The organism is Aeromonas sp. MaB10011B (assembly GCF_017939325.1).
Classification (GTDB): domain Bacteria; phylum Pseudomonadota; class Gammaproteobacteria; order Enterobacterales; family Aeromonadaceae; genus Aeromonas; species Aeromonas caviae.
In genome coordinates this window covers 1-56990 of the sequence record NZ_JAGKRK010000011.1, presented here as the reverse complement: position 1 = coordinate 56990, position 56990 = coordinate 1, and the positions used below count along the sequence as shown (strand labels likewise).

Below are 56990 nucleotides of genomic sequence, written 5' to 3'. Positions count from 1 at the left end.
GAGGAGCTGCGGCTGCTGCTGGCGCAGGCGGGCAATATCCGCCTGCTGGGAGAGTGCGCCCACGCCATGGAGGCGCTGCCCGCCATCCATCGCCTCAAACCCGACCTGCTGTTTCTCGACATCCAGATGCCGCGCATCAGCGGGCTGGAGCTGGTGAGCATGCTGGATCCGGACTTGCGCCCCCACATCGTCTTCATCACCGCCTACGACGAGTTTGCCCTGCGCGCGTTTGAGGAGAACGCCCTCGACTACCTGCTCAAGCCGGTCACCAGCGAACGGATGAACAAGGCGCTGGAGCGCATCCAGCGGCTGCTTTCGCCAAAGGGTGAGCTGGCGGGCCAACCGCTGCCGGATCCGACCCGCATCGCCCAGCCCCTGCGCAGCATTCCCTGCAGCGGCCACAACCGCATCCTGCTGCTGCCCCTTGGCGAGGTGGAGTTCGTCCACAGCGATCTGGCCGGCAACAAGGTGGTGAGCGCCCAGCAGCAAGGCACCACCGAGCTGACACTGCGCACCCTGGAGGAGAAGACCGGCTTCGTGCGCTGTCACCGCCAGTACCTGCTCAACCCGGGCCAGATCCGCGAGATCCTGCTGCTGGACGGCGGCCTGGCGGAGGTGGTGACCCAGGGCGGCCACAAGGTGCCGGTGAGCCGGCGCTACCTCAAGCCCCTCAAAGAATTGTTGGAGATCCCCTGAGGGGCGGGCCACTCGCCCCGTCCCCTGCCCGTTACCGCTCACCCGCTTGCCGCGCCCGCCGGCTCATCCCTCAAACCGCTCGGGGCCGCTTTTCTGCCGCTCGCGGGCGGCCCTCTGCCACTGACCCTTTCTGCGCTCCCCTTTCCCTGCCGCCTGCGTAGAGTGCAGCCTGAGCCCGGCCAGATTGGCCGCAGGAAAAGGAAACTCCGTCATGCAACACGCAATCACCTTCGTCATTGCGGCCCTCTGCATCCTCGCCATCGCCTATCGCCTCTACGGCGTGTTCTTTGTGCGCAAGGTGCTGCGGGCCGACGACAAGCTGGTCACCCCCTCCCACGAGCTGGAAGATGGCAAGAACTATGTGCCGACCAACAAGTGGGTCAACTTCGGCCAGCACTTCGCGGCCATCGCCGCCGCCGGCCCGCTGGTGGGCCCGGTCCTGGCGGCCCAGTACGGCTACCTGCCGAGCTTTCTCTGGCTGCTGATCGGCTGCGTCATCGGCGGTGCGGTACACGACACAGTCGTGCTGTTCGCCTCCATGAAGCATCAGGGCAAGTCCCTCTCCGAGGTGGCCAAGGCCGAACTCGGCCCCATCGCCGGCTGGTGCACGGGCCTTGCGATGCTGTTCATCATCACCATCACCATGGCGGGTCTCTCCATGGTGGTGGTGCACGCGCTGGAGCGTAACGCCTGGGGCGTGTTCGCGGTCTTCATGACCATCCCCATCTCCATGGTGGTGGGGATCTGGCACAAGCTGACCGGCAACCTGCAAGCCGCCTCCTGGGTGGGCTTCATCGCCGTGCTGGCCTGCGTCTTCTTCGGCCCCTACGTGCAGGAGAGCGCCTTCGGTGCCTGGCTGACCCTGCGCGCCGAGACCATCAGTCTGGCGCTGCCCATCTACGCCTTCTTCGCCACCGCGCTGCCGGTCTGGCTGCTACTCACCCCGCGCGGCTACATCTCCAGCTTTATGAAGATCGGCGTGTTCGGCGCCCTGGTGATCGGCGTCATCTGCATCAACCCCGAGATCCAGTTCCCCGCCATGACCCAGTTCGTCCACGGCGGCGGCCCGGTACTGGGCGGCCCGGTCTGGCCCTTCATCTCCATCACCATCGCCTGTGGCGCCATCTCCGGCTTCCACGCCTTCATCGGCTCGGGCACCACCCCGAAACTGGTGGACAAGTGGAACGACATCCTGCCGGTCGCCTTCGGTGCCATGCTGGCCGAGTGCGTGGTGGGCGTGATGGCGCTGATCGCCGCCACCGCCCTGCACCCGGCGGATTACTTCGCCATCAACGCCACTCCGGAGGCCTTCGCCAAGCTGGGGATGCAGGTGGTGGATTTGCCCTTCCTCTCCCAGGAGATCGGCATGGATCTGAACGGCCGCACCGGCGGCGCCGTCACCCTGGCGGTGGGCATGTCCTACATCTTCACCAAGGTGCCCTGGTTCAGTAACCTCGCCTCCTACTTCTTCCAGTTCGTGGTGATGTTTGAAGCGGTGTTCATCCTGACCGCCGTCGACTCCGGCACCCGGGTCTCCCGCTACCTCATTCAGGACTTCTTCGGCGAGTTCTACCCGCCCCTCAAGCGCATCGACTGGATGCCGGGCGCCATCGGGGCCAGCGTGCTCGCCTGCGTCATGTGGGGGTATCTGCTGATGTCCGGCGATATCGGCTCGGTATGGGCCCTGTTCGGGGTATCGAACCAGCTGATGGCCTCGGTGGGCCTCATCATAGGTGCCACCATCATCCTGCGCCTCGCCAGCAAGCGCCGCTATATGCTGACCTGCCTGATCCCGCTGGCCTACCTGTTCGTGACCGTCAACTACGCCGGTTACTGGATGATGCGCAACGTCTACTTCAACTCGGCCGCCAAGGGCTACAACCCGATGAACGGCGCCATCTCCCTCATCATGCTGGTGCTGGGGGCGCTGATCCTGATCTCCGCCCTGCGCAAGTGGAGCGAGCTGTGGAAGCTGCGCCAGCAGCCCGAGTTCCGGGTGGCCGAGGCGACCGCCTCCTGATCCGTCCAGCCCTCCTCGGACCCCGCCTCGGCGGGGTCTTTCATTGGCGCTGCGAATTCATCCATTGGCATTGACCCGCCCCTTCGCAGTGGTTGAATGGGTCCCCGGATCACAGAACCGCCCAGCCCGGGGTGCTAGGCTGTGTTCTCAAAATGCTGGTTTTCTGTCCACACATAACTCGCGCAAGTAGCGAAGGCAGAAAGCCAGTTTGATAAAGGCTGCAAAACTCTTGGCTAGCTTTTCATATCTCGTTGAAAACCGGCGAAACTTCTTCAACCAACCGAAGCACCGCTCCACGACATTGCGCCTGCGGTAATGCACCTTGTCCAGTACCAATGGACGCCCCTTATGGCGCCGTTGCTGGTCGCTGCGTTGCGGAATGACCGCTTTTATCCTTCTCCGCCGTAGCTCGGCTCGAAAGGCTTTGCTGCTATAGGCCTTGTCTGCGGCAAGATGCGCTGGCCGTGTTCGGTAGCGACCTGATGACGTTGGTATCCTCGCCATGGCCAACGCGCTTGTTGCATAGCTGATTTCTGCTGATTGCCCCGGTGACAGGCAGAAGCTCAGTGGTAAGCCATGACCGTCCGTGACCAAGTGAATTTTGCTGCCGAAACCTCCCCGCGAACGGCCAAGGGCTTGATTCATTGAGGTGTTTTTTTACGTGCACCGGCAGCATCTTTGGATGCTCTGACATTGGAGCCGTCCAGGCACCACAGGTCGAAATCGATGAGCCCTTCTTCATTGAGCTTGAGTTGCAGCGCTTCCAGAATGGCATCAATCCGGCCTGCATCCTGCCAACGCCGGAAGGTGTTGTAGACCGAATTCCATGGTCCGAAACGTTCTGGAAGGTCTCGCCAAGGAGCTCCGGTGTGGAGTATCCAGAGAATGCCATCGAGCACTTGGCGCGGTTCACGGGTAGGGCGCCCGATCAGGCTTCGAGAAGGAAACTGGGGCTCGATAAGCCCCCATTGTGCATCAGTCAGCTGATAACGGCGGGACACGGAATGGATCTTAAGCTGTTGAGAAGATGTGAGATTATATCCTCATCACTTTAAGAACACAGCCTAGCATGCCCCGACGGCCACTTGGCCGCACCGGCCCAAGTGATCCTCCCTCCTCCGCTTTCACCCTTTGAGGACAGCTTTCATGGAACTGCTTCTGCTCAGCAACGGCAAAACCACAGAACACCCCGGCCTGCTCGGCTGGGCCCGGGAGCGGGTACGAACCCTGCTCGCCCGCAAACAGGTCAAGCGCATCCTGCTCATCCCCTACGCGGTGATCCGCAGCGACTGGGACGCCCGCGCCTTCGAACTCAGCGAGAGCCAGGGGGTGAAGGCCATCAGCATCCACCAGTTCGACGATCCGGTGGATGCCATCCAGCGGGCCGACGCCATCTTCATCAGCGGCGGCAACACCTGGCGCCTGAACCAGCTGCTGCACGAATACGGCCTGGTGGTGCCCATCCAGCGTGCCGTGCGCGAGCGAGGCGTGCCCTATGTGGGCTGGAGCGCCGGCTGCAACGTGGCTACCCCCAGCATCCGCACCACCAACGACATGCCGGTGTGCAGCGCCGCCGTGCTGCCGGCGCTGGGCCTGTTCCCCCTGCAGATCAACCCCCACTACCTGGATGCCGGCATCAGCGGCCACATGGGGGAGACCCGGGACGAGCGGCTCGCCGAGTTCTGTGCCATCAACCCGAGCGAGTCCGTGGTGGCCCTGCGCGAAGGGAGCCTGCTTTAGGTAAGCGGCGAGCACGGCGGCGAGAGCATCGAATACTGGAACGCCCGGGGCGAGGGCTTCAAGATCTTCAAGCACGGTGAGACCACTCAGGAGTTCATCACGGCCGCGCCCCTGGCCGGGCTGACGCCGTTTCACCCCCTGGCCGGGGCCATGACGACCGCGGTGACCTGAGCGTTCGCCCGCGGGATTTGCCATGCTGTGAGGGGCAAGGGATCTTCCCTCGCCCCTTTTCCTGCCGGCGGGAGGCACCATGACCATCAGGATTGAACACGACAGCCTCGGGGAGATCGCCGTCCCGGTCGATCGGCTCTGGGGCGCCCAGACCCAGCGCTCCCTGCACCACTTCAACATCTCGGGAGAGCGCCAGCCCAGGGAGATCATCCATGCCCTGGCCCGCATCAAGTCCGCCTGTGCCAGGGTCAATCACGCCCTGGGACTGCTGCCCGCGCGCAAGGCCCAGGCCATCATGGCGGCCGCCGACGAGATCCTGTGCGGCCAGCACGACGCCGAGTTTCCCCTGATGGTGTGGCAGACCGGCTCCGGCACCCAGACCAACATGAACCTCAACGAGGTGCTGGCGAACCGGGCCAGCGAGCTGCTCGGCGGCCCCCGTGGCGAGGGGCGGCTGGTACACCCCAACGACGAGGTGAACAAGAGCCAGTCCAGCAACGACGTCTTCCCGAGCGCCATGAACCTGGCCGCCGTCACCGCCATCACGGGCCAGCTGCTGCCGGCGCTCGTCCCCCTGAAAGAGACCCTGGCGAGCAAGGCCGCCGCCTTCGACGACATCGTCAAGATAGGCCGCACCCACCTGCAGGACGCCACGCCCCTCACCCTGGGGCAGGAGATCTCCGGCTGGGTAGCCCAGCTCAGTCAGGGGGAGCGCCACATCCGGGCCGCCCTGCCCCATCTGTGCGAGCTGGCGCTGGGGGGCACGGCGGTGGGTACCGGCCTCAACTGCCCCCCAGGTTTCGCCGACGCGGTGGCCAGGACCCTGGCCGAGCAGACCGGTCTGCCGCTGGTGAGCGCTCCCAACAAGTTCGAGGCCCTGGCGGCGAGCGATGCCCAGGTCCATGCCCACGGCGCCCTCAAGACGCTGGCGGCCTCCCTCATGAAGATCGCCAACGACGTGCGCTGGCTCGCGAGCGGCCCCCGCAGCGGGCTGGGGGAACTCATCATTCCGGAAAACGAGCCCGGCTCCTCCATCATGCCCGGCAAGGTCAACCCGACCCAGTGCGAGGCGCTCACCATGCTGTGCGCCCAGGTGATGGGCAACGATGTGGCCATCAACATCGGCGGCGCCAGCGGCAACTTCGAGCTCAACGTGTTCAGGCCGATGATCGCCTACAACGTCCTGCAGAGCGTGCGGCTGCTGGCGGACGGCATGCAGAGCTTCCACGACCACTGCGCCGTCGGCATCACCCCGAACCAGGCCAGGATCGACGATCTGCTCTCCCGCTCCCTGATGCTGGTGACGGCCCTCAACCCCCATATCGGCTATGACAAGGCGGCCGACATCGCCAAACGGGCGCACCATCAGGGGCTGAGTCTACGGGAGGCGGCCATTGCCTCGGGCCACCTCAGCGCGGAGCAATTCGATGCCTGGGTGATCCCCGCTGACATGGTGGGTCGCACGCCATAAAGCAGCTCAGCGCACTGCAATCCCATGCCCGGGGCATACCAGCGCAGGTGGCAGGCGCAGCAAATAGGGACAGTGATGGGCAATAAAGATGAAAAGGGCGCCATGGCGCCCTTTTCATTGCAGATCTGCCGTCAGGTCTTGCTCTGGCAGTTGAACATCCAGTGGGTGCCGAACTTGTCCACCAGGGATCCGAAATAGTCACCCCAGAACATCTCCGCCAGCGGCATCTCCACCTGACCTCCCTCGGCCAGGGCTGCGAACAGGCGATCGGTCTCGCCCCGGCTGTCCGGCTCCAGGTTGAGGTAGCTGTTGTTGCCCTGCACCAGGGTGAACCCCATGCTGGCCGGAGCATCCGTGCCCATCAGCACGTGACCCCCAAGGATGGGCAGGGCCACATGCATCACCAGCTCCCCGTCTTCCTCCGACAAAGGGGGCTGGCCCGGGCAACCCGGGGACTCCTTGAACCTGTGGATGGGGCCGCTGAAGTCACCGCCGAACACTTCGCGATAGAAGAGGAAGGCAGCCTCCGTCTCCCGGGCAAAATTGAGATAGGTACTGACACGCGCCATGGGTTTCTCCTTGTCACCGATAGCTGGCCCCTGTGGCCAGCTAACAGCATAGAAGAGCACGGGGCTCTGTCAGGTGGCGCTCCGCCCCCTTCTGCGCACGGGGGAGCCGCGCTCACAGCCCAGGCTCGGTCGAACCCCCAAAAGCGCAACCACATTTACAAGAGGTTGCACCTCACATCAGCATTCATAAGATGCATTGCCAACCCATTAATAATGCTGTGAAAAGCGGACAAGCGGCGGGCTTGAAAGGAGCCTGATGGAGACCGGATTCATGGAAGAATTCAACAATGTAACCAATACATTAAAATTTCTTGCTTGAAGGTTGCACCTGGTTGCACCATCATCGGCGAAATTTAACCGTCCGGTAATATTGTTACCTTCTAGACACAGGAAGTCCCATGGCCACTACCACCCTCGGCGTCAAACTCGATGAAGCGACCCGCGACCGCCTCAAACAGGCTGCGCAGACCCTGGATCGCACTCCCCACTGGCTGATCAAGCAAGCCATCTTCACCTATCTGGAGCAACTGGATCGCGGTCTGACCCCGCCCGAGCACTCCGGGCTGGCTGCCGCCGCCGGGGAAGAGGCCGTCGAGACCCTGACCGAGCAGGGCATCCAGGTCTTCCTCGAGTTTGCCGAGAGCATTCTGCCCCAGTCCGTGCTGCGGGCCGCCATCACGGGGGCTTATCGCCGCCCCGAGACCGAAGCCGTCCCCATGCTGCTGGAGCAGGCCCGTCTGCCCAAGGAGAAGGCTGACGCGACCCAGAAGCTGGCCATGGGCATCGCCGAGAAGCTGCGCAACCAGAAGAGCGCCAGCGGCCGTCAGGGCCTGGTGCAGGGGCTGCTTCAGGAGTTCTCCCTCTCCTCCCAGGAAGGGGTGGCCCTGATGTGCCTGGCGGAGGCGCTGCTGCGCATCCCCGACAAGGCGACCCGGGATGCCCTCATCCGCGACAAGATAAGCGGCGGCAACTGGAGCCAGCACCTGGGCCAGAGCACCTCATTGTTCGTCAACGCGGCCTCCTGGGGTCTGCTCATCACCGGCAAGCTGGTGGCCACCCACAACGAAGCGGGCATGAACAACTCCCTCAAGGGACTCATCGGCAAGGGGGGTGAGCCGCTCATCCGCAAGGGCGTCGACATGGCGATGCGCCTGATGGGTGAGCAGTTCGTCACCGGCGAGACCATCGCCGAGGCGCTGGCGAACGCAGGCGGCATGGAGAGCAAAGGGTTCCGCTACTCCTACGACATGCTGGGGGAAGCGGCCCTGACCGAGGAGGATGCGAAACGCTATCTGGCCTCCTACGAGCAGGCCATCCACGCTATCGGCAAGGCCTCCCACGGTCGCGGCATCTACGAGGGGCCGGGTATCTCCATCAAACTCTCCGCCCTGCATCCGCGCTACAGCCGCGCCCAGTACGATCGCGTCATGGAGGAGCTCTACCCCACCTTGCTGGGCCTGACCCAGCTCGCCAGGCAGTATGACATCGGCATCAACATCGACGCCGAGGAGGCCGATCGCCTGGAGATCTCCCTCGATCTGCTGGAAAAGCTCTGCTTCGATCCGTCCCTCGCCGACTGGAACGGCATCGGCTTCGTCATCCAGGCCTACCAGAAGCGCTGCCCCTATGTGATCGACTACGTCATCGATCTCGCCAAGCGCAGCCGTCACCGCCTGATGATCCGTCTGGTGAAGGGCGCCTACTGGGACAGCGAGATCAAGCGTGCCCAGCAGGAAGGGCTGGAAGGCTACCCAGTCTACACCCGCAAGCCCTACACGGATGTCTCCTACCTCGCCTGCGCCCGCAAGCTGCTGGCGGTGCCCGAGGCCATCTATCCCCAGTTCGCCACCCACAACGCCCACTCCCTGTCTGCCATCTATCAGCTCGCCGGTCAGAACTACTACCCGGGTCAGTACGAGTTCCAGTGCCTGCACGGCATGGGTGAACCCCTGTACGAACAGGTGGTCGGCAAGGTGGCCGACGGCAAGCTGGGTCGCCCCTGCCGCATCTATGCACCGGTAGGCAGCCACGAGACCCTGCTCGCCTACCTGGTGCGCCGCCTGCTGGAGAACGGGGCCAACACCTCCTTCGTCAACCGCATCGCGGACAACAACATCTCCCTCTCGGATCTGGTGCAGGATCCGGTGCAGCAGATCGAGCAGATGGCCGCCCGTGAAGGGACCCTGGGTCTGCCCCATCCGCGCATCCCCCTGCCCCGGGATCTCTACGGCGAGGCGCGCCCGAACTCCGCAGGTCTGGATCTCGCGAACGAGCACCGCCTGGGGTCACTCTCCGCCGCCCTGCTCGCCAGCACCAACACCGCCTATCAAGCCGTGCCCATGCTGGGTTGCGACACCGAGGCGCCGACCCAGTTCCAGCCCGTGCTCAACCCGGCGGATCACCGCGATGTCGTCGGTCAGGTGAGCGAAGCCACGGTAGCGCTGGTGGACAAGGCGCTCGCCTGCTCCCTCACGAGCGGCCAGATCTGGCAGTCCACCCCGCCAGCCGAGCGGGCCGCCGTGCTGGACAGGGCAGCCGATCTGATGGAATCCGAACTGCAACCCCTGATGGGCCTGCTGGTACGCGAATCCGGCAAGACCTTTGCCAACGCCATCGCCGAGGTGCGCGAAGCGGTGGACTTCCTGCGCTACTACGCCGCCCAGGCGCGCAACCACTTCGCCAACGACACCCACAGGCCGCTCGGCCCCGTGGTCTGCATCAGCCCCTGGAACTTCCCGCTGGCCATCTTCAGCGGCCAGGTGTGCGCGGCCCTGGCCGCCGGCAATACGGTGCTGGCCAAGCCTGCCGAGCAGACCCCCCTCATCGCCGCCCAGGCGGTGCGCATCCTGCTGGACGCGGGGGTTCCCGCCGGTGCGGTGCAACTGCTGCCGGGCCGTGGTGAGACCGTGGGTGCGGCGCTCATCGCGGACGAACGGGTGCGCGGCGTCATGTTCACCGGCTCCACCGAGGTGGCGGGCATCATCTCCCGCAACCTGGCCGGTCGCCTCGACGCCCAGGGTCGCACCATTCCCCTCATCGCCGAGACCGGCGGCCAGAACGCCATGATCGTCGACTCTTCCGCCTTGACCGAACAGGTGGTGATGGATGTCATCTCCTCGGCGTTCGACAGCGCCGGTCAGCGCTGCTCCGCCCTGCGAGTGCTATGCGTGCAGGATGACGTGGCGGATCGGGTGATCCGGATGCTCAAGGGCGCCATGGCCGAGTACAAGGTCGGCAGCCCCGAGCACCTCTCCACCGACATCGGTCCCGTCATCGACGCCGAGGCCAAGGCCAACATCGAGCGCCACATCAAGGCCATGGGCGACAAGGGGCGCAAGGTGCACCAGATCGCCCGCACCCAGGGGGATGCCTGCAGCCGTGGCACCTTCGTGCTGCCGACCCTGATCGAGCTCGACAGCCTGGACGAACTGGGACGCGAAGTGTTCGGCCCTGTGCTGCACCTGGTCCGCTACCCGCGCACCCGGCTCGGGGAGTTGCTCGAGCAGATCAACGGCAGCGGCTACGGCCTGACCCTGGGTGTTCATACCCGCATCGACGAGACCATCGCCCAGGTGGTGAACGTGGCCAAGGTGGGCAACCTCTACGTCAACCGCAACATCGTGGGCGCCGTGGTCGGGGTGCAACCCTTCGGTGGGGAAGGGCTTTCCGGCACCGGTCCCAAGGCCGGTGGCCCGCTCTACATGTATCGCCTGCTCGGCGCCCGTCCCCAGGAGGCGGTGGCCAACCAGCTGCACCAGGAGTCCGGCGCCCTGCATGCCGAGGCGAAAGCCCCCCTCGTGGCCCTGCGCGATTGGGCGAGCAAGCAGGATCCGGCCCTCGCCGCCCTGTGCGATCACTACGCTGCGCTCTCCCAGAGCGGCCGTACCCAGCTGCTGACCGGCCCCACCGGCGAGCGCAACAGCTACAGCCTGCTGCCCCGGGAACGGGTGCTCTGTCTTGCCCAGGAGAAGGCCGACCTGCTGGCCCAGCTGGCCGCCTGTCTGGCGGTCGGCAGCCAGGTGTTGCTGCCGGACGATGCCCAGACACGCTCCCTGCTCTCTTCCCTGCCGACCGAGGCGCGGGATCCCATCGCGCTGGTGGCGGACTGGGCCACGGGGGAGACGGACTTCGATGCCCTGCTGCACCACGGCGACTCGGATCAGTTGCGGGAGGTGAGCAAGCTCGCCGCCGCGCGCCAGGCAGCCCGTAACGGCGCCATCATCGGTGTGCACGGCCTGCATCGCGGCGAGACCGACATCCCGCTGGAGCGCCTGCTCATCGAGCACGCCCTCTCGGTCAACACCGCCGCCGCCGGTGGCAACGCCAGCCTGATGACCATAGGCTAAGCGCCGCATAGTGACGGAGACTCAAGCCCCGCCAATGCGGGGCTTGTTCTTTCGTCTCTGGGACACGCCCATGAAAAAGGCCGCCCTTGTCGGGGCGGCCTTTTTGTTCTCCCCTCTCCCCTCGCGGGAGAAGGGTTGGGGATGAGGGGCGACTCGCCTACACATACTCCATAAAGACGCGGGAGGTGAGCTTGGTGATGAGCTCATAGGGAATGGTGCCGATCTGGTCGGCAACCCGCTCTACCGGCAGCCCTTCCCCCCAGAGCACCGCCTCGTCACCGGACTTGTCGGTGGCGCCGGGACCGAGATCCACCGTGGTCATGTCCATGGAGACGCGCCCCACCAGGGGCACGATGCGGCCATTGACCAGCACTGGCGTGCCGTTGGGGGCCATGCGCGGATAACCGTCGCCATAGCCGATGGCAATCACCCCGAGCCGGGTATCGCGATCCGACACCCAGTTGGCGCCATAGCCTACCGGCTCGCCCGCCTTGTGATCGCGCACCGCGATGAGCTGGGTCTTGAGGGTCATCACCGGCTGCAGGTCATAATCCGCCGCCACCGTATTGGGGAACGGCGACACGCCGTAGAGGATGACGCCGGGGCGCACCCAGTCGCAGTGGGAATCCGGCCACGCCAGGATGCCTGCCGAGTTGGCCATGGCGCGCTCGCCCGACAGCGGCGCAGTCAGCTGGCTGAACAAGTCGATCTGCTCGCGGGTGGTGGGTTGCTCCAGCTCATCGGAGCGGCTGAAGTGGGTCATGACGTTGAACGGCTGCACCACGTTCTTGCACTTGCCGAGGCGCTCGATAAAGGCGGGCATCTCCTCGGCCCGTACCCCGAGGCGGTGCATGCCGGTGTCGAGCTTGAGCCAGGCCACCACGGGGGCAGGCAGCTCCGCCTGCTCCAGCGCTTCGAGCTGCTCCCAGGTGTGCACCGCGGTCTGCAGGTTGTTGGCCGCCAGCACCGGCAGGTCGGCGGCGCTGAAGAAGCCCTCCAGCAGCACGATGGGCTTGACCACGGCGCAGGAGCGCAGCATCAGCGCCTCTTCGATGCGGGCCACCGCGTAGGCGTCCGCATCCACCAGGGTGCGGGCGACCGGCAGCAGGCCGTGGCCATAGGCGTTGGCCTTGACCACGGCAATGATCTTGCATTGGGGGGCGTGGCGTTTGACCACAGCGAGGTTGTGGCGCAGGGCCGCTGTATTGATCTGGGCGATAGCCGCTTTCATCTGTTTTCCCTTACGAGGGCATGATAATCAGGCACCGGGTGGTGTCAGCCCTCAAATCTCATCGTCTAAGGCCGGACCGGCAGAATTGTCGAACCGGGAAAACTGTTTATGGATGCCGGGAGCAGGCTCCCGGCTTACTTAGTAGTCATCATCAAACGCCGGGCCCGCGTAGTTGTCAAAGCGCGAGAACTGACCCTGGAAGGTGAGCCGCACTCGTCCTATGGGGCCGTTACGCTGCTTGCCGATGATGATCTCGGCGATCCCCTTGTCGGGGCTGTCGTCGTGATAGACCTCGTCGCGGTAGATGAACATGATCAAGTCCGCATCCTGCTCGATGGAGCCGGATTCCCGCAGATCCGAGTTGACCGGGCGCTTGTCGGCACGCTGTTCCAGGCTTCGGTTCAGCTGGGAGAGCGCCACCACGGGGCACTGCAGCTCTTTCGCCAGCGCCTTGAGGGAGCGGGAGATTTCACCGATTTCCAGAGTTCGGTTGTCAGACAGCGCCGGCACCCGCATCAGTTGCAGGTAGTCCACCATGATCATGCTGATGCCGCCGTTGTCCCGCGCCACCCTGCGGGCACGGGAGCGCACTTCGGTCGGGGTGAGGCCGGAGGAGTCGTCGATGTACATCTTCCCCTTCTCCAGCAGCAGCCCCATGGTGGAGGAGAGCCGCGCCCAATCCTCGTCGTCGAGCTGGCCGGTCCGCACCTTGGTCTGGTCGATGCGCCCCACCGAGGCCAGCATACGCATGATGATCTGCTCGGAGGGCATCTCGAGGGAGAAGATCAGCACCGGCTTGTCGGCGGTGAGGGCCGCGTGCTCGCACAGGTTCATGGCAAAGGTGGTCTTGCCCATGGAGGGACGGGCGGCGACGATGACCAGATCCGAACGCTGCAGGCCGGCGGTCATCTTGTCCAGATCGTTGTAGCCGGACGACACGCCGGTCACCCCGTTGTGGGGGGTCTTGAACAGCTCTTCAATCTTGTCGACGGTCTGCTCGAGGATGAGCTTCAGGGGCTGGGGGCCCTCGTTGGCGCTGGTGCGCTGCTCGGCGATCTGGAACACCTTGCTCTCGGCCAAGTCCAGCAGATCGTTGGAGGTACGTCCCTGGGGCTCGTAGCCTGCTTCGACTATCTCGTTGGCGACCGAGATCATCTCCCGCACCACCGCCCGCTCACGCACGATCTCGGCGTAGGCACTGATGTTGGCGGCACTCGGGGTGTTCTTGGCGATCTCCACCAGATAGGCGAAGCCACCGGCCTCTTCCAGTTGCTCGGAGCGCTCGAGCTCCTCCTGCAGAGTGATAAGGTCGATGGGGGTGCCCGCATTGGAGAGGCGGGTCATGGCCTGGAAGATCAGGCGGTGCGGGCGGCTGTAGAAATCCTTGTCGATCACCCGTTCGGCGACCCGATCCCAGGCCTCGTTGTCCAGCATCAGGCCGCCCAGTACGGACTGTTCGGCCTCAAAAGAGTGGGGAGGTACTTTCAGCTGTTGTGTCTTGGCGTCTTTTTTCGCCGTCACTTGCTCTGCCATACACATAAAAACCGCAGCGGGAAGGGGACGGGAATTTTACAAAAGAAACCCCGCCATCGCGAGCGCTAATACGTCCCGTCATCGCATCCGGCGACAAGACGGGACCCAGGCCTCGTCAGCGTCATCCACTTGTGCGCCGCAGACATGCCTCACAGTACGAGAAAGGGCCAGACCAGGGTCTGATCTTTCGTTCTAGCTCTTTGTTTGTTGCGCAGCCTGCGCACCGAGCGACTCGGCCGTCTGTGTCTCATGGGCGCCTCCCCTGTCGGACGACTCAATCTGTTCATGAATAATTCATGCCATCCGTGATAATCATACCCGCAAGCTGCAACACAAAAAGGGACTGGCAGCCTGCCATGCGCCTCGCTGAGCTTGCACAAGCAGAGCATGCCCCCACCTACATGAGAGTGAAAGAGTCAAAATGAAAAAGATGCTGACCCTGTTTGCCCTGATCCTGGCCATTGGCCTTGGGGCACCCATCGCCGAGGCCAAGAAACTTGGTGGCGGCAAATCCTTTGGCAAGAGCTACAAGACGGCTCCAGCCCAACCTGCAGCCAAGCCGGTCGACACCAAGAACCCGACCGTGGGCGCCCAGGCACCCAAGAAAGGCGGCATGATGGGCGGCCTGCTGGGTGGTCTGCTGGCCGGCGGCCTGTTCGCCTACCTGCTGGGCAGCGGCGCCTTCGAAGGTCTGCAAGGGATGGACTTCCTGCTGATCGCCCTGCTGGCACTGGGCGGTGTCTTCCTGTTCCGAGCCCTGCGCAGGAACAAGGCAGCAGCGGCCCAGCCACAGACGGCCTATGCGGGCTATCAACCGCCCCAGAGCGCGGCCCCCCAGCAGTTCGAGCAAAGCCACAGCGCCCCGCAGGCCACCGGTTTTGCCGACAGCGACGTGCCCTTCCGTCTGCCCCCGGGCTTTGACATGAACGGCTTCCTGGCCGGCGCCCGCGATCACTACCGCACCCTGCAAGAGGCCTGGAACAAGAACGACCTGGAGAAGATCCGCGAGTACGTGAGCCCCGAGCTGTTCGAGCACCTCAAGGCCGAACGCGCCGAGCTCTCCGGTGAGCAGCACACCGAGGTGATGTACGTGGACACCCAGCTGGTCCGTGCCGACTACGGCAGCGACTGGGCCCAGGTGAGCGTGCGCTTCAGCGGCCGCTACATGGACCGTCAGGAGCAGGTCGAGGAGGATATCAAGGAGGTGTGGCACCTCGAGCGTGATCTCGCCAAGGACAATGCCCCCTGGCATATCGTCGGCATCGAGCAGCTCTAAGCACGCTCCTCCGGCAAGCATGATAAAGGCGACCTCAGGGTCGCCTTTTTATTGCCATCGGATCGTGTCATGCCCTATTTCGAGGCAGCTCCCCGTGGCCGGATATATTTCCCGAGAGACAATGCTGATGACATTGAAAATAAAAAGAGAGGCAGCCATGGCTGCCTCTCTTTTTTATTGGCTCGGGGTGCAGAGATTATTTGCAACCCTCTACCGAGGTGGAGTTGATATAGCTGACCTCGCCGGCCGGCTGATAATCGGCGACCTGGATGGTCTTCTTCGCCGCGATATAATCCTTCAGCACACCGGCATCCACCAGACCGGCATTGATGGTGTCGATCTTCGGATAACCGTCACCACCGGCCGCGCTGAAGCTCGGGATGGAGAAGCTGTAGGTTGCTGCCGGATCGAAGGCCTTGCCGCCGATGGTGGCGATGTCCACACTCTTGGCTTGGCAATCCACCGTCATCTTGATACCGCCGAACTGGGCATAGCCACCGGTATTGGCGGTCTTGGTCGCGACCTGACCCAGGTAGGTCAGCAGCTCGTTGCCGCTCATGGTCGCCTTGTTGACGGTGTTGCCGAACGGATGCACGGTCAGCACGTCACGGTAGCTGATGTCCCCTGCCGCGATGGAGGCACGTACCCCGCCGGAGTTGACGATGCCAAAGTCGGTGCTCAGCTTCTCGGCGGTCGCGGTGGTGATGAGACGACCCAGGTTGGTCTGCTTGTTGCGGACGTTGGCGCGCTCACCGTCCAGTACGCCATCGGTGGCACCGATAACCACACCCAGCTCCTGCTGTCCCTTCTCCTGATAAGTGAGCAGGGTGTTGTAGAGCTCGGGATCCTTGACGATCTCTTCTTGGATGAAATCACCGTCCGCGTTCTTCAGGTTGACCGGGATCAGATCGTACTGGGTCAGGGTCAGCTTGCCATTCTGATAGTCAAACTGGGCACGACCCACATACTTGCCCCACTCGTGAGCCTGCATGATCCAGGTGCCGTTCTGCTGATCCGGCTGGCAATCGTCGCCCGGCTTGAAGTCGGCGTACTTGTCCGGGGTGCCCGGCTCCATGCAGACCGGGTTCTGGGAGTGACCACCGATGATGGCGTCCAGGGTGCCTGCCGGCAGCGCACGGGCCATTTCCACGTCACCCGGTGCGTTGCTGCCGTGCTGACCATTCTCGTAATGGCCCATGTGGGTGATGGCAAGAACCAGGTTCGCCTCTTTGTTGTCGCGGATCTGCTTGCCGAGATTGGCGGCTTCCGTGGTCGGATCGCGGAACTCCAGGGTCTGGACGTTGTTGGGATCCACCAGCTGGGCGGTGTCCTCTGTGGTCAGACCCAGCACGGCGACCTTGAGGCCGCTTTCCAGCTTGAACACCTTGTAGGGATCGAAGTAGCGCTTGCCGCTCGTCTTGTCATAGATGTTGGCGGAGATCATCGGGAACTGGGCCCACTGACGCTGTTTCTCGAGGATGGTCAGGGGGTTGTCGAACTCGTGGTTGCCCACCGCCATGGCATCGTAACGGATGCTGTTCATGGCCATGAAGTCCGGCTCTGCATCCTGCAGATCCGACTCTGGCACCCCGGTGTTGACGTCACCGCCGGAGAGCACCAGCACTTCGCTGCCCGCCGCTTTCGCCTCGGAACGCAGCCGCTCGACCAGGGTCTTCTGGGCCGCCATGCCATATTCGCCCTTGTCGTTGTGCCAGAAACGACCGTGGGTATCATTGGTATGCAAAATGGTCAGCTTGCAGACATTTTCGGTGCAGGGGGCGACGCTGTCGTTGCTTGAGGTATTGCAGCCGCTCAATGCGGCAAGCACTGCCAGTGCGATACTTCCTTTGACAAATTTATAATTCATTTCCATATCACCTTGTTATTTTGTTATTGGACGACCCTATCCAGGATCGGGCGGTAATATAACAAACAACATGTGACGGTTTTTCATCGGCGACTCACAAATTCCGCCAAATGTGATCATCCACGCAACCTGTTTCCCCTATTTGGAACAGAGGCCCCCCACTCACAGAGCAATTTCCCCCATGATGGCAGCCCGCCGGTAACGGTTATGGCATACTGCCCGCCAATCAATGCCAAGGAGTGCCTGGAATGGCCAAGTACGACAAAATTTCCCCCGAAACCCAGCAGGAGGCGATGAAGATCGCCCGTGCCAACCAGAAGCCGGGGCAGACCAAGGAGCAAACCCAGCTCATCGCCCAGGGGATCCAGAAGGGCATAGACGAATACAAGAAACAGATGAAGGCGAAGGCCCGCGAGGCCAGCCGCCAGAAGAAACTGCAAGCCAAAGCCAGGCACTCTTCCCAAGAGACACGGGAAGAGGAGAGCGAAGCCGAGGTCATCGAGCTCACCCGCCAGCACCCGCTGCCCTGGATCCTGCTGATGCTGAGCTGGCTGGTATTTGCCGTGCTCTGGTTCTGGTTCCGCTGATCCTGCCCAGGCAAACCTTTGCCCTGCGATCCGCTTCACAGCCCGGGCGCGGGGGGCTGGTCATTCTCCACCCGGACTGCCTACACTCTGCCCCCCTTGTCAGGAGACACTCATCATGAACCCGGCCCCGCTCTATCTGCTGGCTCCCCTCGCCCTCTTCCTCGTGACCCTGGTGCTCTATCGCATCTCGCCACTGCGGGCGGTCGCCGCCGGCCATGCCCGCTGGTTTATCCTGCCCGCCTTCACCCTCTTTATCCTGCTCATCGTCATCAATGGCGCTGCGGATCCCGCCCTGCGAAGCCCTGCTTTCCACTGGCTGATGCCGGGGTTCGGCTTTGCCCTGAGCCTGTTCCCTGCCCTGCCCAAGGCACTGGTACCGCGCCTGGCTATCAAGGAGGGAGCCTTTGCTGCCCTGGGTCTGATGCTGATGAGCCTTGCCATGGTCTACTGATCGGCAAGCGCTGGCGTCACGATGGCGCCAGCCCCCCTTCTTGTACAAAGAATGGCCTTCAGGCATCTTGGTGGGCGGATAACCGGCATGGAGGCCAGATGAACAATCCGCCCGATTTCATGGCACTGTGGGATTATCAGGATCCCGTTGCCAGCGCCCAGCGTTTTCAAGCACTGCTGCCCGAGGCGCGTGCCGCCAACCTGCAATGGGAGCTGGAGCTCCTCACCCAGATAGCCCGCACCCATTCGCTGCAACGCCAGTTTGCGCAGGCGCACCAGCTGCTCGACGAGATAGAACCCCGCCTCACCGAGGCGACTCCACGGGCCCGCCTGCGCGCCTTGCTGGAGCGTGGCCGCACCTTCAACTCCGCCGGTGACAAGGCCAGCGCCAGAGCCCTGTTTGAACAGGCCTGGCAACTGGGAGAGCAGCACGAAGAGCACTATCTGGCCATCGATGCGGCCCACATGGTGGCCATCGCCGCCCCCCTGGAGGAGCAGAGCCACTGGCACCAGCTGGCGATGACCCTGGCCGAGCGCAGTCACGACAAGCGGGCACGAGGCTGGCTCGCCACCCTCTACAACAATCAGGGCTGGACCCTGTTCGAGCTGGGTCGCCTCGACGAGGCCATCGCCTGTCAGCAAAAGTGCCTGGCCTGGCACGAGCAGCACAACAACCAGGGCAAAGCCTTTATCGCCCGCTGGAGTCTGGCGCGCCTGAGCCGGGCCCAGGATCGCCATGAACAGGCCATGGCCGAACTGGCGCAGTTGCGCGACGACATGACCGCCGCTGGCACCCCCGAGGATGGCTATGTGTTCGAGGAGCTGGGGGAGAATGCGCTCGTGCTCAATGATCCCGCGGCGCCCGAATACTTTGCCCGCGCCTGGTTTCTGCTGTCACAGGATGGCTGGTTCACCGCCAACGAGGCAGAACGACTGGCCAGGCTCAAGCAGCTCGCCAAACTCTGATAAGGGTGCGGGGCGACCAATTGGCCGCCCCGCACATCAGCATGTCTGCCCTGGAGCAGAGGTGACGGCTCAGGCCGGACTCGCCTCTTCCCAGCTCTGCTTCTTGCGATAAATCGTGGAGGGGCTTATTTCCAGCAGGGCCGCCGCCTTGGGGATGTTGCCGTCACAACTGGCGATGGCCTGTTCGATGGCCTCCTTCTCCACCTGCCAGAGCGGACGGACCTGCCTGCGAACGACGACGGATTCTGACTGGGGATCCGCGATCCCGACCGCAGGCTCCGGGGCCAGGGTACGCCCCCCGTTGAGGGGAGGTGGCAGGATATCCGGGCTCACCAGCTCGCCATCGTTGAGCACCACTATGTTGCGCACCACGTTTTGCAGCTCGCGCACGTTGCCGGGCCAGGGGTAGTCGAGCAGCACCTGCACTGCGTCCGCATCAAAGTCCCTGAACCGCTTGTTCTCCTCACCGGCATAACGCAGCAGCAACTCCCGGGCCAGCAGCAGGATGTCCTCTCCCCGCTCCCTCAGGGGGGGCAGCGCCAGCGGGATCACGTGCAGCCGGTAGTAAAGGTCTTCACGAAACCGTCCGGCCTTGACCTCCACCAGGGGATCCCGGTTGGTGGCGCAGACAAAGCGCACATCCACCGTCTCCAGCTTGCCGCTGCCGACCCGCTGCAGGGTGCCGGTCTGGATGAAACGCAGCAGCTTGCTCTGCAGGTCGAGATCCATCTCGCAGATCTCGTCGAGGAAGAGGGTGCCGCCGTCCGCCAGACTGGCCGCCCCCTTGCGATCCCCCTGGGCACCGGTAAACGACCCCTTCACATGGCCGAAGATCTCGCTCTCCATCAGGTCATGGGGGATGGCGGCGCAGTTGAGGGCGATGAAGGGCTGATCCCGACGCGGGCTGCACTGGTGGATGGCCTCTGCGCACACCTCCTTGCCGGTGCCGCTCTCGCCAGTGATGAAGACGGTGGCCTTGCTCGGCGCCGCGCTCTCGATGATGCGATAGACCGCCTGCATCGCCATGGAGGCGCCAATGAAACCGGCAAAGGAGCTGCGCTCGAAGTTTTCCCGATACTGGGCCACCAGCGAGCTGAGCTGCTGGTGCTTCAGGGCATTGCGCGCCGTGGCGCACAGGCGCTTGCCATCGAACGGCTTGGTGAGAAAATCGAAGGCCCCGAACCGCATCGCCTCCACCGCCACATCCACCGAGCCGTGAGCGGTGATCACCACCACGGAGCAGGGCAGTTGCCGCTCCGTGATCTGCTGCAAGATGTCCATGCCGGACATGTCGGGCAACTCCAGGTCGAGCAGCACCACGGGGGGCGGGCTTGCCAGCAATTGTGCCAAAGCCTGCTGGCCACAATCTGCCAGCTGCACCTCGTAGCCATCCTGGGCCAGATACTGCTCATAGACGACCGCCAGACTGCGGGTATCTTCCACCAACAGGACACGGGGTTTGCTTTCAGCCACGAGATCCATCCTTGCGCTTGATTTTGTTGTCTATTCTGGGGGCTAGCCGCCACACACTCAAGACGGCCTCATCGCTTTATCCGGGGGATTGCGACAATACACAAGCAAAAACGGCTCCCTGGGGAGCCGTTTTTATGGTGCTTTGAGCTTATTTCTTGGCGTTGTCGCCATCGGCAGCCGGTTTTTCGATGGCCAGCAGCTCTACGTCAAATACCAGCACGGCGTTGGCCGGGATGGAACCTGCACCGTGCTCGCCATAGGCCAGCTTGGACGGCAGGAAGAACTTGAACTTGGAACCGACCGGCATCAATTGCACCCCTTCGGTCCAGCCCGGGATCACCTGGTTGAGCGGGAAGGTAGCCGGCTCGCCGCGATCGACGGAGCTGTCAAACTTGGTGCCGTCGGTCAGGGTACCGGTGTAGTGCACCTTGACGATGTCGGTGGCCTTCGGCTTGGCGCCGTCACCCATCTTCTCGACCTGATATTGCAGGCCGGACTCGGTGCTCTTCACGCCCTCTTTCTTGGCGTTGGCAGCCAGGAACTCTTCACCCTTCTTCAGGTTTTCCACGGCATCCTTGTCGGCCTTCGCCTTAGTCAGCTCGTTGATCTTGGCGTCGTATTCCTGCAGAACCTTCTGGATCTCCTCGTCGGTCATCTTGGCTTCTTTGCCCAGACCGTCGGTGACACCCTTCAGGATCACGGTGTTGTCCAGCTTGATGCCGAGCTCTTGCTGGCGCTCCAGGGTATTGGCGATATAACGACCCATGGAGAGGCCGATCGCATAGCCGGATTGCTCTTCAAAGCTCTTGGCCTCAGCCTTGGGGGCCTCTGCCGGCTTGCTGGCTTCTGCCTTGACCTCTGCGGTGTTGGTCGCAGCAGGTTTCTCATCTTTTTGGCAAGCAGTCAGACCGACGGCAACCGCCGCAGCCAACAGGGACACCTTCAGAAAATTGTTCATCAGTTTCTCCAAAACTCTAAATACCGCTCTCGGTTCCTTCGTGAAATGAGAGGTTTATCGTGATAAGCGCCTTATACTAACGCCGTGATCGCAGGTAACGAAAGCATGAGACAGGAAAAATGATCAAAAGTGCCATTTATCTCATCGGTATTTGCCTGATGCTGACGGGGTGCGAACAACGCTCACTTCCCAGCCAGCAGATCCACCTCGCCAACCAGGGTCTGCTGAGCGCGGATCTCGTCAGTTCCGGCAAGCTCGCGCTCGTCTCCAGCCTGAGTCAGGGCACTGTGGTGTGGGATCTGGAACAGGGCAAGGAGCGCTGGCGCTGGCGCCAGAGCGACGACCAGGAGGAGTTCGTCACCCTGACCCGCTTCTCCCCCGATGACAGCCATGCCATCACCGCCACTCAGCACACCTTCGCCATCTGGCGCTTGCAGGATGGCCGCTCCCAGGGCTACTACTCCCTGCCAGAATCCCCCCTGCGCGATGCGGCGATCTCGGCGGATGGCCGCCAGGTGCTCATCGGCCGTGAAGACGGCAAGGCGGAAGTGGTCGACACCCAGACCGGACGCCGGCTGCAATTCCTCGGCCACACCGAACAGGTCAACACGGTGGATCTCTCCCCCAACGGTCGCTATGCCCTCACCGGCGGCAACGATTACAGCGCCTATCTGTGGGATACCCGCACGGGCCAGGTGGTGTGGCGCTTCAACCACGCCGGGCGAGTCGTGATGGCGAGACTGGATCCGTCCGGACGCTTCGCCTTCACCGCAGACAGTCGCCAGGCCAGCATCTGGGATCTCAAAACCGGCAAGGAGCACAGCAGGTTGCAATATGATCACCGCTTCGAGGTCTACACCAGCGCCCGCTTCGCCAACGGCGGCAACTGGCTCATCACCGGCGCCCCCTCCCGCCAGCTCACTCTGTGGCAGGTGAGTGACGGCCAGCCGTTGCAGAGCTGGCGCGTCTCGCCCCATCCCAAAGTGAAACCACCGAGCGCTGTGGTCTATGGCGTGGCTTTGCGCGACAATAACCACCTCGTCAGTGCCAGCTCCAGTGGCCTGGCTGAAATCTGGACTATCAAGTAAGGACCAAAAGGCCCATGAGTCAGCAACTAAACGAACGCCTCGAAACCCTGGAAAGCCGCCTCGCCTTTGCCGAATACACGGTGGAGCAGCTCAACGACGAGGTCACCACCCAGGGTCGCGAGCTGGACCGGCTCAAACACCAGATCCATCTACTGGTAGATAAATTGCAGAGCGTACAGCCGAGCCAGATCGCCAGCATGGCCGAAGAGACGCCGCCACCGCACTACTGATGCGTGCCAGCCATAAAAAAACCCGCGCCATGCGCGGGTTCTTTTATCATCGGCCAGGCCGTGATCAGTGCTGATGGCCCTTGCCACCACAACCACCACCACCGCAGCAACCACCGTGACCGTGATCGTCGCCGTGATCGTGTGCATGGTTGTGACCATGGCCACCACAGCAGCCACCGTGGTCATGATCGTGATCGTGATCATGGTCATGACCATGATCGTGACCGCAGCCACCAGCGCCGTGCACATGGCCATGGGCCAGCTCTTCGGCGGTCGCGGCACGCACGTCCTTGATCTCGACCTTGAAGCCCAGGGTCACGCCAGCCAGGGGATGATTGCCGTCCACCTTGATGAACTCCTCGGACACCTCGATGACGGTCACCGGGCGGTGGCCGTCGTCGGTCTCGGCCACAAAAGTATCCCCTTCAGACACTTCCATACCGTCGAACAGCTCGCCGGGCACTTCCTGCACCAGATTCTCGTCGTACTCGCCATAGGCCTGGTTCGGCGTCAGGGTGACGTCGAACGCCTCGCCCACGCTGCGACCTTCCAGCTCGGCTTCGAGGCCGGAGACCAGGTAACGGGTACCGTGCAGATACACCAGCGGCTCTTTACCGACAGTGGTGTCGATGACTTCACCGTGTTCGTCGGTGACCGTGTATTCCAGCGTAACCACGCTCAGGGGAGCTACTTTCATGTCAGGGATCCTGCGGATAGAAAAAAACGGGCTCAGAATACCTCAAAAAGGCAGACAAGCATATGGTCGGCCCGGCTTCAGTGTGATGAAAAAGTCATCAACAGCGACCAGCCTGACCGGCGTACCATCACCTTGAGGCATGGCCCTCACTCGGGACGAAACACCCCTATCACCTGCTCCGCCTCGCGCGTCGCCTTGTCCACCTGCTCCTGGGTCTGCACCTGGGTATCCCCGCACTCGACACAGGTCACCTTCTCGACTCCATGCTCCATATACAGCATCATGGTGTCCATCTTGCCGCACGCCGGGCAAACCGCCCCGGCAATGAAGCGTTTTTTACGTCTGGTTTCCATTTTTGTTACCTCCAGGCAGCATCATATCAGGGTTTTTACATGCATCACGCCATCGAATATCAGCATTTTTCCACTTCCACCCTTCAGGTCGGCCCCCGCAAGCGCTCCCCCATGGGCCAATTGCTGCGCGTCACCCAGGGGGTGGCGCTGCTGAAATTGGGTGCCCATGAGCTGCTGCTGACACCTGGCAGCCACTTCTGGCTCTGTGCCGATGCCCTCGCCGCCTTCACCCCTCTGGCTGGCTGCCAGCATGATCTACTGGCCTGCTCCGTGCGGGTGCCCCAGCCCGCCCAGGCTGGCTGGTTGCAGGCAAGCCCGTTGATGGACGCACTGCTGGACAGCCTGGCGGCCTGGTCACGCCCACGCGACTGGCAAGGCCCCTATGGGCAGCGGCTGCAAGTGGTGGGAGATGAGTTGCACGGCTGCACCATCTCGTCACTGGGGGATCAGGCACTGCAAGATGCCTGGCAAGCCCTGGCCAGAGCGCAGCCGGATAGCGTGGCTGCCTGGCAGACCCTGCTGGGCACTCGCGGTCTCGAGGGCCCGGACGCCCGGGCACTGCAGGATCAGTGGCAACTGTTGCAGGGGATTCGCCTGCTGCGAAGCGGCAGCACACCGTCACAGGTGGTGAGCAGGCTGGGTTATCGGGATGAAAGCGCGCTGGCCGAGGCTCATCTGCAATGGCTCGGGGCGCCCCTCTCCCCTCAGCCGTCCGCGACCCGATAAGAGAGGCATAAAAGGATGACAAAAGAAATCCAGTTTTGCGGCTCACCGCCGCTAACAACAAAGGAGTCATTCATGTCACCATCCTTTATGCTGAACACCCGATTGACCGTCACCGACTAGATCAACAGGACATCCGCCATGACGAGCAAGGCCAACCAATCCCAGGGCATGTTGCTGTTCCACCTCTCTGCCAGACAATCCTTCGCCATCGGTACCCTCAAGGTGAAGGAGATCGTGCCCTACACCCAGCTCACCGCTCTACCACAATCCCATCCCACCGTGCTCGGTGCCGCCAGCATGCGCGGCATCACCATCCCGGTGATCGACATGGCAATGGCCGTGGGCTACCGCCCCATCAGCCGGGAGGAGATGCCCCACTGCTTCATCATCATCACCGATTGCCGCCGCACCCTGGTGGGCTTTCTGGTGCGGGGCATCGACAAGATCACCGAGTGCAACTGGCGTGACATCGAGCCGCCCCCTCCCTCCTTGGGACAGAACGTCTTCGTCACCGGCGTGACCCGGGTGGGAGATCAGTTGATCCAGTTGCTGGATGTGGAGCTCATCCTGTCGCGGGTCTATCCGGACGATCCCAGCCATCTCTACCCCGTGCTGACCGACGTGCAGCGCGAGCGGCTCAAGCCTATGCGGATCCTGCTGGTGGACGACTCCTCCGTTGCCCGTCGCCAGCTCATGGCGGCGCTCGATTACATCAATATCCCCTACGAGGTCTGCACCAACGGACGCGACGCCCTCACCCTGATGCAGACCCGGGTCTCCCAGGGCACGCGGATCGACATCCTGGTGAGCGATATAGAGATGCCGGGACTGGATGGTTACGAGCTGGCCTTCGAGGTGCAGAGCGATGCCAAGCTGGCGGGAGCCTACATCATCCTGCACACCTCCCTCTCCAGCGAGATCAGCGTGGAGCGGGCCCATCAGGTCGGCGCCCACGAGGCGCTCACCAAGTTTGAAGCCAACGAACTGATCCAGGCCATGCTGCGCGGCGCCGAGCACCACGATCGTCTGATGGCCTGATGTCGCGGCGAGCCAAGGGCTCGCCGCCCCCTTTTCCTCCCTGCTCTTCCGAGTCGTTGCATGTTGACAGAAAGCCACTTTCACGCCCCCTGGTGGGCCCGCAACCCCCATCTGCAAACCATTTTGCCCAAGTGGCTGCGCCGCTCGCCTGCCCGCTTCATCCAGGAGCGCTTCGAACTTACGGACGGCGATTTCGTTGATCTGGCCTGGAGCGGCGAACCCGTCCAGGATGAACAACCCCTGGTGGTGGTGTTCCACGGACTGGAGGGGAGCATTCACTCCCACTATGCCAAGGGGCTCTTTGCCCACCTGCAGCGGCAAGGGAACGAGGCGGTGCTGATGCACTTTCGGGGGTGCAGTGGCGAGCCGAATCGGCTGCTGCAGGCCTATCACTCAGGCACCATCGAGGACGCCCAGGCGGTAATTGTCGAGCTGGGGCGGCGTTTTCCTGGCCGTCCCCTGGTCGCCATCGGCTATTCCCTGGGGGGCAACATGCTGGTCAATCTGCTGGCGCGGGCCTGCCCGGCACCATTGAAGGCGGCGGTGGTAGTATCGGCCCCGCTGCAACTGGCAAGCTGTGCCGATCGGGTCAATCAGGGCTTCTCACGGGTCTATCAGAACTACCTGCTGCGCACCATGCGAACCAACCTGCAAAGCAAGATCCGGCGCCAGAGCGCGGCACGGGCGCGCTGGCAGCCGGCCCAGATCACCCGCATCGCCACACTGAGGGAGTTCGACGAGCTGGTGACGGCACCGCTCCATGGTTTCGAGAGCGCCGATCACTACTACCAGACCTGCTCCGGCCTGGGCATGCTGGCCCGCATTCCCATCCCGACCCTCGTCATTCACGCCGCCGACGATCCCTTCATGACCGATGCCGTCATTCCGGCGGCGGAGCAGCTCTCCCCTCTGGTGCGCTACGAGCTGAGCCGCCAGGGCGGCCACGTGGGCTTCCTGCACGGCTCTCCCTGGCGCCCCCGCTTCTGGCTGGATGAGCGCATCAGCCAGTGGTTGCGGGAACAGACTCAGGGCGCGAACCGGTAACCGTTGCGCCCCTCTTCCTTGGCCTGATAGAGGGCGCCATCGACCCGCTCGAGCAGCATGACGAGGCTCTCCCCGGCTCGCCACTGGGCTATCCCCTGGCTCAGGGTGAGGTGGGGGGAAACGTCGGAATCCTCATGGGGCAGAGCCCTGGCCGCCAGAGTGGCGCGAATGCGCTCCGCCACCTCCTGGCCACCGGCCAGCGTCGTCTCCTGCAGCAGCACCACGAACTCCTCTCCCCCGTAGCGCGCCACCAGATCGCCGGGCTCCCGCACACTCTCCTCCAGGCACTCGGCCACCAGGATCAGGCACTCATCCCCCGCCTGATGACCATAGCGATCGTTGTAGCGCTTGAAGAAATCCACATCGAGCAGGATCACGGTGAGCGGTACATCCTGGGTGGTGCCTTGCGCAATGGCACGCTTGCACGCCTGATCGAAGTGGCGACGGTTGGCAATGCCGGTCAGGGGATCCCGGTTGGCCATGGCATTCATCTTGTTTGCCAGCATCAGGTTGTCGTGCTCCCTTGACACCGCAAGCTCGAACCAGCCGTTGAGCATGCGCCGTCCCGTCTCCAGCACCACCAGCAAGACCCCGACCACGATGGTGTTGACCAGAACAAAGGGCTCAGGACTCCAGGAGGCTCTCACCAACAAGAACAGCAGGGGGACCGACACCAGGGCGTAAAACAGCCGCACATCGCAATACGCGGCGACGAGACCGGTCAGCAGCAACAGACTGACCATGTTGAAAATGAAACTGAAGCCCCCCTTCAAGTCGACGATCGAGATGGTGTAACCCACCATGGCCCAGGCTAGCCCCCAGGCCAGGGCACAGACGCACAGGGACACCAGCCAGATGGCATGGGATTGACGGGAGAGCCAGCCCCACCCGAGCGGCAGCAGCAGGCCAACACCTATCATGGCAAAGAGCTGCCATTTGTAGGACCAGGGCAGGTTGCCGACCAGTACCAGGTGTGCATCCCGATAGATGTAGAAGCGGGTCAGCAGAAATACGAGGGCGATGAGATTGATGACCCAGTACCAGCGCAAACCGGCGCTCAGGGCGCGGTGGCGGGCATCGAACAGGTGCTGTTCGAATTGACTGGAGGGTCGGCGTTCGTCAATGGATGGCATGGCACCCCTCGTCCAAAACGAGACAAATCCCTTGCGCTTGCCGACCAGACACCGACAATATCCGCAATCCACTGAGTGAAGATGAAATCATGATTATCCCCTGGCAAGAACTGGAGCCGGACACCCTCACCAACCTGCTCGAACACTTTGTGCTGCAAGAAGGCACCGAATACGGTGAACAGGATGTCAGCCTGACCGACAAGGTCGAAGCAGTCAGGCAACAATTGCTACAAGGTAGCGCCGTGCTTGTCTACAGCGAGCTGCACGAAAGTGTCAATGTCGTCCCAAAGACTCATTTAAGCAAGTCACCCACTGACGACTTCCCCCAGGCGTAACGCGGTCACGGCTTATCGGGCGGCTCACCCCGCCCTCCCCCTATCCAGCACACATCATCAGGCCGCATGACCAGTTCGCCACCCAGCAGCACCTATTCCAACGTACCCAGAGCACAAGGCAGCCCTTGTTCACAGCTATTGCCGGGAAGCGTGGGGGCAGCGGGAGGATGACGGCGCACTTGACCGCACTTTGGGCCACCCCTTATAACGGAACTCCCAAGGAAGAGAGAATTCTATGTCCGCCAAGCATCCCATCATCGCGGTCACCGGTTCGTCCGGTGCCGGTACTTCCACCTCCACCAACGCCTTCCGCTCCATGTTCCACCAGCTTGGATACAAGGCGGCCGTGGTCGAGGGGGACAGTTTTCACCGCTACACCAGGCCCGAGATGGACGTGGCTATCCGCAAGGCCCGGGAGCAGGGGCGGCATATCAGCTACTTCGGCCCGGAGGCCAACGACTTCGGTCTGCTGGAGTCCTTTTTCCAGGAGTATGGCCAGAGCGGCACCGGCCAGTACCGGCGCTATCTGCACAGCTTCGACGAGGCAGTGCCTTTCAACCAGATGCCTGGCACCTTCACCCCCTGGCAGGATCTGCCCGGCGAGACGGATCTGCTGTTCTACGAAGGACTGCATGGCGGCGTGGTCACGGGGGAGCACAACGTGGCGCGGCACGTGGACTTTCTCATCGGCGTGGTGCCCATCGTCAACCTGGAGTGGATCCAGAAGCTCATTCGCGACACCTCGGAACGCGGCCACTCCCGCGAGGCGGTGACCGACTCCATCGTGCGTTCCATGGATGACTACATCAACTTCATCACGCCGCAGTTCTCCCGCACCCACATCAACTTCCAGCGGGTGCCGACCGTCGATACTTCCAACCCCTTCAGCGCCAAGGTGATACCCAGCCTGGACGAGAGTATGCTGGTGATCAGGTTTCGGGGCATCAAGCAGGTGGACTTCCCCTACCTGCTGTCGATGATAGACGGCGCCTTCATGTCCAGGATGAACACCATCGTCGTGCCGGGTGGCAAGATGGGCTTCGCAATGGAACTGATCCTGCGCCCCCTGATCCAGCAACTGATCGAAACGGGCAAGATCACCTGAGCCAAGGAGCTTAATGATGCGCGCTGCACTTCTCTCATTCACGCTGGCAACCCTGCTGGGGGGTTGCAGCTCCGGCCCCGCCGCACCCACGGTCGAAACGGGTACCATGGTGGTTCGCCCGGCGGAGCATTGGACCTACGGGGCGACACCACGCTATGCGCTGGCCGAACAATTCCAGTATGCGGGCAACAGCGCCGCGCCCTGGCTCGAGCCGGTACAGCAGGCCGTCATCCGGCAACTGGACGGCAAAGGCTGGCGCAGCGTTCCCCTGGATGAGGCCGACGTCTGGGTCGCCATCGGGGTAGCTGGCAGCCAGGACATGAGCGATGGCGAGATCTTCTCCCGCCTCGGCATGACACCTGGCCTGAACGCCGCCGCCAATGCCCGCAAGGGGACCCTGGCCGTCGTGCTGCTCGACGGGCATAGCCAGAAAGCGGTGTGGAGCAGCGCCATCCAGCTCGCCAGCGACGTGCCCGTCGCAGAGGAAGCCCGTGGCCAGCTTAGCCAGCAACTGGCCGCCCAGTTGCTGGGCTCGCTACCGTCAGACTGATGTCTCTTTCAACAAAAACGGCCTGCTTCACGCAGGCCGTTTTCCATGCACGCCGTGACGGCATCAGGGTCACTTCAACTCGCAGGTCAGCTGGGTCACACCGCTCTTGACCAGGGTGGCCTGCTTGTCCTGGCGGGAGAAGGTAGTCACCCCGTCGGAATAGCTGGCAGTCTCTTTGGACGACTCGATGCGCCCCAACTTGTGATAGACACCGGCATAAGGGAACTGCACCATGTCGGCCTGGGCATCATAGGTGATGGCCAGCAACTCTTCCCCGCACTGATACTGGCTGTATTGATACTGGGTCGGCTGCGGCATGCTGCAGGCGGCCAGACCGAACAGGGGAAGCAACATCATCATTTTTTTCATCGCACTTTCCTTATGTCATGGCGTTATCGACGGGACAAACTATAGCGGTCAACCCTCAAGAATTTGATAACTATGGGTAATTTCTACCGCTTTTTCCAACATCAGGGAAACTGAACAATATTTTTCCATGGACAGATCCACCGCACGGGCGACCTGCTTCTCCGCCAACCCCTTGCCGGTCACCACGAACTTGAGGTGGATCTGCTCAAATACCCGGGGAACGGTATCGGCGCGGGTCCCTTCCAGTTCGACATGGCAGGCGGTCACGGACTGACGGGCCTTCTCCAGGATGGAGACCACATCGATGGAGCTGCAACCGCCGACAGCCAGCAGGATCATCTCCATCGGGCTGGCACCTTCACCCGGGTTGGCGCCATCCAGGGTCACCTGATGACCGGACTCGCTCTCCCCCACAAACTTCATGCCTTCCACCCAGCTGACCTTGGCTTTCATCTCTCACTTTCCTCTCAATGACGACGGTTCTAACGCCCATAGCATACCTCAAGCCGGGGTCGAGTGGCACATGCGCCAGGTTCTTGCCCGTTCCCGGCGATAAAGCCCCGTTTGTGGCGACAAGCCTCTCCTGCGAAACGGACAACGACCCAAAGGGAAATAGATCGAAATCAACATCCGACCTCCTCTTCTTGCCTAGAATGCCCCGGACGACGCAGCAGATGGCGGCTCACCGGTGGACGGCAAAACCCCAAAGCCTTGTCAGCACAGGCAAAGGCTCTTATTCTACTGCGACCAAAGAGTAAGGAATGGCAAGCTTGGCAACTTGCCTGGACGCACAGTCCATAAAAATGACACTACAGAGGAAGTCTCATGATCATTGGCAAACCGCAAAGCGATCCCACCCTTGAGTGGTTCTTGTCGCATTGCCACATTCATAAGTATCCCGCCAAGAGCACCCTGATCCACGCCGGTGAAAAAGCGGAAACCCTCTACTACATCGTCAAGGGCACCGTCGCCGTCCTGATCAAGGATGACGAAGGCAAGGAGATGATCCTCTCCTACCTGAATCAGGGGGATTTCCTGGGCGAGATGGGGATGTTCGAAGAGAACGAGAATCCGGAGCGTTCCGCCTGGGTACGTGCCAAAGGCGCCTGCGAAGTCGCCGAGATCTCCTACAAGAAGTTCCGCCAGCTGATCCAGGTCAACCCGGACATCCTGATGCGTCTATCCGGTCAAATGGCCAAACGCCTGCAGCACACCAGCCAGAAGGTCGGCAACCTCGCCTTCCTGGACGTGACCGGCCGCATTGCCCAGACCCTGCTCAACCTGGCCAAACAGCCGGATGCCATGACCCATCCGGATGGCATGCAGATCAAGATCACCCGCCAGGAGATCGGCCAGATCGTCGGCTGCTCCCGTGAAACCGTCGGCCGCATCCTCAAGATGCTGGAAGAGCAGGAGCTCATCTCCGCCCACGGCAAGACCATAGTGGTGTTTGGTACCCGCTGACCGGGTTCCGCCGACGGCGCCCGCACAGCGCCGTTGGATAAAAAGGCTGCCCATGGCAGCCTTTTCCGATCCTCTCCCCTATAATCCCGAGCGCCCCGCCGTCATGGCCTTCGCCAAGAGAACTCCTATGCACCTTCAATGCCCCCTTTGCCGCAGCCCCCTGCACCTTCATGCCGCCTCCCGCGGGGTCTATTGCGACAACAAGCACCACTTCGATCCCGCACCGGAAGGCTATCTGGACCTCATCCCCGGCAAGAAGAACCCCAAGGACAGCGACAGCCGGGCCCTGCTGCGCGCCAAGCGCCGCTTCCTGGAACAAGGCCACCAACTGCCTCTGGTGGACGCCATGGCGAACCTGCTCGCTCCTCTTGGCGAGCGCGAGCTTGTCCACCTCGGCTGTGGCGAGGGGTACTACTGCCGCGCCCTGGCTGAGCGGCTGCCCGGCTGGCAGGTCGGCGGTTTCGATCTGGCCAAGAATGCCATCTTCGCTGCCAACAAGGCGCAACCGGAAGGCCAGTTCGTCATCGCCGACCCGGCGCGCGCCCCGCTGCTGCCTGGCACGGCCCAGGTGCTGCTGGTCAACGACCTCAAGGTCAAGACGGAACTCCTGGTCAGCTGGCTGGCGCCGGGCGGCTATCTGCTCCACGTGCAGCCAGGCCCTCGCCATCAGTGGCAATTGCGCGTCAGCCTCAATCCGGTGAGCATGGAACATCCCCTGAGCTGGCCCGCCTTCACCGGGCTTGTCAATGTTGCCCAGCAACGCGCCCAGTTCAGTACGGCGCTGGATCAGGGCCTGCGCGAGCACATTCTGGAGACCAGCCGCCTCGGCTGGCGTGCCAGCGGCGAGCAGCGCCATGCCTTCACCCACCAGGGGCCCGACGCCCTCGAGCAGGATCTGCTGCTCAGCCTGTGGCAAAAACCGCTGTAAACCGGTGACATACCATGAAAAAAGGCCCTGACGGGCCTTTTTGACAAAGCGAGTGCGCCTTTCCCCTGACAGGGAAGAGACACCCGACCACGCAACAAGACAAAAATGGGGCCCTCGGCCCCATTTTTCATCACGGCAGATCAGTTGCAGCTCGCCGCGCCCTGATCGACCCAGACGGCGGCCTTGCCGGGCTCATCGCCCTTGGTCCAGTACTGGGCCTTCCACTTGCGGCCGTTGTGGCTGGTGACATCACCACCGTTGTAGACCACTCCGGCATCCCAACCCAGTTGCACCTGGCTCACCAGTTTCCACTGATCGGCGGTGCGGCTCGGCTCGTTGCCCTGGGTCCAATACTTGGCCTGCCACACCAGTTGCTTGTGGCTCACCTTGTCATTGGTGTTGTAGACGGTACCTGCACTCCAGGCCGGGTGGTTGGCCGCATCCGGATCGCTGGCCTCGCAGCCACCACCTGTACTGGCCGGCTTGACGGTCAGGCGGGTAACGGCTGTGGCATCCAGCGCCCCGTCGGTGACCACCAGGGTCAGATCGTAGGCCGTATCACTGGTCACGTTCGAACCCGTTACCACCAGGGTCGCGCTGTCCAGACCGGTGGCACTGAGCCCGGCCGGCACTGTCCACTGATAGCTCAGGGCATCACCATTGGGATCGGAAGCGGTGGCCTTGATGCTCACCTGCTTGCCGGCCTCGACGGTCGCACTGGCCGGTACGCTGACCACGGGGGGCAGGTTCGGCTGCGGCGCCTTGTTGGTGACCACCACCTGATCCTTGGCCGAGAGCCCCTGATCGTCGGTCACGGTCAGCTCGAACACCAGATTGATGTCGCTGCTGACGGCATCCAGTACCACACGGGCCTTGGCCTGGGTGGCATCCAGCAGGCTGGCCTGGGGTCCGGAGACCTGTTTCCAGCTGTAGGTCAGCGCCCCGTTTTCCGGATCGTGGGAGGCACTGCCGTTGAGGGTCACCTCGGCCGGGCCGGTGGCACTCAGATCGCTGCCGGCATTGGCAACCGGCGGCTTGTTGACCGGCGGCAGCGTACCCTCGCCGTGGCCCAGCCCCTCGTGCATGGCGTTGAGGATGTCGCCGTTGTCCGCATCGATTTCCCAGGCGAACAGACCGCCGAGCTGGTTCGCCAGTACGTACTGCCCCTTGGCCTTGACCGAGCGGTCGTTGTCGAAGGTGATGAGGTCACCACTGCTGGCCTTGAAGACATAGGGGGCCTCGGCCGACTCATCATAGCCCTGCTCCCAGCCTGCGCCCATGCGGTTGTTGACGATGTCGCGGTAATCCACCACGCCATTTTCCCAGGTACCGCTCACCGGTCCGGTAGCGGTGCCGGTGAAGGGATTGCCGGCCTGGTAGTTCTTCACTCCGGTCCAGCCACGGCCATACATGGCCGCCCCCACCACAATCTTGCCCGGTGTCACCCCTTGACCCAGCAGCGCCTTGACGCCCTTGTCGGTGGTGTACTTGGTGGCCGGATCCCAGCTGGAGGCAAAGAGGTTGGTCTGGTGGGCCAGATTCGTCAGGCCGAAGGCGCCGCTGAAGTCGTAGCTCATCAGGAAGATGTGGTCCATGTACTGCTGGGCCGCCTGATAATCCACCTTGGCAATCTTGTCACCGCCGGCGCTGATGGCCGAGGTCAGCTCATACTGGCGGCCGGTCTCGGCTTCCAGTTCATCGAGCATGGCTCGCAACTCCTTCATCAGCACCACATAGGTGGCGCCGTCATTCGGGCCGCCCAGGCTGGGGTTGGCCCCCTGTCCGCCCGGGAACTCCCAGTCGATGTCCACGCCGTCGAAGAATTTCCAGGTCTGCAGGAACTCTTTGACCGAGGCGACGAAGGTATCGCGCTTGGTCTTGTCACCCAGGAAATAGAAGGGATCGGAGAGAGTCCATCCGCCGACAGACGGCAGGATCTTGAGGTCCGGGTGGGCCTGTTTGAGGGCCATCAGGTTGCCGAAGTTGCCCTTGTAGGGCTCATCCCAGGCGCTGAGGTTGCCCTGGGACATCTGGATCGCCGCCCAGGGATCATGGATGGAGACCTTGAAGTCTTCGCGGCCCGCACAGGAGCGCTGCAACGCCTCGAAGCTGCCGGAGATCTCTTTGAGGCTGTCGTTGATGCCGTTGCCACCGCAGATGGGGGTGAAGCCGTAGAGAATATGGGTCAGGTTCTGGGCCGGGATCTTGTCCACGGTGAACTTGCGACCATAGACCCCCCACTCCACGTAGTAGGCCCCCACCACCTTGCCGGACTTGTTGGCGTAGGGCTTGTTGTTCTCCTTGAGGGGCGCATTGAGCGGCGCCAGGTGGCTGCCGTCGGTATCGGCGACCATCAGCTCCTTCTTGTCGGAGAGGGTGCAGCCGTCGGCGTTGCACAGGGCCACCTGCATCTGGTAACGCCCCCCCTTGGTGACCTTGAAGTTGGCAGTACCCGCGGCGGAGGCCGGGCCTGACCACACCTCCTTGCCGTCGAGCAGTACCTTGGCGGTCTGTCCGACGTCACCGGACCAGAGGTTCCAGGTCACGCTGATGGGAGCGCCATCCTTGTGGACGGTCACCAGCTGGTTGTAGGCCGAAGCGGCCTGATTGACTTCAACGATGGCAAACTTGGTGGGGCCGGAGCCAATGGTGGGTTTGCCCGGGGCAGCGGCGAAGGCGGAGGTAGTGCAAAGCCCCCCGACCAGAAGCGCCAGCAGGGAAAGTTTTGGACTTAACATATTTGAACTTCCTTATTTCGTTATTGGAATTAACAACGAAAAAGGCAACGCAACCTGCCAGGTAACGCAGACAACATCGCAACCATGGCTTGGCCCATGGACGATACAACCTGTGGTGGCCCCGCTATCCTAGGTACGCAGACCCTTAGACCGGAAGCTTTGCGTCCCGGACTTTCATCCGGTTTGCCTTTTTGCACAACTTGATTTGCGACAAAAATAATCGCCGAATGACTATAGAGGAGAGTCGCTCGGGTGCCACCTGCCAAAAGTGACACCCAACAAGACTCAATTATCACCAAACTCGGCAAATGGCGACGAAAGAGGCACCATCATCGCCGATCATGACACCTGGATGGCATCCAGAAAATGTTCAGCCAATGCTCGATTATGTGAGACCAGTCACTGAACCGGCATCAGCAGGCTGTTCATCAGGGCGCGCAGCTTGAGAGGTTTGACCGGTTTGCTCACGTAGCCAAAGCCGTGCTCACGGATCTGTGCCTGCAACTCGCTCTTGCGATCCGCACTGATGATGATGCCGCCGATACCGTTGCCATGGGCCAGCCTGATCATGTGCAACGCCTGCAACCCGGTCTTGCCGTCATCCAGGTGATAGTCCGACAGCACCAGCGCAGGCAGGAAGCCGCCGCCGATGATCTCTTCCGCCTGCTCCAGGCTCTGGGCACAGCGCACCTCGCAGCCCCAGCGTCCCAGCAGCGAGGCCATGGCGATGAGGATATCCTCCTCGTTGTCGATGCAGAGGATCCTGACCCCTTCCAGCTGACTGTCTCGCAGGGCCGGGGTCGTCACCTGGCTGGGGATGACGGGCCGGGTCGCGAGGTTCAGGGTGATGGCAAAGACGGACCCCGCTCCGGGCCAGCTGCGCAGGGAGAGCTGATGACCCAGCACCAGCGAGATGCCGCGGGCGATGGCGAGCCCGAGGCCAAGCCCCTGCTCCCTGGCGGTGCGGGAGTGATCGAGGCGGGAAAACTCGTCGAAGATCGCCTCCTGCTTGCCCTCCGGGATGCCGGGGCCGTTGTCCCACACCTCGATGCGCACCTTCTCCCCCATACGGCGACAGCCGAGCAGCACCCGACCGCCGGGGTTGTAGCGAAATGCGTTGGTGAGGAAGTTCTGCAACACCCGCCGCAGCAAGCGCACATCGCTGTAGACCGCAAGGCGGCTCTCCACCACGGAGAACTGGATCCCACCGGCCTGGGCCAGCACGCCGAATTCCGCCTTGAGATTGTCCAGCACATCGCTCAGGGCGAAATCGAGCTTCTTCGCCTTGAACTTGCCCGCCTCGAGGCGCGAGATGTCCAGCAGATCGGTGATGAGATCCTCGGTCGCCCCCAGGGCGTCGTCGATGTGGCGAGCGATGCGGGCCGGTTCGTCCTCCGGGGGCAGCATCTCCAGCAAGGAGGAAGTAAAGAGCTTGGCCGCGTTCAGCGGCTGGGTCAGGTCGTGGCTCACCGCCGCAAGGAACCGGCTCTTGGACTGGTTGGCCCGCTCCACCTGCTGGTTTACCAGCAGCAGTTGGCGGTTGAGTTCGGAGAGCTCGTGGGTGCGCTCGGCCACCCGCGCCTCCAGGTGCTCGTTCGCTTCCCGCAGCACCCGCTCCGCCGCCCTGAACGGGGTGATATCGGTGAAGGTCATGACAAAGCCCCCCGCAGGCATGGGGTTGCCCTGCATCTCGATGACTCGGCCATCGGGACGCTCCCGCGCCGAGACATGGGGGCTGCCACGCTTCATGAAGGCGACCCGCCGCGCCACCTGGGCCTCGATGTCTCCCTGGCCGCACAACCCCTGTCCGGCGTTGTAGCGGATGATCTCCTCGATGGAACGGCCCACCTGAATGAGACCGGGGGGATAGGAGAACAGCTCGATGTAGCGTCGGTTCCAGGCCACCAGCCTGAGCTCCCTGTCCACCACGGAGATCCCCTGCCCCATGTGTTCGATTGCCCCCTGCAACAGGCCGCGGTTGAAGCGGAACATGTCGGAGGCCTCGTCCACTATGGTGGCGATCTCCTCGAGCTGCATGTTGCGTCCCTGCAGGGCAGAGGCCAGCACCAGGCGGGCGGACGAGGTACCGAATACCCCCGCCAGCAGTCGCTCCGTGTGGGCGATGAGCTCCGCGGAGGCCTGCATCTGGGGCGCCAGGGTGCCTCCCCGCTCGCCGGCGAAGCGACCGAAGGCCCGCTTGACGCGGCTGGAACCGACGAAGCGGGCCGCCAGCATCTCCAGCTCCTTCACCGAGACCCGCGCATGATAAAGCGCCGAGGTATCCCGGCTCGTCTTGCCGACGAAGTTAGCGGCCTGCAGCCGCTCGCTCACCGCCGCCCGTGACAGCAGGGAGCCCGCCACATAGCCGGCGAGGTTGAGCAGAAGACTCAGGAAGAGGCACCAGGCCCCCAGACTCAGATCCCGCACCGCCGGCCAGTCTGGGGGCGCCAGCAGGGCTTCGAGGGGGGAGCCTGCCAGCAGTCCGCTCTCCGCCAGCAGGGTCACGAACCAGAGGCTGACCCCGAGGGAGAGTCCGAGATAGACGCCCTTGCGATTGCCATGACGCCAGTACAGGCCGAGCAGCAGGGCTGGCGCGAACTGCGCCACGGCCCCGAACGAAAGATAACCGATGCGTGACAGACTGGTGAGATCCCCGAGCCAGAGATAGAGCGCCCAGGCCGCCAGCAAAATCAGCAAGATGGCGCCCCGACGCACCTGCAGCAGCAACCGCATCAGGCGTTCGTCCCGCCCCTGTTGCCAGACCCGGCGCAGCAGGACCGGCAACACCAGATCGTTGCTCACCATGATGGCCAGGGCGATGGTGCAGACGATCACCATGCCGGTGGCCGCCGAGGTGCCGCCGAGAAATGCCAGCATCGCCATGCCGTCGAATCCGAGGGACATGGGGAGGCTTATCACATAGGTGTCCGAGGCCATGTCTGCCCCGACCCACTGCTTGCCTGCCAGCGCCAGCGGCCAGATGAAGAGCCCCATCAGGAAGAGATAGAGGGGGAAGATCCAGCGGGCCCAGTGCAGATCCTGCCCCTGGTTGTTCTCCACCACGGTCACGTGAAACTGGCGCGGCAGGCAGATGACGGCGCACATGGCGATCAGGGTGTAGATGGCGAGCTCCAGCAGGCCGCCCGGCGTCACCGCCACCACCGCATCGAGGAAGTCGCCCGCCACCAGGGTACGCGCCTCGCTCGGTCTGGCGATGATGAGCCAGAGCGCAAAGCCCCCCACCGCCATGAAGGCGAGCAGCTTGACCACGGACTCGAAGGCGATGGCCACCACCATGCCCCTGTGGTGCTCGGTGGCATCCAGGTTGCGGGTGCCGAACAGAATGCTGAACAGGGCCAGCAGCAGGGTGACCCCCAGCGCCAGCTCCGCCATGTTGCTGGTGGGGCTGACCCCCGTGCTGTTGGCCATCAGCAGATCGAGCCCGGTGACGATCGCCTTGAGCTGCAGCACCAGGTAGGGAAGTATCCCCATGACGGCGATGAGGCTGATCACCATGGCCAGGCGCTGGGACTTGCCATAACGGGCGGCAATGAAATCGGCGATGGAAGTGATGTGCTCACGCTTGGCCACCAGGATGAGGCGGGCCAGCAAGCGCCAGCCAAACAGGAACACCAGCATGGGGCCCAGGTAGATGGGCACCGGCGACCAGGGGGATTCGCTGGCCTGGCCCACTGTGCCGAAGAAGGTCCAGGAGGTGCAATAGACCGCCAGCGACAGGCTGTAGAGCAGAGGCTGCCCCTTGGGGCGACGGCGCTTGTTCTTGTCCGCCACATAGGCGATGAGGAACAGCAAGCCCAGATAGGCGAGCGACAATCCGATCAGCAGCCATCCTTGGTGCATCTCTCTACTTCCCTTGTCCAGATAAGTCGGAGGCCTGCCGCGCCAGAGACCGGCAGACCTGTGTCATCGGCCCTGTTCAGGGCTCTCTTCACGCAGCCGCAACACGAAGACCGGCAGCACTACCAGCACCATGATAAAGAAGATGCCGCCTCCCAGCGGCTCGAACAGCACGCCGCAGATCGCCATCAGGGCCGCCACCGTCATGCCAAGGCCCAGGGCCGCATAGAGCGCCTGGGTGGGGATCTGCTGCTCCGCGGGCAACTGGCGGGTCATGAAGCGGATGGCGCCGAGGTGACTGACGCAGAAGGTGACCCCGTGCAGCAGCTGGCCGAGCACCAGCACCGCCAGGTCGGTAGAACTGCCGAGCAGCACCCAGCGCACCACGCAGCCAAGGGCCCCTACCAGAAACAGGGTCTGGGCGCCGAAGCGCTGGAGGAAGCGCTTGTCCGCGGCGAACATGGCGATCTCCGCCACTACTCCCAGAGCCCAGAGATACCCGATCAGGGTGCCGCTGTAGCCGGCGCTCTTCCAGTAGATGGCGCTGAAACCGTAGTAGGCCGCGTGGCTCCCCTGCAGCAGGGCGGTGATGAGCAGGAAGCGGCGCACCGGGGCCGACCTGAGCGTGACGAGCAGCGAGGCCTTGGCCCGCTCCCCTTGCAGCTCCTGGGGGGCGGGTCGCAGCGGCAGCAGGCTGAGCCCCAGCATGATCAGCAACCCGGCCACCATGGTGTGCAGCACCCAGTCGCTGCCAAAGTTGCCCACCAGGGCCCCCACCAGGGTGGAGGCGACGATAAAGGCAAAGGAGCCGCACAGCCGCACCTTGCCGTAGTCGAGGTGGGTCTGAACCACCATGCGGGTGGCAAGCGCCTCTCCCATGGGCATCAGGGTCGGGTAGATGAAGTTGGCCGCGAGGGTCAGCACCACCAGCCACCAGAGGCTGTGGCCCAGATAGAAACCGAGGAAGGCCAGCAGACTCAGCAGACAGAGCAGCCGGGTGACGGGCAGCAACTGGCCGGCCCCCTTGACTCGCCCCATCACCATCAGGTTGCCGGCAAAGCGGATGGCCATGCCCACCCCCAGCAACAGCCCTATCTGTTCAGTACTCACCCCGATGCCTTCCAGCCAGAGCGACCAGAACGGCAGGTAGGCGCCATAAACGAAGTAGAAGGCGCCAAAAAACAGGGCTAACCAGGAGAACGCGGGCATAGAGGCTCGGGCTGCATGACAAGGGGCACAAATGATAACCGATTTCGGGACGGGGATCCCCAGGCGGCATGACAGATAAAAACCATAAATATCAATAAAGTTGAACCTTTGTCACATCCCCCTGTCTATTGGGTAACACCGCTTCCTGATGAGTGTTGCAATCCTTCCACCCGCCCCTGGCGGGTTTCTTTTTTGCAGACGCCGACCTTCATGACAAAAGGGGCCCGAGGGCCCCTTTTCCTTCATGCTGGTCGACGACCATCAGAACACGTACTTGACCCGTGCACTGAGGTTGCGGCCAGGCTCGGTCTGCTTGCTGGTATCCGCGGTGGCGGCAAGGCCGGTGATGCTCTCGTAGCTCACGTACTCCTTGTCAAACAGGTTGAATACCCCCACGTTGAGCTGCAGGTCCTGCACCGGCTTGAACTGGGCATAGAGATCCACCACGCCCCAGCCTGCGCTCTTGATGTTGTCGTTGCCTCGTGCATCCTTGCCCACCTTGTCCATGTCGTCGGCAAAGCGCAATGCGGTGTTGATGTTCCAGTTCGGCTGCTCCAGACGCACCCCGACGCTGCCGTTCAGGGGGCTCAGGCTGTTGATGTAGTTGCCCTCGCCATCCTTGCCCTCGATGTAGGCCAGGTTGCCCCAGACGTTGACCAGCTCGTTCAACCAGTAGTCCGCCTTGGCCTCGGCCCCCTTGGTGGTCGCCTTGTCCAGGTTCTGGTACTGATAGAGGGCGGTACGGCCTTCGGTGCCCACGGCCGTCAGCTCGATGAAGTCGTCGAACTTGTTGTAGAAGGTGGCCACTTCATAGCTGAACCCGCCACGGCTGCCGCGCACCCCCAGATCGATGCCGTCGCTGCTCTCTGGCTTGAGGTTCGGGTTGGGCTCGATGCGATAGCCATACGCCTGGTGGTTCAGGGTGGAGAAGGCGTTGTCATACATGGGCGCCTTGAAGCCGTGGCTGTACTGGGCGAACAGGTTCGCCGCCTCGTGCGCCTTGAACACCAGCCCCAGCTTGGGAGAGAACTCCCCTTCGGAGATCTTCTTCATGTTCTCGCCGGTGTAGGCGGGATCCTCGTCCGGGGTCATCTTGTAGTAGTCGTAACGCACGCCCGGGGTCAGCACCCAACGCTCGCCGAACTTGATCTCGTCAAAGGCCCAGAGCGCACTGCGCTCGCTGGTGGTGGAGGGGAAGCTCAGCTCGTTGTAGCCAACGAAGTCACCCGGAACGGTCGGCCCCTTGAAGCGGGTGCGCTCGTTGTCGGTATGCTCGTATTCCAGGCCCCAGGCCAGACGCTGGCTGGCGAGCGCCTTGTTGAACTTCACCTGGGCGCCCAGGCTCTCCTGCTCGAAACCGTTGTGATCCAGGGAGTTCTTGGTCACATAGGGGTTGCCCGGCATGACCGGATACTTGGACGAAGCGTACTGATCCAGGGTCTGCTTGGCGCGGCTGTAGTAGATCTTGCTGTCCACGCGATCCGCCCAGGGGGCGTTCAGGGTGAGGCCATGATCCAGTACCAGGGAGAGGTTGTCGGTCTCCTTGTCGGTAATGGGCTGGTTGAAGACGGAGCCCGCCTTGGTCAGATCGATGGCATCCGGATCCTGCCCCTCGGTGAAGTAATCCACCGTCAGTTTCAGGAACTGATCATCGGAGAGATTCCACTTGCTCTTGAACAGCACGGCCTGGCTGACGATGTCGAACTCGTTCTTGTCGCCGTCATAATTCTGGGTGACACCGCCATCGCGCCAGGTGTAGCGCAGCAGGTTCTCGACTTCCCCGGTGCGCAGCGCCCCCGTGATGCCGGCCATTCTCTGGTGGCTGCTGGAGGCATAACCCGTGGTCGCATCCAGATAGCTGTCGCGACCCTTGAGGAAGTCGCCAGCATCCTTGGTGGTGATGGCAATGACGCCTCCCAGAGCATCGGAACCGTAAGCGGCAGAGGCAGGCCCTTTGGCCACTTCCACCTGCTTGATCATGTCGGTGTCGAAGTAGGTCTGACCCACGCCGCCATTCTTGTAGGCATCGCTCTGGCGCACACCGTCCTGCACCACCTTGACCCGGTTTTCGCTCATGCCGCGAATGGTGAAGGTCTGGGCATCTCCTGCGCCTCCCTGCACGCTCACCCCGGGCTCATAGCGGAACAGATCGGCGACGTTGCTGACGACCTGCTCTTCAATCTGCTCCGAGGTAATGACGGCGATGGGACCGGAAACATCTTCCAGCTTCTGTTCCATCCGTGAGCCGCTGACGACCATGACTTCATCGGCTTTCTTGTCTGCGGCGAAAGCGGGGGAGATCAGCCCGGCCGCCACGGCGAGGGCTATCAGGGAGGGGGTGTTGTTGTGCGCCACTGCAAAGTCCTTATTGAGAATTATTATCAAGCGGAAGGCATATTACCCCGCCATAGACAAAGATCAATAATAAAGTGAATCATTCTCATTTCACTTTGTCATCATTCCCCCTTACACTGGCGCCACTTTTTGCTCGCCATGCCGCCATCCCATGGTGCAGCCTTTTCCCATCCTCCTGTTTCTTGAATGAGTAACCATGATCCGACGACTCCCCCTGCTCGCCCTGCCCCTGCTGCTGGCCGCCTGCGCCACCACGCCGCAGAACACCCCACCCGAGACCCTCTATCACGCACAGCTCGATACGGCCCAGGGGCAGGCGCTGACCTTCGAGCAGGCGGTGGCCCGGGTGGCGGATGCCGACATCGTGCTGGTGGGGGAGCTTCACACTCACCCGGCCATCCATCTGTTGCAGGCCCGTCTGCTGGCAGGGCTTGACGAGATGTCGCAAGCCGATGGCCGGGCCCTGGTGCTCTCCATGGAGCAGTTCAGCCGCGCCGATCAGCCGGTGCTGGATGCCTACCTGGCCGGACGCATCGGCGAATCGGCCCTCATTCGAGATGGCCATGCCTGGCCCAACTACCAGAGTGATTACCGCCCTCTGGTGGAGTTCGCCAAGGCGCAACACCTGCCAGTGATCGCCGCCAATGCCCCCAAACCCCTGGTGAGCTGCGTCGGTCAGGAGGGACCGGCCTGGCTCGACAAACTGCCGGCCAATCGCCGCAGCCAGATTGCCCGCGAGCTGACTCTGGGGGATGACGGCTACCGCCAGAAGTTCATGGCCTCCATGCACCATGGGGATGCGGACGGCAATGCCCGTCGCTTCGCCGCCCAGACCAGCTGGGACGACACCATGGCCGAAAGCATGGTGGATTATCTGGGCAAGCATCCCGGCAGGCGCATCATGCATATCGCAGGCAACTTTCACGTGGAGGGGGGACTCGGGATCGCCAGTCGCATCGCCAGCCGCAATCCGGCACTCAAGGTGGCACTCATCGTGCCGCAAACCGGTGACGAGACAGACCCCGGGAGAGACGCCGATGTCAGGGTCCGCATCGCTCCCCTGCCGGAACGCTGGCTAAATGCAAAGGAAATGAAGCAAGATATGGGCGCACTGCATCAATCCCGAAGCCGTGACTGCAGCCAATGGTTGCAACCCTCAAAATAGCCCAAGGATTTCATATGGATGTGTTACTCGTCGTCGACATGCAACAGGGGTTGTTCGATAACCCCCGCCATCAGGATGCCCAGGTCATCGCCAACATCAATCGTCTGGCCGATCGCGTGCGGGGCCAACACGGACGGGTCATCTATGTGCAACACGACGAACCGGGTTCCGAGCTGGAACCTGGCAGTGCAGGCTGGCAACTGCACGCCGATCTGACCCCGTCTCCCCACGACAGCCGGGTGCGCAAGACCGCCTGTGACAGCTTCCTCGACACCGAGCTCGGCTTCCTGCTGGCAGAGCAGTCGGTAGACAGACTGCTCATCTGCGGCTGTGCCACCGACTTTTGCGTCGATACCACGTTGCGCAGCGCCGCCGCCAGGGGCTTTGACGCCTTTGCGGTGACCGACGCCCATACCACGGCGGACAGGCCGCACCTGAGTGCGGAGCAGATCATCCAGCACCACCACTTCATGTGGCGGCATCTGAGCCTGCCTCAAGGCAGAAGCGTGACCCTGCTCACGACGGATGAGCTGCTGGCCACCATTCAACCCGAGCGGGCGTGTTAAGCTGCCCGTCCTGATGTGAACACCCGATTGGAGTCTTGTGTGCGTCTACTCTCTGCCGTTGCCCTCACGCTGCTGTTACCGGCGCTCACCGCCTGCTCCGGCTTGCCGGGGGCAGCACCCGATGGCCCGGCCCCCCTGTTCCACACCCATATCAGCGACGACGGGAGCAAGCGCTTCACCTTCGAGGCCGCCCCTCTCGACGTCCTGCCCACCCGGTTGCAGGAGGGAGATGACAACCGGCTGAGCCGCCGCGACAAGAGCCTGCTGGAACGCCGGGAAGCCCTGCAGGACGAGCAGCTCACCCAGATGCTGGCCACGCGCAAGTATTGCCGAAGCGGCTATATCGTCCTCAGCCAGACCTCCTGGAAGATCCGCGGGGAATGCAACGAGAGCGCCAGCCAGGCCGATCGCGATGCCTTCCCCAACCAGGCAGGCTGGCAGGAGTAACCCGGGACATAACAACAAAACGGGCAGCCCAGGCTGCCCGTTTTCTCATCTCGCTGATAGTCCCCTCAAACGGGTTCATCCGCCGGGCTGGTCAGCTCGGCGCCGTTGTCGATGCGTTTGTGCCCTTCCACCAGGTGAACGAAGTCCACCAGCTCGTCGCCGGAGACACGGAATGCCTGACCGAATCCCTTGACGAACAGTCCCTGCTCGGGCTTGAGCCTAAACAGCACGAAGTCCTTGAGGTTGGAGAGCCCTTTGACTATCTCGCCGAAGCGCCCTTCCAACGCCGCAACGGCCTTCTCCCAGCGTGCGTCGTCGCGGGCCACCACCTCGGCGACCGCATCGAAGGTCAGACGCTTGCGGGCAAACAGCTCGCGGGCACCGGTTTCGTCCTCGATCAGCATCAGCGATACCTTGGGCACCTGTTGCAGGTTGCGGGCGTGGCGAGCTATCTCGGAGATGAGCACATAGTATCCATCTTCCTGCAGCACGAAGGGGGCATAGCTGGCATTGGGGTTGCCTTCGCCATCCACAGTGGCGAGCTGCAGGGTACGGCAACCGTCGCGGAACTCGCGGATCTCCGGTTGCAGGCGGTTTTGCAGGCGCTCCTGACGTTCACTCATGCTTTCACTTCCTCTTGATACTGACGGCGCAGGGCCATGAAACGCTCCACCTGCTCAGGCAGCAGTTGACGCTGCTCGTCCCGGCCCAGGTAGATCTTGAAAATGCAGCGGCCACTGTGGCCGAAGAACTGGAAGGAGTGCCCCTCCTTGCCCATGAAGAGCTTGCTAACCAGGGCGATGCCCGCCACGTTGTCGAGCTTGAGGTGGCCGTGCAGCTCCCCGTCCCGCCCCATCAGGTTGTAGTAGCCGCGCGCGTTCTTGCCCTTGGGGAAGGGAGCCTTCACTTCGAAGATGGAGCCATCGGATTCGACGATGGTGGTCACCTGACCCCAGCTGGCCAGGTTCGCCAGCAGGGCTTCGGCCTCCCCGGCCGGCACTTGCGTCATCAGGGCGGCAGGCAGATGGCGTACCACCTCCCACTCGCTGACGGCCAGCTCGGTGGCGAGGGTGGACGGGTGGGCGCTCGGGTCTTGCTCCAGCAGCGCGTGAATGCGTTGTGCAATGCTCATCGGTTCTCCCTGGATGATCTGGCGATGGTGCTCGGTGTCGCGGCGGATACTGTAATAAAGCACCTCAATTAACGCAATTGATAATCGCTTTCATTCTCAGTGCATTTTGATGGACGACTTGATATTCTCGGCGGCAACCCTATTTCATTCACCCTTCGGAGGTTCGCATGGGCCGTCGTTTTGCCCTCGCATTCAGCCTGCTCGGCTGTGCCCTTTCCCTCTCTTCCCCATCCGTCATGGCGGGGGAGCGTATCGTCAGCATAGGCCCGGCCACCACGGAACTCATCCTGGCACTGGGGGGCGAGCAGAGCCTGGTCGCCACCGATGTCAGCAGTCCGGAGCCCAGAGGCGTGCCCAAGGTCGGCTATCACCGTGCCCTCGCCGCCGAAGGGATCCTGAGTCTCTCTCCGACCCTGGTGGTCGGCAGCGACGAGATGGGCCCGAACAGCACGCTTGATCAGTTGCGCCGTGCCAACGTCAAGGTCGAGGTCATGGCCACAGCCCCTACGCTGGCCAACCTCAACGAGCGTATCGACACCCTGGCCCATCTCCTGGGTGACCAGGCGGCAGGGAGCAAGCTCAAGGAGGAGATTGCCGCCCAGAGCGATACCCTGGCGGCGCAGGCGAAGCAGAACAAGCCCCTCAAGGTCGCCTTCCTGCTGTTGCACAAGGGTCAGCCCACCAGCATCGCCGGTGGCAACACCACCGCCAGCGCCCTCGTCACCCTGGCGGGCGGCGTCAATCCGGTGGCTGGGCTCCACGACTACAAGCCCGTCTCCACCGAATCCCTCATCGAGCTGCAACCTGATCTGGTGCTGGTGAGCGGCCGCGACTGGCAGCAGTATCAGGATCCCGACGCCGTCCTGAGTCAGGTGCCCGCCCTGTCAGCCACCCCGGCAGGCAAGAACAAGGCTATCCACGCCATCGACGGACATGCCCTGCAAGGGGGCCTCAGCCTTCGTTCCTTGCAACAGGCGAACCAGATCGCCCAGTGGATCAAGCAGGGTTCCTGATGCGCCTGCCTCTGCCCTGGCTGCTCGCCCTGACCGGCTGCGCGCTGGCGTTGCTGCTGGTCGGGTCCCTCGCGACCGGCCCCATGTCCCTCTCCCTTGGTGAGAGCCTGCGCGCCCTGTTTGCCGGACCACAGAGCGGGATTGAGGCTCACAAATTATTGATCGTGCAGGAGATTCGTCTGCCACGAACCCTGCTCTGCATCGCCGTGGGGGGCATTCTCGGCCTCTGCGGCGCCGTGATGCAGGGACTGTTTCGCAACCCCCTGGCAGACCCCGGCATCATAGGGGTGTCGGGGGGGGCGGCACTCGGCGCGGCCCTGGCCATCGTGCTGCTCGCCCCGTTGGGCTCGCACCTGCAGAGCCTGCTCGGCCTGGGGTTGCTGCCCCTGCTCGCCTTTCTCGGCGGAGCCCTCACCACCACCCTCGTCTATCTGCTGGGTACCCGGGAAGGGGGCACCTCGGTCACCGTGATGCTGCTGGCCGGGGTGGCCATCACGGCGCTCTCCGGCGCCGTCATCGGACTGCTCACCTATCTCGCCGACGATCAGATGCTGCGCAACCTGAGCCTGTGGCAGATGGGCTCCCTGGCGGCAGGCAAGCCGGTCGATGTGACGCTGGCGCTGCTGACCCTGGCCGCTTTGCTGCTGCTGTTCATGCGCGATGCCAATCCCCTCAACGCCCTGCTGCTGGGAGAAGGAGAAGCACGGCATCTGGGGGTGAGCGTGCAGACACTGAAGCGTCGCCTCATCCTGCTCACCGCTGCCGGTGTCGGCGTGGCGGTGGCCGTGGCGGGCATGATCGGCTTTGTCGGCCTGGTGGTTCCCCATCTGGTACGGCTGCTGGCCGGTCCCAACCATGTCCGCCTGTTGCCGCTGTCTGCCCTGTTGGGGGCTGGCCTGCTGCTGGGGGCCGACATGCTGGCACGCACCCTGCTCGCTCCGGCCGAGCTGCCCGTCGGCATCATCACCGCCCTGCTGGGTGCCCCCTTCTTCATCTGGCTCTTGGTCAAGAGCCGCCGAACCCTGTAACAGGAGATCGCCACCTTGCCCGGATCCCCCTCCCCCCTGCTCAGTTGCCGGGGCCTTCGCCTCAGTCGCGGCAACCGGCTTATCCTGGACAGCCTGGATCTCGACCTGCATGCCGGCAGCCTGACCGCCCTGCTCGGCCCCAACGGGGCGGGCAAAAGCTCGCTGCTCAAGTGCCTGACCGGCGAGCTGGAACATGAAGGGGAGATCCACCTGTTCGGCCAGACCCGCAGGGGGTGGGCCGGCAACGCTCTGGCCCACCGGGTCGGTGTGCTGCCGCAAAGCTCCTCCTTGAGCTTCCCCTTCCTGTGCGAAGAGGTGGTGGCCATGGGCCGGCTGCCCCACAGCGAGCCTGCCAGCCGGCGCGACGAGATTGTCCGCGCCGCCATGACCCACGCCGGGGTCGACCATCTGGCGAACCGCCTCTATCCCGGCCTCTCCGGCGGGGAGCGTCAACGGGTGCAGTTCGCCCGGGTGCTGGCCCAGATCTGGCAGGCCCCGGAGGAACCGCAGCAAGCGCGGCTGCTGCTGCTGGACGAGCCCACCTCGGCGCTGGATCTCAAATACCAGCACCAGTTGCTCGCCATGGCCCGGGCGCTGGCCGGTCGCAACACCGCCGTGCTGGTGGTGTTGCACGACCTCAATCTGGCAGCCCGCTACGCCGATAGGCTGGTGATGCTGGAGCAGGGCAGGCTGATGGCTGACGGCAGCGCAGGCGAGGTGCTGACCCCGGCGCTCATCGCGCGACTCTACGACTACCCCGCACAGGTGATCCACCACCCCGAGAGCGGCGTCCCCATGGTGGTGTGACCCCCAGGGGCAGATAGCAACAGAGCGCCATCAGGCGCTCTGTCTTTTTGCGGTATCCAGCCCTGGGCTGACCAGCAGGGCAATCCCCTGGGCACATCAGGCTATCTGGTAGCGCCCCGGCTTGTGATTGAGTGTCAACACCAGATTACAGATGATGGCTGCCACCACGGAAAGCGCCAGCAGCCAGGGGGAGACCACGAAGAAAGAGGCGACCACGATGGCGCAATCCAGCCCCATTTGCAGCTTGCCTGCCCGCACACCCCATCTGTCCTGAATGAAGAGCGCCAGGATGTTGAAGCCCCCCAGGCTCGCCTTGTGGCGGAACATGATGAGCAGCCCCATGCCGATCAGGGTGCCGCCGATCAGCGCCGCATAGACGGGTTCGATCTTGCCGATTTGCAGCACGGCGTTGAGGTGATCCGTCATGAAGGAGACGGTGGCCACGGCGGCAAAGGTATTGAGGGTGAAACGCGGCCCCATTCTGAGCCAGGCCAGGGCATAGAAAGGCAGGTTCATGGCGAAGAACAGCAGGCCGAAGCTGATGCCGGTCACCTGTTGCAGCAGCAGCGCCAGGCCGGCGGTGCCACCGGTGAGCAGGCCGACCTGATGGAACAGGAAGATGCCGAGGGAAACGAAGCCTGCTGCGGTCAGCAAGGCGAGCACATCCTCATAGAGCGGGTGCGCAGAGCGTGAAGTGTTGTCCATAACCAGGTATCCAGTCGCGAAGCAAGAGAGTGTTGGCCGCCCGTCGGGCGGAGCGAGCCCCGTTAACCGGGGCTTCGTTATGCCGACAGTCTCCAATTTGAGTGAGATGGATCACAAGTCCCGCCCTTCACGCGCCAAAATGGTGCGCGTCATCCAGGCGTTACAATCCTTGCACCAAAATGTCCCACACTCACCGCCGGCCTGATGCTGAAAAACCTGAAACGGGCCGCTGCCCCCGCGCCCGAATCGTTCTAGAATGAGTCGCTTGTCACTGCCAGCGGAACAACAGCGGATGAGAGTCACCGTATTCGGAATAGGTTATGTCGGGTTGGTTCAGGCCGCCGTACTGGCGGAGATGGGTCACAAGGTGGCCTGCGTGGATGTGGATGCCGACAAGGTCGCGGGCCTGAAAGAGGGGCGCATTCCCCTCTTCGAGCCCGGTCTCGCCCCCCTGGTGCAGCGCAACCATCAGGCCGGTCGCCTGATCTTCACCACAGACCCGGCCCGGGCGGTGGAGTTTGCCGAGCTTATCTTCATCGCGGTCGGAACGCCGCCGGACGAGGACGGGTCTGCCGACCTCCATCAGGTAATGACGGTGGCGGACACCATAGGCCGCCTGATGCAAGGGGGCAAGGTGGTGGTCAACAAGAGCACTGTGCCTGTCGGCACCGCCAGCCGGGTACGGCGACACATTGCGGAGCGCCTCGCCGACCGTGGTCTCGACCTTCCGCTCGACGTGGTCTCCAACCCCGAATTTCTCAAGGAGGGCGTCGCCGTCGCCGACTGCCTGCGGCCGGATCGCATCATCATCGGCACCGACTCCGATCACGCCTTCTCCCTGCTGGAGGAGCTCTACGCCCCCTTCAACCGCAAGCGAGACCGCATCCTGCGGATGGATGCACGCAGCGCCGAACTGACCAAGTACGCCGCCAACGCCATGCTGGCGACCCGCATCTCCTTCATGAACGAGATGGCCACCCTGGCCGAAGCCCTGGGCGCCGACATCGAGGAGGTGCGCAAGGGTATCGGTGCCGATCCGCGCATCGGCCACCACTTCATCTACCCAGGCTGCGGTTATGGCGGATCCTGCTTCCCCAAGGATGTCAGGGCGCTGATCCACACCGCGAAGGAGGCGGGGTGCGAGACCCCCCTGCTGCGCTCGGTGGAGCAGGTCAACGAGGCGCAGAAGCACAGGCTCATGACCCGGCTGCACCACCATTTTGGTGCCAGTCTGTCGGGGCGCACCTTCGCGTTATGGGGACTCGCCTTCAAACCCAATACCGACGACATGCGCGAAGCCCCGAGCAGGGTGCTGATGGAGGCGATCTGGGCGGCAGGAGGCAAGGTGCAGGCGTTCGACCCCGAGGCCATGACCGAGGCCGCCCGCCTCTATAGCCAGCGGGCAGATTTGCTCCTGTGCGACACCCAGGAAGCCGCCCTTCAGGGGGCCGATGCCCTGCTCGTCTGCACCGAGTGGCAACAGTTCCGCGCACCGGATTTCGACCTGCTTCGCCAGACCCTGAAGCAGGCCATCATCTTCGACGGCCGCAACCTCTATGATCCGGCCCGTCTACGCCAGCGCGGTTTCACCTACTATGCCATCGGCCGTGGCGACAGCCTGGCTCATCAGGAGGAGCGATGAAGTACCTCGTCACCGGCGCCGCCGGGTTTATCGGATTTCATGTGGCGTGCAGGCTCTGTGGCGACGGCCATCAGGTGGTGGGGATAGACAACCTCAACGACTACTACGCGGTGAGTCTCAAGGAGGCGCGCCTCGCCCTGCTCACGCCTCTGCCCGGCTTTCGCTTCGAGCGCACCGATCTCGCGGACCGCGCGGCCATGGCTTCGCTCTTTGCCCGCGAGCAGTTTGACCGGGTGATCCATCTGGGGGCCCAGGCCGGGGTGCGCTACTCCCTGGACAACCCCTTCGCCTACGCCGACAGCAACCTCACCGGCCACCTCACCGTGCTGGAGGGGTGTCGCCAGACCCGAGTGCAGCATCTGGTCTATGCCTCCTCCAGCTCGGTCTACGGGCTGAACGAACAGATGCCGTTCAAACCGTCCGATGGGGCGGATCATCCCGTCTCCCTCTATGCGGCGAGCAAGAAGGCGGGGGAGCTGATGGCCCACTCCTACTCCCATCTCTACGGCCTGCCCACCACCGGGCTGCGCTTTTTCACCGTCTACGGCCCCTGGGGTCGGCCCGACATGGCCCTGTTCAAGTTCGTACACGCCATCCTGAACGGCGACCCCATCGACCTCTACAACCAGGGCCAGCTCAGCCGGGATTTCACCCATGTCGACGACATCGTCGAGGGGGTAGTGCGCATCTCAGACAGCCCCCCCGCGGGCGATGCCCACTGGCAGGGAGCCCCGGACGCCAGCCCGGCCCCCTATCGCCTCTTCAACATCGGCAACGGCAGCCCGGTCAGGCTGCTGGACTTCGTGGATGCCATCGAGTCGGCCCTCGGCAAACGGGCCATCCGCAACATGCTGCCCATGCAGCCCGGCGACGTGCTCGCCACCTGGGCCGACACCCGCTCGCTGTTCGACGCCACGGGCTATCGCCCCCGTATCGGGCTCAAGGAAGGTGTAGACAGCTTTGTCCGCTGGTATCGGGACTACTACCGGGTCTGAGCCAAACGAGGTGGCAGGGTCCCCTGGCTCAGACCCTGCGCTCAGGATGAAGGGGTATAGCTGAAGGGCACCATGGTGGGGGAGAGCCCACGACAGGCGGGTTTGAGGGCCTGCGGGCCTGCCAGCAGCCAGTCGGTGCGGTGACGGTTGCCGAGGTTTTCCATCTTCGCGGGGTCAAAACACCTCACCATCAGGTCGGCGCTCCCCAGTACCCAGCGCCCGGGGGCAGCCCCTATCCAGGCGGCAGCTTCCCGGGCCTGCTCCCCGTCCCCCATCAGATAAGGGTAATGTTTCACTGGTTGCAGGCTAAACAGCAGATGCTGCTCCTTGAATCCCGCCAGCAGCAGTTCATCCCCCGCAGGCACCTTCTGCGCCGCCAATGCCATGACTGCCTGAGGGGTGCGCACCTCGTTGAGGCGCACGCTGATCCAGCAGGAGTAGATCAACCACCCCACCGCCAGGGAGCTGAGAATGGCGGTCAGTGGCGCCCGGCGAAGCCAGGCATTGATCAGCAGCAAGGATCCCCCCAGCACCAGCAGGGGAAGCCAGGGATCCGGCCCCAGTTCCCCCAGACGGCTGGCCACTCTGTCGCTAAATGCCAGCACCAGAGCCCCCACCAGCCCTGCCCCCCCCAGCAGCCAGCCGAGCCCGGCCAGCAGTCGCCCCGGCCAGACCCGGACCAGCAGGGTGCCGATGAAGGGTGCGGTAAGGAGCGCCAGGGCGGGCGTACCGGGTGTGATGTAGACGCCCCGCTTGCCCGGCGAGCAGGAGAAAAACAGCACCACCAGCACCAGATAACCCAGCAGCAGCAGGATACGCCTGTCCTGCGCCCGGATGGCGCGCCGCCAGGCCACCACCAGCCAGGGCAGCAGCAGGGAGAGCGGCAGCCAGAACGGCGGGATCACCGAGGTGAGGTAGTACCAGAAGGGTTTGACGTGGTGCCAGGCGCTGGTATAGCGAGTCACCGTCTGGCGCAGCAGTATGTTGTCTCTGTAGGCCAGCAGGAGGGGATCTCCGCTTCGGGTCACGGCCTCCAGCATGGGGACCAGCCAGAGGCCCATCGCCAGGGCCATGGCCAGCGGCCCGAGCAGGGCCTTCAGCCAGGCTGACAAAGGCGCGGCGCGGATTTGTGCCCTGTGGGTCCAGAGCGCGGGAAGCAGCACCAGCAGGGCCAGTACTCCCACCCCCTTGGTGATGACGCCAAGCCCCGCGGCAAACCAGCCGAGCCAGTACCAGCGCCACCCGCCACCGCAGAGGAGGAAGCGCAGAAAACCATAGAGACCGAGGGTGATGAAGAAGGTGACCAGGCCGTCGATCTGCGCCGTCTTGGCCTGCAGGGTGAACTGGACGGTAAAGAGCAGCAGCAAGCCCGCCAGAAATCCCGTCGCAGGATCCCACAGGCGGCGCCCCAGATCCCACACCAGCAAGATGGTCAGCAAGCCAGACAGCAGGGAGGGCAGCAGAAAGGCCACCTTGATAGAGCCAGTCAACACATAACCGATCGCGATCCCCCACATAAACAGCGGCGGCTTGTCCGGATAGAGCTCCCCGCCGCGCATGGGGAAGAGCCACTGGCCACTCTCCACCATCTCCCGGGCGATCAGGGCGAAGCGCGGCTCGTCCGCCGGCCAGGGATCCCGCAGACCCAGCCCGGCCCCCAGCACCACCAGCGCGATCAGCAGCAACCAGCCAAGGGACGTCTGATTGAGCAGGGTGCGATCACTCACCATGACGGGCCTCCCCGGTCACTGCCTTGTCCCGCCGCCAGCCCCGATGCTGGATATCGAGATAGAGGCTGTAGAGTGCGGTGAAGGTGGGGAAGAGGTTTTGCAGCACGCCGACGGAGTCCTGCTTGGGAGAGAAGGTGAAGTAACTGAGCGTCATCAGGCTGCCGAGCACGCTCATGTACCAGAACAGGCGCGGGATGACGGGTCGTCCCGCCCGCCTGGACGCCAGAAACTGCACCAGCCAGCGTCCGCCGAACATCAGCGCCCCTGTGTAGCCGATCAGCTTCCAGCCGGTGACATGCACCCCGGTCCAGTCCAGCCAGTCGATGGGGGTAGACAGCCAGGTGTCCATCACTCCAGCATCTCCCGGATTTCAACCACCTTGGATCGGCGCAGCAACCACCAGACCCCGACCACGTCCACCAGCCCGACCCAGAGCCGGTTCCAGACCCCGTATTTGGAGATGCCCGCCTGGCGTGGCCTGTGGTTGACCGGCCAGGGCGCCATGCGCCCCCCTTGTGCCTGGATCAGCGCGGGGATGTAGCGGTGCATGTGATTGAAGGCGGGCAGTTTCAGATACCAGTCGCGACGCACCACCTTGAGCCCGCAGCCGGTATCCGGAATGCCGTCGCGCAGCAGCAGATCGCGAAAGCCGTTGGCCAGCTTTGAAGAGAGGCGCTTGACCCAGTCGTCACGGCGGTTGACCCTGTGGCCGATGAGGCCCACCTGGTATGGATCGCTCTGGTAGCGGCGCATCGCCTCCTCCAGCATGGCGGGAATGTCGGCGGGATCGTTCTGACCATCGCCGTCGAGTACCACCAGCCAGTCGCCACGCCCGTGGCGCACACCGCTCAGCACCGCCATGCTCTGGCCCACGGCATGGACATGGCACAGCACCCTCAGCCTGGTGAAACGCGTCTGCAAATCGCGCAGCACCACATGGCTGTCGTCCACACTGCCATCGTCCACATAGATAAGTTCGTACTCGAACCTGCCCCCAAGGGCGGCATCTATTTCGCCGACAAGCGGGGCCAGATTGTCCCGCTCATCCTTGGCGGGTACCACGACAGAGATATCGACCGATTCGACCATATGCACATCCTGCCCTCATCAGAGGCGCTATCGATTCACCCGGCAGACCCGACGACATTGCATCGAGGCCTGGCTGACATCATGCAAATACAAGGCGTTAGAAAACAACTGTGTCAGCATATTGAACTTCAATTAACAAATCTATCAAAGCAGTCACTGACCCGGGAGCCATACCGCCTCTCCTCTGCACCAAAAGTTCCATACCGTTTTCATCTCTGCCGCTCACCCACATAACCAGATGTTCCATCTGCTGGCTGGCGTCCCTCCCCGGATCGGGCCTATATGTTGCGGATACCAACGACGAGGTTTCCATGAAAAAACGACTCTGGGGCTGGGGACTCCTGATACTGCTCGCCACCACTTCCCACGCAGATCCCTTTCGTCAGGCCCCCAAGGCCATGAGCGCACTGCGCCAGGGCGCCGCCATGGAACAGGGCAATCCGCGGCAGGCCATCGCCCACTACTGCACCGCCGCCAACCTTGGCAACCCGGAAGCCTATTACCGCATCGGCCGCCTGCTGGCCCGCGGCCCCCAGGGGATCCGCAATGCCCGCAGCGCCAACGCCTACCTGGCCATGGCCATGCGCCTTGGCAACCAGCAAGCCGCCCGTTACTACAACGAGCGGGTCGGCAATGCGCCCCTGGGTACCTGCGGCATTGGAGGCGGTGGCGGAGCCCCCTGGGTGCGCCCCAGTACCCCCTTCGATCAGGAGCGCTACCTGGCCAGACAGTCACAGGCCAAGCAAAAGCTGGCCGTCATGATCCGCCAGGCCGCCCAGCGTCACAAAGTGGACCCTCAACTCGCCCTGGCCATCGCCATCGCCGAATCCAATCTGAACAGTACCGCCGTCTCCCCCAAGCAGGCGCAGGGCGTCATGCAGCTCATTCCCGAAACCCAGGCCCGCTTCGGCGTGACCCGGCCGTTCGATGCCCAGCAGAACATCCGTGGTGCCATGATCTACCTGAAGTGGCTGGAGAAGCAGTTCGGTCCGGACTGGGTGAGGATCAGCGCCGCCTACAACGCCGGGGAGCAGGCCGTGCTGCGCCACGGCGGTGTGCCGCCCTATCAGGAAACCCAGGAGTATGTGCAGCGGGTGCTCTACTACTCGGGGCAGGATCCTGACAAACCGGCCCGCCGCAACTCACCGCGCTGAGCTTACCCGGTTGCCCCTCTTCCCTCGCGCCTGTCGGCCGTCCCGGCCTGCGGCGCCCGGCTTTGCCGCCCCTCTCCCATTGGTTTACAATCGACGGGTTTTTTGGAACCGGGTTGACGGCCCGTCGGCCCGGCCCCACCACGACATCAGTTTGTTAATGCCAAGACATTAAACTGCTGAAAGGAAGAGAATTAGCCAATGGCTCAATTTATTTACACGATGAACCATTGAGGCAGAACGAAAGCTAGATAGAGCCACCAAGAGCCGCATAAAGCTGGCAAATTCAGAAGCTTACAATTAGTTATCAGCAGCTAATCTTGGCTTTCCCCAGCTCTTTTCGTGGCCCCATTTTAGCCCCAAACACATTATTCCTGCATTTTTTGGCCCCAAGATGGCCCCAAACTGGAGCATCATTTCTGGGGGTAATCATGGCGATTGTTGTGGCGCCCATAGTTCCAGATCGCGATTCGAGCCTCAGAGCCCCGGCACATGGCCGGGGCGGGTTCAATTACTTTGGCAGCACATCGGCGCAGGGGCGCGGCACCAGGACGGTTTTACCCTGGTGCCGCTCCTGCACCTGACAGACAGGCCCCGGAGCGGTCGCGGCATTCCACGCCCAGCCAAGCAGCACGGCGACCACGATCGCCGTAATGGGCTCAAGACGAACGATCATTCTGTGGCCCCGTCGCCGGCAACGGGGTATCGGGACTTGATCTCCGCCACCTTGTCTCGCCACGTCTGCTCGGCGGCGGGTGTCTTGTCATATTGCCACTCCAGGAACAATGGATCGGACTCGACCACATAGGCCATCCGGCGCCGCGCCAACTGCCCATCTGTCCGCTCATAGTCGCGCTGGGCCAGTACGGAGGCGATCGTTTCCTCGCTCATGCCGAGGGCCGCCATAAAGGCCGGATTGTAGTTGTCGTGCGTTTCGCCGTCATAT

The 56990-nt window shown here is 63.0% G+C and carries 51 protein-coding genes, 1 pseudogene and 1 riboswitch (1 of these 53 running past the window's edge); of the genes and pseudogenes, 28 read left to right on the top strand and 24 right to left on the bottom strand.

Annotation, left to right across the window (positions count from 1 at the left end; all coding sequences use genetic code 11):
- Window positions 1-696, top strand: the 3' portion of a protein-coding gene (gene btsR / locus J9893_RS04990) for a two-component system response regulator BtsR (protein ID WP_104454665.1). 42 nt of this gene lie to the left of the window's left edge; only the last 696 of its 738 coding nucleotides appear in the window; the start codon falls outside the window, past its left edge; the stop codon is at window positions 694-696.
- Window positions 697-907: 211 nt separating this feature from the next.
- On the top strand, window positions 908-2716 hold the full coding sequence (locus tag J9893_RS04985) for a carbon starvation protein A (protein WP_104454666.1): 1809 nt from the start codon (window positions 908-910) through the stop codon (window positions 2714-2716).
- A gap of 147 nt (window positions 2717-2863) precedes the next feature.
- Here the strand turns inward: J9893_RS04985 and J9893_RS04980 are convergent.
- Window positions 2864-3717 (bottom strand): IS5 family transposase gene (locus J9893_RS04980; RefSeq protein WP_103261584.1). Its coding sequence is split into 2 segments (ribosomal slippage): window positions 2864-3375 and window positions 3375-3717, totalling 855 coding nucleotides; the frame shifts between segments, so codons are not numbered across the junction.
- A gap of 145 nt (window positions 3718-3862) precedes the next feature.
- Between J9893_RS04980 and pepE the strand changes: the two are divergent.
- Together pepE and fumC are read left to right on the top strand one after the other, a co-directional pair.
- Window positions 3863-4627, top strand: a pseudogene (gene pepE / locus J9893_RS04975) (dipeptidase PepE).
- 79 nt (window positions 4628-4706) lie between these two features.
- The gene (gene fumC / locus J9893_RS04970; protein WP_210600422.1) at window positions 4707-6098 is read left to right on the top strand and encodes a class II fumarate hydratase; all 1392 of its coding nucleotides are present in this window, start codon (window positions 4707-4709) and stop codon (window positions 6096-6098) included.
- Between the two features lie 131 nt (window positions 6099-6229).
- On the opposite strand, the gene J9893_RS04965 is transcribed toward fumC, so the two are convergent.
- Window positions 6230-6667, bottom strand: a complete 438-nt coding sequence (locus tag J9893_RS04965; protein WP_010673262.1) for a VOC family protein — start codon at window positions 6665-6667, stop codon at window positions 6230-6232.
- A gap of 398 nt (window positions 6668-7065) precedes the next feature.
- Between J9893_RS04965 and putA the strand changes: the two genes are divergently transcribed.
- Window positions 7066-11013 (top strand): trifunctional transcriptional regulator/proline dehydrogenase/L-glutamate gamma-semialdehyde dehydrogenase, encoded by a 3948-nt coding sequence (gene putA / locus J9893_RS04960; protein WP_210600420.1) that lies wholly within the window; start codon window positions 7066-7068, stop codon window positions 11011-11013.
- Between the two features lie 157 nt (window positions 11014-11170).
- On the opposite strand, the gene alr is transcribed toward putA, so the two are convergent.
- Window positions 11171-12244, bottom strand: a complete 1074-nt coding sequence (gene alr, locus J9893_RS04955; protein WP_210600418.1) for an alanine racemase — start codon at window positions 12242-12244, stop codon at window positions 11171-11173.
- A gap of 138 nt (window positions 12245-12382) precedes the next feature.
- A complete protein-coding gene (dnaB, locus tag J9893_RS04950) occupies window positions 12383-13777 on the bottom strand; it encodes a replicative DNA helicase (protein ID WP_210600416.1) in 1395 nt (464 codons plus the stop codon).
- Between the two features lie 421 nt (window positions 13778-14198).
- Between dnaB and J9893_RS04945 the strand changes: the two genes are divergently transcribed.
- A complete protein-coding gene (locus J9893_RS04945; RefSeq protein ID WP_010673257.1) occupies window positions 14199-15053 on the top strand; it encodes a Tim44-like domain-containing protein in 855 nt (284 codons plus the stop codon).
- Between the two features lie 196 nt (window positions 15054-15249).
- On the opposite strand, the gene ushA is transcribed toward J9893_RS04945, so the two are convergent.
- Window positions 15250-16920 carry a bifunctional UDP-sugar hydrolase/5'-nucleotidase UshA gene (gene ushA, locus J9893_RS04940; protein ID WP_210600414.1) on the bottom strand — a complete coding sequence of 557 codons (1671 nt, stop codon included), beginning with the start codon at window positions 16918-16920 and terminating at the stop codon, window positions 15250-15252.
- Between the two features lie 248 nt (window positions 16921-17168).
- Between ushA and J9893_RS04935 the strand changes: the two genes are divergently transcribed.
- From J9893_RS04935 to J9893_RS04925, 3 genes are all read left to right on the top strand, one after another.
- Window positions 17169-17507: a DUF2956 domain-containing protein gene (locus J9893_RS04935; RefSeq protein WP_104451749.1), complete on the top strand. Its 339-nt coding sequence runs from the start codon at window positions 17169-17171 to the stop codon at window positions 17505-17507.
- 115 nt (window positions 17508-17622) lie between these two features.
- Complete coding sequence (locus tag J9893_RS04930) at window positions 17623-17958, top strand: hypothetical protein (RefSeq protein ID WP_010673254.1); 336 nt, start codon at window positions 17623-17625, stop codon at window positions 17956-17958.
- A 98-nt stretch (window positions 17959-18056) separates the two neighbouring features.
- The gene (locus J9893_RS04925; protein ID WP_202015653.1) at window positions 18057-18923 is read left to right on the top strand and encodes a tetratricopeptide repeat protein; all 867 of its coding nucleotides are present in this window, start codon (window positions 18057-18059) and stop codon (window positions 18921-18923) included.
- 69 nt (window positions 18924-18992) lie between these two features.
- Here the strand turns inward: J9893_RS04925 and J9893_RS04920 are convergent, their stop codons facing one another.
- On the bottom strand, window positions 18993-20396 hold the full coding sequence (locus J9893_RS04920) for a sigma-54 dependent transcriptional regulator (RefSeq protein WP_042881314.1): 1404 nt from the start codon (window positions 20394-20396) through the stop codon (window positions 18993-18995).
- Between the two features lie 148 nt (window positions 20397-20544).
- Complete coding sequence (fkpA, locus tag J9893_RS04915; RefSeq protein WP_029313875.1) at window positions 20545-21354, bottom strand: FKBP-type peptidyl-prolyl cis-trans isomerase; 810 nt, start codon at window positions 21352-21354, stop codon at window positions 20545-20547.
- Between the two features lie 119 nt (window positions 21355-21473).
- Here fkpA and J9893_RS04910 point away from each other — a divergent pair, with 119 nt between their 5' ends.
- Entirely contained in the window at window positions 21474-22442 is a 969-nt protein-coding gene (locus J9893_RS04910) for a PQQ-binding-like beta-propeller repeat protein (RefSeq protein WP_210600412.1), read from the top strand.
- Window positions 22443-22456: 14 nt separating this feature from the next.
- Complete coding sequence (locus tag J9893_RS04905) at window positions 22457-22672, top strand: SlyX family protein (protein ID WP_010673249.1); 216 nt, start codon at window positions 22457-22459, stop codon at window positions 22670-22672.
- Between the two features lie 64 nt (window positions 22673-22736).
- On the opposite strand, the gene J9893_RS04900 is transcribed toward J9893_RS04905, so the two are convergent.
- The gene (locus tag J9893_RS04900; protein WP_202041117.1) at window positions 22737-23369 is read right to left on the bottom strand and encodes a peptidylprolyl isomerase; all 633 of its coding nucleotides are present in this window, start codon (window positions 23367-23369) and stop codon (window positions 22737-22739) included.
- Window positions 23370-23515: 146 nt separating this feature from the next.
- A complete protein-coding gene (locus J9893_RS04895) occupies window positions 23516-23722 on the bottom strand; it encodes a YheV family putative zinc ribbon protein (RefSeq protein ID WP_010673247.1) in 207 nt (68 codons plus the stop codon).
- A 39-nt stretch (window positions 23723-23761) separates the two neighbouring features.
- Between J9893_RS04895 and J9893_RS04890 the strand changes: the two genes are divergently transcribed.
- From J9893_RS04890 to J9893_RS04880, 3 genes are all read left to right on the top strand, one after another.
- The gene (locus J9893_RS04890; RefSeq protein ID WP_042016811.1) at window positions 23762-24448 is read left to right on the top strand and encodes a hypothetical protein; all 687 of its coding nucleotides are present in this window, start codon (window positions 23762-23764) and stop codon (window positions 24446-24448) included.
- A 138-nt stretch (window positions 24449-24586) separates the two neighbouring features.
- Window positions 24587-25486 (top strand): chemotaxis protein, encoded by a 900-nt coding sequence (locus J9893_RS04885; protein ID WP_210600410.1) that lies wholly within the window; start codon window positions 24587-24589, stop codon window positions 25484-25486.
- A 60-nt stretch (window positions 25487-25546) separates the two neighbouring features.
- Window positions 25547-26530, top strand: a complete 984-nt coding sequence (locus tag J9893_RS04880) for a hydrolase (RefSeq protein WP_210600408.1) — start codon at window positions 25547-25549, stop codon at window positions 26528-26530.
- On the opposite strand, the gene J9893_RS04875 is transcribed toward J9893_RS04880, so the two are convergent.
- Window positions 26512-27663 (bottom strand): GGDEF domain-containing protein, encoded by a 1152-nt coding sequence (locus tag J9893_RS04875; RefSeq protein ID WP_210600406.1) that lies wholly within the window; start codon window positions 27661-27663, stop codon window positions 26512-26514. The genes J9893_RS04880 and J9893_RS04875 overlap by 19 nt on opposite strands.
- A gap of 89 nt (window positions 27664-27752) precedes the next feature.
- On the opposite strand from J9893_RS04875, the gene J9893_RS04870 reads away from it, so the two are divergent.
- The 3 genes from J9893_RS04870 (at window position 27753) to J9893_RS04860 (ending at window position 29653) form a co-directional block, all read left to right on the top strand.
- Window positions 27753-27998, top strand: a complete 246-nt coding sequence (locus J9893_RS04870; RefSeq protein ID WP_010673242.1) for a YheU family protein — start codon at window positions 27753-27755, stop codon at window positions 27996-27998.
- Between the two features lie 235 nt (window positions 27999-28233).
- Window positions 28234-29103 (top strand): phosphoribulokinase, encoded by an 870-nt coding sequence (locus tag J9893_RS04865; RefSeq protein ID WP_010673241.1) that lies wholly within the window; start codon window positions 28234-28236, stop codon window positions 29101-29103.
- Between the two features lie 16 nt (window positions 29104-29119).
- The gene (locus J9893_RS04860; protein ID WP_043152620.1) at window positions 29120-29653 is read left to right on the top strand and encodes a lipoprotein; all 534 of its coding nucleotides are present in this window, start codon (window positions 29120-29122) and stop codon (window positions 29651-29653) included.
- A gap of 69 nt (window positions 29654-29722) precedes the next feature.
- Here the strand turns inward: J9893_RS04860 and J9893_RS04855 are convergent, their stop codons facing one another.
- A complete protein-coding gene (locus J9893_RS04855) occupies window positions 29723-30022 on the bottom strand; it encodes a hypothetical protein (protein WP_041211192.1) in 300 nt (99 codons plus the stop codon).
- A gap of 48 nt (window positions 30023-30070) precedes the next feature.
- A complete protein-coding gene (locus J9893_RS04850) occupies window positions 30071-30475 on the bottom strand; it encodes an OsmC family protein (protein WP_010673238.1) in 405 nt (134 codons plus the stop codon).
- Between the two features lie 372 nt (window positions 30476-30847).
- Here J9893_RS04850 and crp point away from each other — a divergent pair, with 372 nt between their 5' ends.
- Window positions 30848-31486: a cAMP-activated global transcriptional regulator CRP gene (gene crp, locus J9893_RS04845; RefSeq protein ID WP_010673237.1), complete on the top strand. Its 639-nt coding sequence runs from the start codon at window positions 30848-30850 to the stop codon at window positions 31484-31486.
- A gap of 127 nt (window positions 31487-31613) precedes the next feature.
- On the top strand, window positions 31614-32414 hold the full coding sequence (locus J9893_RS04840; RefSeq protein WP_010673236.1) for a putative RNA methyltransferase: 801 nt from the start codon (window positions 31614-31616) through the stop codon (window positions 32412-32414).
- A 140-nt stretch (window positions 32415-32554) separates the two neighbouring features.
- Here the strand turns inward: J9893_RS04840 and J9893_RS04835 are convergent, their stop codons facing one another.
- The 4 genes from J9893_RS04835 to J9893_RS04820 all read right to left on the bottom strand — a co-directional run bounded on the left by J9893_RS04835 (window position 32555) and on the right by J9893_RS04820 (window position 42574).
- Window positions 32555-35152 (bottom strand): glycosyl hydrolase family 18 protein, encoded by a 2598-nt coding sequence (locus tag J9893_RS04835; protein WP_210600404.1) that lies wholly within the window; start codon window positions 35150-35152, stop codon window positions 32555-32557.
- 111 nt (window positions 35153-35263) lie between these two features.
- Window positions 35264-35350, bottom strand: a riboswitch (cyclic di-GMP riboswitch).
- Window positions 35351-35551: 201 nt separating this feature from the next.
- Window positions 35552-39013: a PAS domain-containing hybrid sensor histidine kinase/response regulator gene (locus J9893_RS04830; protein WP_210600402.1), complete on the bottom strand. Its 3462-nt coding sequence runs from the start codon at window positions 39011-39013 to the stop codon at window positions 35552-35554.
- Between the two features lie 63 nt (window positions 39014-39076).
- Complete coding sequence (locus J9893_RS04825; protein WP_210600401.1) at window positions 39077-40219, bottom strand: 3-phenylpropionate MFS transporter; 1143 nt, start codon at window positions 40217-40219, stop codon at window positions 39077-39079.
- 261 nt (window positions 40220-40480) lie between these two features.
- Entirely contained in the window at window positions 40481-42574 is a 2094-nt protein-coding gene (locus tag J9893_RS04820) for a TonB-dependent hemoglobin/transferrin/lactoferrin family receptor (RefSeq protein WP_210600399.1), read from the bottom strand.
- Window positions 42575-42770: 196 nt separating this feature from the next.
- On the opposite strand from J9893_RS04820, the gene J9893_RS04815 reads away from it, so the two are divergent.
- Genes J9893_RS04815 through J9893_RS04805 form a run of 3 tightly spaced genes read left to right on the top strand, consistent with a single transcriptional unit; the run spans window position 42771 to window position 44752 of the window.
- Window positions 42771-43739 (top strand): ChaN family lipoprotein, encoded by a 969-nt coding sequence (locus J9893_RS04815; RefSeq protein WP_210600397.1) that lies wholly within the window; start codon window positions 42771-42773, stop codon window positions 43737-43739.
- A 14-nt stretch (window positions 43740-43753) separates the two neighbouring features.
- Window positions 43754-44305, top strand: coding sequence for a cysteine hydrolase family protein (locus J9893_RS04810; RefSeq protein WP_048208276.1), 552 nt, complete (start codon window positions 43754-43756; stop codon window positions 44303-44305).
- A gap of 39 nt (window positions 44306-44344) precedes the next feature.
- Window positions 44345-44752, top strand: coding sequence for a hypothetical protein (locus tag J9893_RS04805; protein WP_010673229.1), 408 nt, complete (start codon window positions 44345-44347; stop codon window positions 44750-44752).
- Window positions 44753-44817: 65 nt separating this feature from the next.
- On the opposite strand, the gene hutZ is transcribed toward J9893_RS04805, so the two are convergent.
- Both hutZ and hutX read right to left on the bottom strand, forming a co-directional pair.
- Entirely contained in the window at window positions 44818-45375 is a 558-nt protein-coding gene (gene hutZ / locus J9893_RS04800) for a heme utilization protein HutZ (protein ID WP_010673228.1), read from the bottom strand.
- Window positions 45372-45884: a heme utilization cystosolic carrier protein HutX gene (gene hutX, locus J9893_RS04795; protein ID WP_042881286.1), complete on the bottom strand. Its 513-nt coding sequence runs from the start codon at window positions 45882-45884 to the stop codon at window positions 45372-45374. Before hutX ends, hutZ begins: the two co-directional genes overlap by 4 nt.
- 167 nt (window positions 45885-46051) lie before the next feature.
- Here hutX and J9893_RS04790 point away from each other — a divergent pair, with 167 nt between their 5' ends.
- The 3 genes from J9893_RS04790 to J9893_RS04780 are packed head-to-tail and all read left to right on the top strand — an operon-like array spanning window position 46052 to window position 48732.
- Complete coding sequence (locus tag J9893_RS04790; protein WP_103260746.1) at window positions 46052-46897, top strand: ABC transporter substrate-binding protein; 846 nt, start codon at window positions 46052-46054, stop codon at window positions 46895-46897.
- Window positions 46894-47925 carry an iron ABC transporter permease gene (locus tag J9893_RS04785; protein ID WP_164882007.1) on the top strand — a complete coding sequence of 344 codons (1032 nt, stop codon included), beginning with the start codon at window positions 46894-46896 and terminating at the stop codon, window positions 47923-47925. The genes J9893_RS04790 and J9893_RS04785 overlap by 4 nt, the downstream gene beginning before the upstream one ends.
- 15 nt (window positions 47926-47940) lie before the next feature.
- Complete coding sequence (locus tag J9893_RS04780) at window positions 47941-48732, top strand: heme ABC transporter ATP-binding protein (protein ID WP_042864344.1); 792 nt, start codon at window positions 47941-47943, stop codon at window positions 48730-48732.
- A 96-nt stretch (window positions 48733-48828) separates the two neighbouring features.
- Here the strand turns inward: J9893_RS04780 and J9893_RS04775 are convergent, their stop codons facing one another.
- Entirely contained in the window at window positions 48829-49437 is a 609-nt protein-coding gene (locus tag J9893_RS04775) for a YitT family protein (protein ID WP_039040037.1), read from the bottom strand.
- Between the two features lie 292 nt (window positions 49438-49729).
- Here J9893_RS04775 and J9893_RS04770 point away from each other — a divergent pair, with 292 nt between their 5' ends.
- Together J9893_RS04770 and J9893_RS04765 are read left to right on the top strand one after the other, a co-directional pair.
- Window positions 49730-51079, top strand: a complete 1350-nt coding sequence (locus tag J9893_RS04770) for a UDP-glucose/GDP-mannose dehydrogenase family protein (RefSeq protein WP_210600396.1) — start codon at window positions 49730-49732, stop codon at window positions 51077-51079.
- Window positions 51076-52074, top strand: a complete 999-nt coding sequence (locus J9893_RS04765; RefSeq protein WP_202015623.1) for an NAD-dependent epimerase — start codon at window positions 51076-51078, stop codon at window positions 52072-52074. Before J9893_RS04770 ends, J9893_RS04765 begins: the two co-directional genes overlap by 4 nt.
- A 41-nt stretch (window positions 52075-52115) precedes the next feature.
- Here the strand turns inward: J9893_RS04765 and J9893_RS04760 are convergent, their stop codons facing one another.
- Genes J9893_RS04760 through J9893_RS04750 form a run of 3 tightly spaced genes read right to left on the bottom strand, consistent with a single transcriptional unit; the run spans window position 52116 to window position 54893 of the window.
- Window positions 52116-53804 (bottom strand): glycosyltransferase family 39 protein, encoded by a 1689-nt coding sequence (locus J9893_RS04760; protein WP_210600394.1) that lies wholly within the window; start codon window positions 53802-53804, stop codon window positions 52116-52118.
- Window positions 53794-54153 (bottom strand): lipid-A-disaccharide synthase N-terminal domain-containing protein, encoded by a 360-nt coding sequence (locus J9893_RS04755; protein ID WP_210600392.1) that lies wholly within the window; start codon window positions 54151-54153, stop codon window positions 53794-53796. The genes J9893_RS04760 and J9893_RS04755 overlap by 11 nt, the downstream gene beginning before the upstream one ends.
- Complete coding sequence (locus tag J9893_RS04750) at window positions 54153-54893, bottom strand: glycosyltransferase family 2 protein (RefSeq protein ID WP_210600390.1); 741 nt, start codon at window positions 54891-54893, stop codon at window positions 54153-54155. Before J9893_RS04750 ends, J9893_RS04755 begins: the two co-directional genes overlap by 1 nt.
- A 311-nt stretch (window positions 54894-55204) precedes the next feature.
- On the opposite strand from J9893_RS04750, the gene J9893_RS04745 reads away from it, so the two are divergent.
- The gene (locus J9893_RS04745) at window positions 55205-56047 is read left to right on the top strand and encodes a lytic transglycosylase domain-containing protein (RefSeq protein ID WP_048208292.1); all 843 of its coding nucleotides are present in this window, start codon (window positions 55205-55207) and stop codon (window positions 56045-56047) included.
- 508 nt (window positions 56048-56555) lie between these two features.
- Here J9893_RS04745 and J9893_RS04740 read toward each other — a convergent pair.
- The gene (locus J9893_RS04740; protein WP_210600388.1) at window positions 56556-56720 is read right to left on the bottom strand and encodes a hypothetical protein; all 165 of its coding nucleotides are present in this window, start codon (window positions 56718-56720) and stop codon (window positions 56556-56558) included.
- Window positions 56717-56990: hypothetical protein (locus J9893_RS04735; protein ID WP_210600386.1), on the bottom strand; the 274-nt coding region annotated here is incomplete at its 5' end. The genes J9893_RS04735 and J9893_RS04740, both read right to left, overlap by 4 nt.

Coding starts and splice junctions, on each gene's coding strand:
- J9893_RS04895 (WP_010673247.1), bottom strand. CDS start 23,722: ATGGAAACCAGACGTAAAAAACGCTTCATTGCCGGGGCGGTTTGCCCG.
- J9893_RS04910 (WP_210600412.1), top strand. CDS start 21,474: ATGATCAAAAGTGCCATTTATCTCATCGGTATTTGCCTGATGCTGACG.
- alr (WP_210600418.1), bottom strand. CDS start 12,244: ATGAAAGCGGCTATCGCCCAGATCAATACAGCGGCCCTGCGCCACAAC.
- J9893_RS04855 (WP_041211192.1), bottom strand. CDS start 30,022: ATGAAAAAAATGATGATGTTGCTTCCCCTGTTCGGTCTGGCCGCCTGC.
- hutZ (WP_010673228.1), bottom strand. CDS start 45,375: ATGAGTGAACGTCAGGAGCGCCTGCAAAACCGCCTGCAACCGGAGATC.
- hutX (WP_042881286.1), bottom strand. CDS start 45,884: ATGAGCATTGCACAACGCATTCACGCGCTGCTGGAGCAAGACCCGAGC.
- J9893_RS04750 (WP_210600390.1), bottom strand. CDS start 54,893: ATGGTCGAATCGGTCGATATCTCTGTCGTGGTACCCGCCAAGGATGAG.
- J9893_RS04810 (WP_048208276.1), top strand. CDS start 43,754: ATGGATGTGTTACTCGTCGTCGACATGCAACAGGGGTTGTTCGATAAC.
- J9893_RS04755 (WP_210600392.1), bottom strand. CDS start 54,153: ATGGACACCTGGCTGTCTACCCCCATCGACTGGCTGGACTGGACCGGG.
- J9893_RS04865 (WP_010673241.1), top strand. CDS start 28,234: ATGTCCGCCAAGCATCCCATCATCGCGGTCACCGGTTCGTCCGGTGCC.
- J9893_RS04930 (WP_010673254.1), top strand. CDS start 17,623: ATGAACCCGGCCCCGCTCTATCTGCTGGCTCCCCTCGCCCTCTTCCTC.
- J9893_RS04985 (WP_104454666.1), top strand. CDS start 908: ATGCAACACGCAATCACCTTCGTCATTGCGGCCCTCTGCATCCTCGCC.
- J9893_RS04945 (WP_010673257.1), top strand. CDS start 14,199: ATGAAAAAGATGCTGACCCTGTTTGCCCTGATCCTGGCCATTGGCCTT.
- J9893_RS04835 (WP_210600404.1), bottom strand. CDS start 35,152: ATGTTAAGTCCAAAACTTTCCCTGCTGGCGCTTCTGGTCGGGGGGCTT.
- J9893_RS04790 (WP_103260746.1), top strand. CDS start 46,052: ATGGGCCGTCGTTTTGCCCTCGCATTCAGCCTGCTCGGCTGTGCCCTT.
- J9893_RS04875 (WP_210600406.1), bottom strand. CDS start 27,663: ATGCCATCCATTGACGAACGCCGACCCTCCAGTCAATTCGAACAGCAC.
- putA (WP_210600420.1), top strand. CDS start 7,066: ATGGCCACTACCACCCTCGGCGTCAAACTCGATGAAGCGACCCGCGAC.
- J9893_RS04880 (WP_210600408.1), top strand. CDS start 25,547: ATGTTGACAGAAAGCCACTTTCACGCCCCCTGGTGGGCCCGCAACCCC.
- dnaB (WP_210600416.1), bottom strand. CDS start 13,777: ATGGCAGAGCAAGTGACGGCGAAAAAAGACGCCAAGACACAACAGCTG.
- J9893_RS04900 (WP_202041117.1), bottom strand. CDS start 23,369: ATGAAAGTAGCTCCCCTGAGCGTGGTTACGCTGGAATACACGGTCACC.
- J9893_RS04925 (WP_202015653.1), top strand. CDS start 18,057: ATGAACAATCCGCCCGATTTCATGGCACTGTGGGATTATCAGGATCCC.
- J9893_RS04935 (WP_104451749.1), top strand. CDS start 17,169: ATGGCCAAGTACGACAAAATTTCCCCCGAAACCCAGCAGGAGGCGATG.
- J9893_RS04905 (WP_010673249.1), top strand. CDS start 22,457: ATGAGTCAGCAACTAAACGAACGCCTCGAAACCCTGGAAAGCCGCCTC.
- J9893_RS04850 (WP_010673238.1), bottom strand. CDS start 30,475: ATGAAAGCCAAGGTCAGCTGGGTGGAAGGCATGAAGTTTGTGGGGGAG.
- fkpA (WP_029313875.1), bottom strand. CDS start 21,354: ATGAACAATTTTCTGAAGGTGTCCCTGTTGGCTGCGGCGGTTGCCGTC.
- J9893_RS04815 (WP_210600397.1), top strand. CDS start 42,771: ATGATCCGACGACTCCCCCTGCTCGCCCTGCCCCTGCTGCTGGCCGCC.
- J9893_RS04890 (WP_042016811.1), top strand. CDS start 23,762: ATGCATCACGCCATCGAATATCAGCATTTTTCCACTTCCACCCTTCAG.
- J9893_RS04775 (WP_039040037.1), bottom strand. CDS start 49,437: ATGGACAACACTTCACGCTCTGCGCACCCGCTCTATGAGGATGTGCTC.
- J9893_RS04840 (WP_010673236.1), top strand. CDS start 31,614: ATGCACCTTCAATGCCCCCTTTGCCGCAGCCCCCTGCACCTTCATGCC.
- J9893_RS04770 (WP_210600396.1), top strand. CDS start 49,730: ATGAGAGTCACCGTATTCGGAATAGGTTATGTCGGGTTGGTTCAGGCC.
- J9893_RS04825 (WP_210600401.1), bottom strand. CDS start 40,219: ATGCCCGCGTTCTCCTGGTTAGCCCTGTTTTTTGGCGCCTTCTACTTC.
- crp (WP_010673237.1), top strand. CDS start 30,848: ATGATCATTGGCAAACCGCAAAGCGATCCCACCCTTGAGTGGTTCTTG.
- J9893_RS04765 (WP_202015623.1), top strand. CDS start 51,076: ATGAAGTACCTCGTCACCGGCGCCGCCGGGTTTATCGGATTTCATGTG.
- J9893_RS04740 (WP_210600388.1), bottom strand. CDS start 56,720: ATGATCGTTCGTCTTGAGCCCATTACGGCGATCGTGGTCGCCGTGCTG.
- J9893_RS04885 (WP_210600410.1), top strand. CDS start 24,587: ATGACGAGCAAGGCCAACCAATCCCAGGGCATGTTGCTGTTCCACCTC.
- J9893_RS04745 (WP_048208292.1), top strand. CDS start 55,205: ATGAAAAAACGACTCTGGGGCTGGGGACTCCTGATACTGCTCGCCACC.
- fumC (WP_210600422.1), top strand. CDS start 4,707: ATGACCATCAGGATTGAACACGACAGCCTCGGGGAGATCGCCGTCCCG.
- J9893_RS04860 (WP_043152620.1), top strand. CDS start 29,120: ATGCGCGCTGCACTTCTCTCATTCACGCTGGCAACCCTGCTGGGGGGT.
- J9893_RS04830 (WP_210600402.1), bottom strand. CDS start 39,013: ATGCACCAAGGATGGCTGCTGATCGGATTGTCGCTCGCCTATCTGGGC.
- J9893_RS04870 (WP_010673242.1), top strand. CDS start 27,753: ATGATTATCCCCTGGCAAGAACTGGAGCCGGACACCCTCACCAACCTG.
- J9893_RS04965 (WP_010673262.1), bottom strand. CDS start 6,667: ATGGCGCGTGTCAGTACCTATCTCAATTTTGCCCGGGAGACGGAGGCT.
- J9893_RS04760 (WP_210600394.1), bottom strand. CDS start 53,804: ATGGTGAGTGATCGCACCCTGCTCAATCAGACGTCCCTTGGCTGGTTG.
- ushA (WP_210600414.1), bottom strand. CDS start 16,920: ATGAATTATAAATTTGTCAAAGGAAGTATCGCACTGGCAGTGCTTGCC.